This is a genomic window from Bartonella sp. MM73XJBT.G (assembly GCF_028618435.1).
Lineage (GTDB): Bacteria > Pseudomonadota > Alphaproteobacteria > Rhizobiales > Rhizobiaceae > Bartonella.
Genome location: NZ_JAQISW010000002.1, coordinates 56,894 through 114,564 on the forward strand (window position 1 = coordinate 56,894; position 57,671 = coordinate 114,564).

Below are 57,671 nucleotides of genomic sequence, written 5' to 3' on the forward strand. Positions count from 1 at the left end.
AGACTCCTTCAAAGCATTCAAGATCTTTTAGAGTATTTGGTGAATATTTTAAAGCTTACTTGTCGAGCCTTGTATTAAGTGAACAACATATGAGAGAAAAAGAGAACCAAAACTTACTCGATAAGGTTTTAAATTTGTTTATAAACCGAATTGGTTGAATCCTTTGGTTGTAGGAAGAAAGTCAACTGCGTGTGGCACAATATCAAAAAATACTCAGCAGTTTTTTACTACATTTTATTGCGATATTTATCGCGTATATAGGTGTATTTTTTAATATTTGCGAATAAGTCCGGTAAGTTTACCTTGTATTTCTACACGTTCGGATTTGTATGTACGTACTTCGTAGTGAGGATTGGCGGCTTCTAATGCAACAGAGGTCCCTTTGCGTCGATAACGTTTTAATGTTGCCTCTTTTTTATCAATAAATGCGATAATAATTTCACCTGATATTGCTGTATTTTGACGTTTCACAATAATCGTATCTTTATCAAGGATACCAGCCTCCACCATAGAATTATCTTTAACTTCTAATGCATAGTGCTCACCTGTATTAACCATATCGTGTGGAAGAGAAAGTGTGCTTGTTTGTTGCAGTATAGCAGAGGCGGGTACACTCGCAGAAATACGTCCCATAATGGGAATTGTGGTATTTTTTTTTTCTTCTTCCTCAAAATTTTCAAGATTAGCTAAGTTTGTTGATATTTTTCTTTTATTTTTTTCTATCATACTGGGAGAAATCTTACGTGCTAAAGAAAGGCTAAATGTTATTTTCTCAGGGAGTCGAATCACCTCTATTGCACGAGCACGATTGGGTAAACGACGTATAAAACCTCGCTGTTCTAAGGCTACAATGAGCTTATGAATGCCAGACTTTGAAGAAAGTTCTAAAGCATTTTTCATTTCTTCAAAAGAAGGGGGAACACCTGTTTCTTTTACATGATTGTGAATAAACAAGAGGAGCTCATATTGTTTACATGTCAGCATTCAATGTTCCAATCAAAAGAATAAAAAAGATTACAGTAAAAAAACAAGTGTATATTATAATAATTCTAAATTTATTTTGCTAAATCAAAATTATTTTCTTTAATTTTTTATCTTATAAGTGAAGTTAATGAGGTAACATGTTTATTTATAGACATATTTAAATATGATAAGTATGAAATTTATTTTAATAAATTTATCATAATATTATTTATATATTATAAAACTATACTAATATTAAATGACATACAAAAAATATTTTATAGCTCTGAATGAATTATTCAATATCCAATTTTATGGTCAGAGTTATTCCTTTATTTTTTGTATATCTACGTGTTTTATAATTTTCTCATATAAAAAGTTAAATAAAATACATTCTTTCAATAGCGTGACGGATCACTTTATGTATATTTAGAATCATTTTTACATTGTTTCTGTTTTTTTATTGTTTAGTCAAATTATCTATAGCTAGAATAATAAGCATAATTTAGAGTCATGTCAGATATTTTCAATGAGGCCAAATTTTTCTGTTTAACATCTGCTTTATTCTATAAAATAGCTGGCTTTCGTTATAGAATCATCGTGCCTGAATAAAAGCCACCTCCTCAAAATGCCATTGTTGCTCATTCGCATATTTATTAAAAATAAGATATCTCTTAATGTGCCGCTTTCCTCAAGATGATCTTGCAAATAACATAAGATCTATTGTGCAACGCTATCTTTACATCTCAAAAGCTTTACACTACCATACCTATTTTCCGCCCCTCATGTTATGATAATTTTTGCTTATTGAAAGAAAATACAAAAGACATTTTCATTTCTTTTTTAATCGATTTATTCTTCTCTTTGTATTGAGAGAGAAAATGATAAATTATTATAAATCAATGTTTTATTTTATAAATCTCGTTCATGCTTAAAAATTAAAACATAAAGATATAAAAGTAATATAGAGTAGGAAGTATTTTTCTGCTCTATCCATAATGCTTAATAGCCTATGTGTGGAGAGAGGGGGTTTTTGTAATTTGGGCATTTCTAATCTATGAAATATTTTTTATCGTTAAATTATTTTCGCATCGAGATTTCAAAAAGAAGATCAAAGAGCAACTCTACAATGACGAAGAAAGGGAAAAAACGGAAAATTATTGATAACTAAAAAAAATAATAATATTTTTTTCAAAAAGTGTTGACCAAATGAAAAGTCAACCGTATGTTCCCTTCACTTTCTGCAAACTAGATAGTCTGCAAACTAAATAGCTTGTGTGAGAGCGCGTAGCTCAGCTGGTAGAGCAACTGACTTTTAATCAGTAGGTCCAGGGTTCGAATCCCTGCGCGCTCACCAACTCTAAAGGATCTCAATAGGCTATACAAAAGTTTGAGAATCTTTTTTATTTTAATTCTTTTTATTTTTTTAACTGCCCTAATTTTGGGAGATCTTTTTTATTGATTCTGTAGCCAATCCTTTTCTCGTAGCTTTTTTCTATAGAGTTCTCCTCTGCCCAATCCGAAAGTGCTTTAAAACTTGCGATATAATTACACCTGCGCTGATAGCAAGTGTGGCTACACGTTTTCGTAATTCATGGGCTGTTTTTAATACCCGCCGCATTACATGAAATAAGTTGGTAAAATCGTCATACTTATTTACAATTTGTATTTATTCACAACTTATCTTATAAAGTAGATTTTCTATAACGTATTGATTTATATATTTTTTATTTTTTTATACTTTTATATAGCGCATTTATTTTTTATGACAATCATAAAATGGTTAACAATATGTTAATTTTTTGATAAAAGAGGCGAATTCAAGGATGGTATATGCGCGAGGGATATCATTTAAAAGCGTGAATTCTTCTCTCGCGTGCAAGAAGCGTGATGTGGTTTTTACAGCAGTACTTAACAGAAATAAGTGGACTGAATAGATGCCTTCAAATAGTAAAAAGAAATTTACTTCTATTATCAAAAAAACATTTCAATTATTTTCTATGATCGTTATTTCTCAATCATTGGTGTCTTGTTGCTCAAGCGAAACCGCACATTTTTCAATAAAAGATTTCTATCATAATAAACCAATTGACGTAAATACTTCTGTTCTACCGAAAAAAATATCCAATAATAAAAATCAATCAGAAACCAAAAAACGTGGGCGAGCGATTGTTGGTAAACCTTACCAGATAAAAGGAAAGTGGTATTATCCTGAAAATGATCCAACGTATGCACGTGTTGGCGAAGCATCATGGTATGGTTCGGATTTTCATGGGCGTTTAACGGCAAATGGTGAAATTTATGACATGAATCTTTTGACTGCTGCTCATCCTACAATGCCTTTGCCTAGCTATGCTCGTGTTACTAATTTGAAAAATGGATCTTCACTCATTGTTAGAGTGAATGATCGCGGACCTTTTATGAAAGACCGTATCATTGATTTATCAAAGCAAGCTGCAACAATACTTGGTTATGTAGATAGGGGCGTCGCAGATGTTAAAGTAGAATATATTGCTGAAGCACCTATTGGTTATTATGATGATGCATATTTAATGGCCTCTTATACTCCTGGAAATGCTGCTTCATATTCATTAGCGTTAGAAAAGGTTTCGAAAAAAAGAGAAACTGTTTTGTTCAAGGAGCACAATATAGAAAACAAAGAAAAGTTAGCTAAAGCAGATTCTGTTTCACAGGAGAAACATAATAAAGCTGTTGCAGTAAAATTACCAGAAATTGGTCCTATCATGGTTAATAAGCCAGTGCCATTTGATCAAGTTGCTTCTGTAAATAAACTAAACAAAAGAACAAAGCTCAATTGGTTACAACTTTTTTAAAGAAATCTGTTGATTTTTAATCGATATCATTTTCAAATTAAACTATTAAAAAAGGGGAAGAGTGTTACTATTAATAATTTAAGGTATCTCTCCAATCCGTTGCCGATCTTTTTTAGTTTTATGACTGTATTTGCTCATCAAACACGAACTTTTTCTGCGGTGACAGCTTTTACCAAATGAAGGTAAGAGGATTGTATGAACCTGTTGGTGTAATTATCTGAAATGATTGCACAGTCTAATTGGTAAAGAATATAAAAGCTAAAAAGCAAAAAATATTCCCTTTTGATTTGACTTTGCGGCCTTCGATAGCCACCCAAGGTAATAATACCTTATGAAGAGATTATGTATTTCCTCATGCTTTTTTACTGATTTCTTAATGGAGTAACTCTCTTCACTTAAACTAAACACCTCAAACAAAATACCCTTTTGCGTTGTCAATTCACACGTGCTCGTTTTAAGGAGACATATCTGGCTCTCAAGCCTATTTTATGACAGCGTTCGTAAAGAATAAAATTGTAAAGCCATTAGGCATCCCCCTTATTTACACGTATGAAACTTAAACGAAATACCATCATACATTTTGCAAAACTCTTATGTTTTGCAATAATCCTTGGCAGTTGAGAAATTTATAAAAAGTATTTTTACTCTCTCTTTAATAATCTTCACCTTATACTAACTCTACTTATAGAGGGTAAAAGAGTGATTTTAATTGATTCAAAAAGGAAAAAATCAAAAGAGAATTTTACAATATTTGGGTCAGCTTTAAGTTTAAAAAGTGATCACTTGTCATAAATAAATTAATATCCTACCCATGAAAAAGATAAAGCCTCATGTTGTCAATAATTTCTCGATTTACAGAAATAAAAGAGTTTTTTCCTATATAATGATTCTTTGTATTGATTTTGGGATGGGAGGAGCGGCTATGTGTACAACATTAAGGGTCTTATTGACCTTATGGGGAATATTAGCATTTAACCCGTGCGGAAGAGCACAAGATTTTCAAACTTCTGCCTCACAAGTGTTGTTACTTGATGATGATACAGAAACAATACTTTATGAAAAACAAAGTGATATTCCTTTTTTTCCTGCTTCATTAGCAAAATTAATGACAGCGGAAGTCGTCTTTCATCAATTAAAGGAGGGATTGTTAAGAAGTACCCAAAAATTCAAGGTTAGTGAAAATGCTTGGCGCAAGGGTGGGGCACCTTCCGGTACAACCACTATGTTTGCAAAAATAAAGACAGAAATCAGAGTGTCTGATCTTTTGCGTGGTTTAATTATTATGAATGGAAATGATGCTGCTATTATCCTTGCTGAAGGAATATCCGGAGATGAGTCTCATTTTACAAAGCTGATGAATCAGCGCGCTAGAATAATTGGACTATCTGAAAGCCATTTTGTTAATGCAACAGGGTTTCCCGAAGAGGGACAATTTGTAACAGTGCGCGATATGATTACATTAGCGCGTTATATTGCTAAGGAATATCCAGATTATTATACACTTTATCGTGAGCCTCATTTTACGTGGAATAATATTTTTCAACGAAATAAAAACCCTCTTATTTCTAGGGAAATAGGTGTAGAAGGATTTGGTTTTGGCTACAGTGAAAAAGAAGGATTTTCAATGGTTGCCACCATTTATAAAAATCATCGGCGTCTTTTTTTAGCAATCAATGGTTTGCAAGATGGTAAAAAACATACAAAGGAAATAGAACGTATTCTTCAATGGGGAATGACAGCTTTTGATCTCAAAACGATTTTTACAAAGGAAAAAATGGTTGGTCGTGCTTCTGTTTATGGCGGTAAAGAAAATTTTGTTCCACTTATTGTTAAAAAGCCGATAAGTTTTATGCTTTCAAATGAAAAAGAAGTCAATGTTAAAGCAAAAATTAAATATCATGGCCCATTGAAAGCACCCATTATTTTAGGGCAATCAGTTGGGGTTATTCAAATTTTAGAAGATAAACAGGTTCTTTTGGAAAGACCAGTTTTTGCCGGCGAAAATGTTCGAGAAGGAAGTTTCTTTACAAAAGTAAAAGATGCATTCTATGAAATAACAATTGGATGGTTACGGAAATATTTATAGTTACGCGCTAATAGGATTAAGGTTTATACGTGTCAGGTTATTTTATCACATTCGAAGGAGGGGACGGGGTAGGAAAAACAGTGCAAATTTCTTTACTTGCTGAATATCTCTCTTACCAAGGTTATGATGTTGTTACAACGCGAGAACCAGGAGGAACACCAGGGGCTGAAGCAATCCGGCATATTTTGTTGTCAGGGCAGGCACAACAATATGGAGCGTTGATTGAAGCTGTTTTGTTTACAGCAGCACGCACCGACCATGTTGCCGAGATTATTGCGCCTTCTTTGCAAAAAGGTAAAATCGTTTTATGTGATCGCTTTATTGATTCTACACGCGTTTATCAAGGACTCAATGAAACCGTCAATTCTTCTCTTCTTTCTATTTTAGAGTGTGTTGCACTCAACGGTATCATGCCTCATTTAACATTTTTATTAGATATGCCAGCAGCGTGTGGTATAAAGCGTGCAAATTTACGAAGAAAAAAAACAGAAGCAATCGATTATTTTGAAAAAGATCAGTTGGAAATCCAAGAACAAAGGCGTCAAGCTTTTCTTCAATTGGCCCAACAAGAGCCACAGAGATTTCGCGTTATTGATGCGAGTGTCTCGGTGGAAGTCGTTGCTAATCAAATAAAAAAATTTTGTCATCAGATATTGTTGGATCAATTTTCATGAGTGATGTCATAAATATCTTACGCCAATATGATGATATTGATACAATTTTATCTCCGTCCCAGAATAACGTTATTTTTGGTCATGAAGACGTTCGTTACTTTTTGACACAAATGCTTAAAGAAAAGCGTTTGCATCATGCGTTATTATTTGAAGGAGAATATGGAATTGGAAAAGCAACATTAGCGTTTCATCTTGCTTGGAATATTTTAAGTTGTCAAAAGGGAATTTTCTTAAAACCCGATCTTCATTCTATTCCATGGCGCCAAATTACACAGGGGAGTCATCCTGGTCTTTTGTATGTTTCACGTCGATTTGATGTAAAAACACAAAAATTTAAAACAGGAATACTCATTGATGATATCCGTGATGTTATGCATTTTTTAAGCCGAACATCGCAAGATAATGGATGGCGTATTATTATTATTGATTCTGCAGACGATATGAATAGAAATGCAGCCAATGCAATTCTTAAAATACTTGAAGAACCTCCTGCAAAGACTCTTTTTATTATTATCGCGCATTCTTTAGGAAGATTACTTCCAACCATTCATTCACGGTGTCAAAAAATTTCTTTTCGCCCGTTGAGTCATGATGAAATGAAAAAAGTCATTACACATATTTTCAGCAATCAGGATTTACCTGATGAAAAAACGATTGAAATAATTATTAAAAAATCCAAAGGAAGTCCTCGAAAAGCGGCTTTACTTATTTGTCATGGTGGTTTTGAAATTATTAAAACAATTGATGCTCTCCTAGAGCAACCTATTTGTAATGCAACGATTGTACACACGCTTGCTCAAACACTTTCATCTGCTTCTTCCCCATTCCAATTTCAACAATTTTGTGATGAAATTCTTGATAAAACTCAACAAAAAGCTCTCACGCTCGTTGAAAAAGGAAATTTATTTCTCTCAAAAAAATATGCGCAAAAATGGCAGGAGATTCATCAAGAAATAGAGGAAATACAATTGTTTAATCTCGATAAGAAGCAGTTTGTTATTAACTTACTTTTTAGAGTTCATAAGATCATTCATGAGGTTTAGTTTTTCCGTGACAATGTGATGAACAAGCGTTATGTCATTATATCTTTTATTTATGGCGTTTTACAACGAGTACGACATGTGTGACACATATTACATAACAACTCCCATTTTTTATCCTAATGGTAATCCGCATATTGGGCATGCCTATAGTGCCATTGCAAGTGATGTCTTAGCCCGTTTTCAACGATTAAAGGGAAAAAATGTATTTTTTCTTTCTGGTACAGATGAGTATGGTCTAAAGATGCAACAGACCGCAGCAACATTAGGCATGACACCTCAGCAACTTGCAGATCGTAATAGCGCTGTGTTTCAAAAAATGCTTACGGTATTAAATTGTTCTAACGATGATTTCATCCGCACGACAGAAGAGCGCCATTCTCAAACGTGTCAAGAAATTTGGAAAAGGATGGAAGAGAATGGCGATATTTATCTTGGCCGTTATAAGGGTTGGTATTCGGTTCGCCAAGAAGCCTATTATGAAGAGAAAGACACGGAAATTGGACCCGATAATATTCGTCGCGAGAAGGAATTAGGTTCTTCTGTTGAATGGAATGAAGAAGAAAGTTATTTTTTTAAACTTTCTCGTTATGAAAAGGCGCTTATTGAATATTATGAAAAACATCCTAATTTTATTGCTCCCTTCGAGCGGCGTAATGAAATTATAAGTTTTATCAAATCGGGTTTAAAAGATATTTCTATTTCACGGACAAATTTTAATTGGGGAGTTTCTGTTCCTGATAATCCCAAACACGTGATGTATGTTTGGGTTGATGCGCTTACAAATTACCTATCAGCAATTGATTTTTTTAATAAAAATTCAAAAAAACGTGATTTTTGGCCTGCAAATACGCATATCATTGGTAAGGATATTATTCGTTTTCATGCCGTTTATTGGCCAGCATTTTTAATGTCTGCTGGAGTTGAATTGCCTAAAAGTATTTTTGCACATGGTTTTTTACTTAATCGTGGTGCAAAAATGTCAAAATCTGTTGGAAATGTCGTTGATCCTTTTGAAATGGTTGATCATTATGGCCTTGATCAGGTTCGTTATTTTCTGCTTCGTGAAGTGCCCTTTGGACATGATGGTAGTTATAACCATGAAAACCTTGTGAGCCGTATTAATGCCGATCTTGCTAATGATCTTGGTAATTTAGCACAGCGTTCTTTATCTATGATTGCCAAGAATTGTGATGCAAAGGTTCCTAAACCCGCTGCATTTTTAGTTCAAGATAAACAGCTTTTAGAACAATCTCTTCAAGTGCTTGAAACTGTAGACCAAGCGATGTCTTCTCATAGTATGCATTTAGCTCTTTCAGCTATTTTTTCACTTGTAGCAGATGCCAATCGCTATTTTGCCAACGAACAGCCTTGGAGTTTACGAAAGAATGATCAAGAGCGGTTTTTTACAGTTCTTTATATAACTGTCGAAACCTTGCGACGAATAGGAATTATGCTTTTGCCTTTCATTCCCCAATCAGCAACAAAACTTCTTGATAGCCTTGCGGTTGCTGAAAATGATCGGTTGTTGTATCATATAAGCCATACAAAAATTCAAGAAGGGCTTGATCTTCCACCACCAGAACCAATTTTCCCTCGTTATCTCTTGAAGAAAGAAGATTCTCATCATGCTCATTGATACACATTGTCATCTTGATTTTGAAGATTTTTCACAAGATTTGGATAATGTTATCCAACGGGCTTTTGATGCTGACGTTAGACGTATGATCACAATTTCAACCCATGTTCGTAAGTTAGATAAACTGTTAGCTATTGCGCAAAACTATGATCAAGTCTTTTGTTCCGTTGGAACCCACCCTAATCATGCGCATGAAGAACAAGATATTACAGCCAAAGAGCTTATACAACTCTCAAAACACCCTAAAATTGTTGCATTTGGGGAAGGGGGGCTTGATTACCATTATGATTATTCTACACCAGAAGAGCAAAAGAAAGTATTCCAAGAACATATCATTGCTTCTCGAGAAACACAGATTCCTCTTGTTATACATTCACGCAATGCAGATATTGATATGGAGAAAATTTTACGCGAACAGATAAAGCTAGGGGCTTTTCCTTTTATTCTTCATTGTTATTCATCTGGAATGCAGCTTGCTCGTGCTGGCATTGAACTTGGGGGTTATATTTCTTTTTCAGGTATTCTTACTTTTAAAAATGCATTTGAAATCCGTGAAATAGCAAAAATTGTGCCCCATGAGCAGTTGCTGGTGGAAACAGATGCACCATTTTTAGCCCCCACTCCTTACCGGGGTAAAACCAATGAACCATCTTTTGTATGCTATACAGCAGCTATTTTAGCTGAAACAATTGGTTTAAGTATTGAAGAAACAGCGCAGATAACAACCCGGAATGCTTTTCGTTTATTTAGCAAAATGAAATAAGGCAAAAGCTATGTGCGATCAGTACCGATTTACAATATTAGGCTGTGGTCCCTCTCCAGGTGTCCCACGCCCCAATGGTGATTGGGGTATATGTGATCCCAATAACCCTAAAAATAAACGCTACAGAAGTTCTTTATTAGTTGAACGCATTAAATCATCAGAAAAAAAAACAACGGTCGTTATTGATACAGGTCCAGATTTTCGCTCACAAATGATCGATGCCCGTGTAAGTCATCTTGATGCTGCTCTTTACACGCATTCTCATGCAGACCATATCCACGGTATTGACGATTTACGCAGCTATGCCCTTGCACAAAAATGTTTAATCGATATCTATGCAGATAGGTTTACATTAGAGCATCTCAAGAATGCTTTCGGATATTGTTTTCAAACACCAAAAGATTCCTCTTATTCACCCATCTTAAAAGAACATCTTATCAATGAAGATAGCCAGTTTATTATTCAGGGGCAGGGGGGCAAAATAAGCGTTAATACGCATTTACAATACCATGGAAATATTCATTCCTTAGGTTTTCGTATTGGAAATGTTGCATATTGTACAGATGTTAGTGAGTTTCCTGCAAAAACATTATCCAAATTAATGGATTTGGATGTTCTTATCATTGAAGCCCTTCAATTTAAACCTCATCCGAGTCATTTTTCTGTTGATCAAGCATTACAATGGATAGAATATTTAAAGCCCAAACAAGCCATACTTACACATATGGACAGATCGCTAGATTACAATAAGGTTGTCAATTACGTTCCTGCTTATGTAAAGCCTGCATATCAAGGTCTTATTTTTGAAACAGATATATAAATAAAAAGTACCTTTTTAAAATTATCCTTTATTTTATCTTATTTTTGTCATAATTGGCATTTTTGGATTATCTTCTTATTTATCTTAAAGATGAGGTTTTTTTATGCATAATGTTAAGCAAGTAATGTATATTATAGTTTTAGCAGTTTTCTTGTCAGCATGTGGTGGGCGTTTAGAAAAAAATATTTCAGTTACTACAATACATGATGGAACAATGAGTTGTGCTGATATTCAACGAGAGTTTCTTGCTAATAAACGTCAAATCGATGCTACAATTGCAGAGCGTTCTAAAACAAGAAAGAAAAATGTAGCTTTAGCAGCTGCAGGTCTCTTTTTTCTACCTGCCTTTTTCTTTATAGATGCAAAATCAAATGAAAGTAATGAAATTTCAGCTTTAAATAATCGTAATGCTGTTTTGAGTGATCTTGCACATATGAAACGTTGTAAATTAGTACAATAATTTTTCTTGTTGTTTTTTGGCTTTAAGTAGTTTTGTTTTTTTACTTAAAGCCAATTTTTATCATAATCACATTATCGCATAATATATATTATGGAACTTTTAATGAGAAGGTACGTTTTATAATTGCCAGACAACACATATATTTAAAGAAAAAGAAAGAATGGTTATCATTTTCGAACACGCTGAACTATAGCGCGCATTTTTTAATTTTAAAAACTTGGATGATTTTATAGTTAGATAGTTAGATTGAAAACCGATGCTGTTTTATTCTGGCTCGAAAGTTTCAATCACAATCGTTTTTTATTTTTTATTCTTTCAAAAAAAATCATCATAATTCGTAGGATCACAAAGACTAAAAATAATATTCCATGAAATAATGGTACAAACGGCTGATAAATAAAATTAGAATAATAGATTGTTATTATTTCAATCAACGCCGCACTACACCATAAAATAATGCCCCATAATGAATACATCCAAAGTCCAATCAAGGCAATAGGATAGAGAATAGCCAATATTGCTGATGCAAACTGCCACTGCCAAGGCATAAGATCAAAACGCCATAGAGTACCTGGAAAGACACCAACTAAGCGTATCCAATAAAAAACACTCAAGCTCAAGCAAATAAGCGCCAAAAATCGTAAATAACAGTTATAAATTAAGTTGATTTTTGAAATCCGTTTGTGTGAATTATTTTTCACAATAATAACTCTCGTTCAACAGGTTGGAAATAAGCCTCTATCATTTCATCTGTTACATTTGAAAGTTTATCTGGCTGCCATTTGGGTGTTTTGTCCTTATCGATTAACATAGCACGTATCCCTTCATAAAAATCATGGGAATTAATCATATGATGTGCGATGCGGTTTTCAATTTTTATACAATCTTCCAAAGTTCGAGGTACATTTTGTTTCATTTGTTTCCAGATGACTTTTAAACTTATCGGAGAACGTGCCTGCAAAATATCATAACATTCTTTAGCAAATAAAATACCTTCATTACTTTTTTTATAAAGCAATTCAAGGCATTCTTCTAATGTCTGCGCACTAAAACAAGTGTTAATAATACACCGTATTTCATGACTCGTTTCATAATTTTTTGTAATTGCGTGCTCATTTAAAGCTAAAGTAGGATCTCCTTGCTCAATAACTGCTTTCCTAATAATATCGAACTTAACTTCAGGAACAGCATGTGTTGCTAATCCTAAATTTAAACAATCTCCCCATTTTATATTTGCACCGGTCAATGCAAGATAAATACCAAAATAATTAGGAAGAGATGGTAAGAAAAAACCTGCACCAACATCTGGAAAAAATCCAATCGCAGCTTCTGGCATAGCAAAAACTGTATTTTCTGTAACAATTCGATGAGAACCATACAGCGAAATACCGACCCCTCCTCCCATCCAAATACCGTTTAAGAAAGAGATATAAGGCTTTGGAAAACGTTTAATATAAGCATTTAAACTATATTCCTCTCTAAAATATTGATAAGCAGAGGCACTTTTCCCCATCTGATAGATTTCTACAACATCTCCACCAGCACAAAAAGCACGTCCCTCTCCTTCAATTAAGACACATGAAATATCACTATCCGTTTTCCACGTCTTGAGAGCTTTTTTTAAAGCGGAAACCATTCGTTGACTAAGAGCGTTTAATGCTAAAGGGCGTGTGAGCTTTATAATACCAGCATACCCTTCTTTCGCAAAAGAAATATCATTATCTGCTCCAAAATCAATTTTCATTTCACACCCTTCTTAAAACCTTAAAACAACTAATCTATTGTTTTTTTTATACTTTTTGCCCCAAGTTGGGGAAATATTTGCATGATCGCGCCAATACAATATATATAAATCCCTGTTATTGAAATTCCTATTTTAACCCAATATGGAGCCTCTAGTTGATAAAAGAAAGCGACAACACCAAAGAAACACCATAAGAGAAAAATTGGAAAATTAATTCTCCGCAAACGACAGACTCTTACAGGGTGGATGAAATAAATTGGTAAGAAAGATATAATGGCCGATAAAACAATAATGATAAAGGTAATCCACTCCTCTGGTCTTACGACAAAAAGTGTAAAAACCATCATATTCCAAACAACAGGAAATCCTTTAAAAAAGTTTTCTTTGGTTTTCATACCCGTATCAGCATAATAAATAGCCGATGAAATAACAATGACTGCACTCAATGAAAACGATAACCCTACCCTCATAAAACCACTTTGATAGAGGGCAAAAGCAGGAATTAAAACATAAGTTACGTAGTCAATGATATTATCTAACAACTCTCCAGACCATGTTGGAAGTACATATTTAACATCAAGTTTGCGTGCAATGGGTCCATCTATACCATCAACAAGAAGTGCAAGCCCAAGCCAACAGAACATAGCTGTCCATTCTTTTTGAGAAGCCGATATAAGAGAAAGAAACGCTAAAAATGATCCCGAAGCTGTTAGTAAATGAACAGAAAAAGCCTTTGCTTGTGGCATTGTTACTTTTTTATGGCGTAATAATTTAGCATTTGTTTTGATTTTTTTTGTTAGTTTACGTTTCAAGGTTTTCTTATCCTCGTTTTTACAGTCTTCATCCATCTACCAATACGCCATTTTTACTCATGATATGACTCAGCATAAAAAAATTATAAAAAGGTTACTTTTTTATATCGCATTATTTATTACATAATATAATAGAAGAACTTCATACAATAAAAAGAGAGCAATCATTTAGAAATGTTAAAATATTTGCTCTATTGAAGAAAGGCTTAACTTGTTGTGATCTTTGAAAAGAAAGAACATAAAGCTATTACTGTTATTGGTGCAGGTCCTGTCGGGATGTTAGCCGCGCTAAGGCTTGCACATAAGGGTTTTTTTGTTTTTCTTGTTGGCCCCCCTGCTCATACAGATGAGTTACGGACAACAGCTCTTATGATGCCTGCAATACGCACACTCCAAAAACTTAATATTTGGGATAGTCTTCAAAAACGAGCTGCTGCTTTATCGTACATGAGAATTATCGATATAACTTCTAGGATTGTGCGTGCACCTACGGTGCACTTTTCTTCTGCTGAAATTGGTGAAAAAGCTTTTGGATATAATATACCCAATGCAGAATTGAACTCTGCTTTAGTCGATGCTGTTGCACAGATGCCTAATATTAAAAGGTTTGTTTCTGAAGCTAAATCTTTTCATCACACGAAAAGCCATGTATCTATTACTCTTGCTGATGATAAAGTCATTCAAACACCTCTTGTTATTGCTGCTGATGGACGCCACTCTCTTACCCGTGCCGCAGCCGAGATAACTGTTAAACAGTGGAACTATCCACAAAAAGCTCTTGTTCTCAATTGTTCTCATGAATTTTCTCATCAAAATACATCAACTGAATTTCATACAGAACATGGCCCATTTACACAGGTTCCACTCCCTGGACGAAGATCCAGTCTTGTATGGGTTGTTCACCCTTCTCGTGCTGAAGAATTATTGAATATAGAAGCAAAAGCAATTACAAAAATAATCGAAAATAAAATGCAATCAATGCTTGGAACACTAACCTTAGAAACATCAATTCAAGCATGGCCGCTTTCGGGGCTTCTCGCTCATCATTTTGCTGCAAATCGAACGATTTTAGTCGGCGAATCTGCTCATGTTTTTCCCCCTATTGGAGCCCAGGGACTAAATTTAGGATTCCGTGATGTTCAAACTTTGATTGATATTTTACCCAATCAAATATCCGATTCTAACTCTGAAATGGTTGTTACACAATATAACCAATACCGCAAACCAGATATATTAATCCGTAGTAGCGCTGTTCATACCCTCAACTCTGCTTTACTTTCTCATATGTTTCCTGTTCATATCATGCGCAGTATTGGCCTTGGTCTATTACATCATTGCTCACCATTACGTAATTTATTTATGCGCGAAGGTATGTATCCCGGTTACGGCTTCAAAGAAATGATGTCAATATTTCCAATAAAATCACCTAAATAGCTCTATTGACAGATAAGAGATAATAGCTAAAAATAAATGCTAATTTTGTATCTGACGTACTCATGTAAACTAAAAAAAATAATAATAAGTATATAACCTATAAATAACCAAAGAAATGGTTATTTATAATAATGTATTTTTTAATTACATTTATTTACTAAAATATAATATTATATTATAGAATAAAAAGAATTTAATTCATTATTTTAGGACATAAATATAATTCAAAGCTTTATCAGTTTTGTAAAATTCATACTAGAATGTTTATTCTATTGATTTCCGTGCTTGTTTTAAAGTAACATCTTGCATTTAAGCTCGTTTCTCGCAGTAGCACCTCTGCATTAATAATATAAATGAAAAACTATTAAACACTATCACTTTATCTAAAAAATTACTCTATATATTTAGTATATTGATATGAAGTAATTCATAAAATATATATTTCTTATAATTCTGTATTAAATATAAAATTTATATATAAAAAACAATTTTAGTTAAGCAATAAATTTTCAAATTTTTTATTAATTATAATATTAAAAATAGAACCATCTTTGGAACCAAGTTAGCAATACAACAGTTAATAAAGTGTTGTTTCAACAGAGAGTGACAAGATGAAACTAACTAATATTTTAAAGTTAAGTATTTTTTTTATGATGATTGTATATGTTTTATCGATCGTCACTACTTCAATCAGTGAAGTTTTTCATCTTCCTTATTGTCAAGCCTTTACCTATAGCTCTAATCAAAATGTCACTAAAATAGGTCAAAATTCATTTACTGCTTCACAAATTAAAAATTGTCTTATGCAAAATGGTTTTGAAAACATTAAACGATTGCGTTTAGATGACAAAGGTATCTGGCGTGCTTTAGTAAAATTTAAAAAGTCTCATTTTTTCGTGTCCGTTGACTATTCAGGAACAGTTAGCATTCAAAATGAAAGAAAAAAATATGATTGAGTTTAAAACTTACAGTAACGTTTCTATTCATCGTTGTAAGAATTTTTTTTTCAAAAAGTGCTATCATTCTATTAAAGAATTTGCTTTCATTGGCGGTTTAAATGGTAGCATATCAGGAGCAATCGCAGCAACTCTTGCTACTTATGGTTATATTGCTCTTCCGGGATTTGGTCCACTTATCGCAATGGGTATAGGAATAGCACTTTCTACCGGAACGATAATAGGAGCACTGATAGGATCCGGAATGGGGGGTGGTGTTGGTATATGCTGTATTTTATGGGAAATTTATATTAATCATAGTACTTTCTTCTCTTATAAATTTCACAATGAATAGAAAACTATTATCATTTTTCTATAAACAGAACATTAAAACATCAACAAATTATATGCTCTGCTTTTTGCTGAAATGATCATTATATTATTAGCTAACTTATTAAAATCGCTTGATTAATTTCTTAATATATCTCAAAAAAAATATTTTTTTAAGCATCCCTTGAAGAAAGGTAAGCGAGATATAATTATCCATCTGTAAAAGCTACATTTTTATAGAAAAAAACAGAAGTTATGTTCAAAAATATACTTTAATCTATTCTTTATAATAGTTAGTATTTATGTATATTTTATTTTTCTTAAATTAAATTTATAATATTTTTATGTATTTAATAATATATATTACTAATAAAATATTTTAATTAAGATTATTTTTATAAATAATTTATTTAAAGTAATTATAAAGGTATTTTATGAAAAAAATATTATTCTTATTATTCGTTGTTATGGCATTTCTAATACATAAAAACTTTGCATTAGCTCTATCAGCAACAGTGAATATTTATAAACTAGAAGATAATAATTCAAAAAAGGCTATTGGTAGCATTAAAATTGAAGAAAACACATACGGTTTGGTTTTCATCCCTAATTTATCGACTTTACCAGAAGGGCTGCATGGTTTTCATGTACATGAAAACCCTTCATGTAATACAAAAGATGGCATAATTGGTGGGAGCGCAGGAGGACATTATGATCCTGAACATACCGGAAGACATTTTGGACCTTATAATGTTGATGGTCATCTTGGTGATTTACCAGCACTTTATGTTGATAAACAAGGATATGCTACGATGAGCGTTCTTGCTCCACGATTGAAAAAAATCTCTGAAATTACAGGGCGCTCATTAATGATTCATTTAGGGGGTGATAATCAATCAGATAAACAGTTACCGCTTGGTGGAGGTGGTGCACGCCTGGCGTGCGGCGTTATTGAATAAATAAGAGAACATTGTTGTAAGTGGTATTGTATACACTCCCCTTATCATAAAATATGATAGAAATTTATTTTTAAGCCCACTTCAAGAGATTAAAATAACCTTTGACAATATTTTATAAAATTCATATTTCTCTTTAAATGTTTAATATAGATGATAAAGACTTAAATATAATCAAGAGGAACAACAATCGGGACTAACAAAATTCTGCGTGAGAAAACTTCAATATGAGAGAACATATATATTTCAATGCTTGATGTAAATAAAGCAAAAAAGTTGAATTTAATTCTCTATAATAGAAAATTTGTAATAAATTATAATCATTAAGTCTAATATCTAATGAAATACCCTACGCGCAAAATGGAACAGGTTTTAAACAGAGTTTATTCATTCCCACTTGATGCGTATGCAAAAGTTTCGATTGATTAAATATCGATATAAGATGGTTTGAAATGATTGAATGTTACAATATTCTAATCTCTCATTTAAGTTAAGTGAGACTAATTATCATTATAAATCAATATAATCATTCAAATAAAACAGTTATAGTAATTTTTTATCACTCTGAAAAAGAAACTTTTAAACAATAGAATCTTTTTAAAATAACCTTCATGGCCCCATATGATCCCAATCGGATGGACGCATCTCACCGGTTTGATAAAATTGACGAATGAGCTTAATATAATGAAGAAAGTCTTTGTTTTCCTCCACTAATCTATTAGCAATATCCCAATCAATATCTCTCCGTTCTTTAGCTGGAATTATGATCTCACTCTCGGAAGCATTTTCCTTGTCAAGTCTTATAAATCCAATTCCGTGCAAGCTTGAAAGCATCCGAAGCTCTTTTAATGTATCAACACCTTCAACTTCACTCGCAACTAAATAACTAAAATTTGCCCATGAAGAATTGCTTACTGTTTGAAAAAATGCTTTTCGTAAATTTGAACGATTAATGAGAATTTTAACTTCAAAAGACCAAAGCTTTGTTTTTTTTATCAAAATATTGCAAAATGCAATCTTTGATTTCACGATTCCATTCTTTACTTAAATCCTGTATTCCTACGAGATCTGGATAAAGCCATTTATTCCCTCCTGTACCACTTTTATTACGAGAACATTTCTCATTAATGCGCTTGCTATAAACTGCAAGCTCTGACCATAAAAATTTAGATAATAATGGATAAAGATCATGCTCTTTAATAGAGCCATCTTCTGTCCTACTCTCTGTATTGTCCTCTACTGCATCAATTTCAGCACTATCTGTTTGTTTTGTAAAATAATACTGCCGCGGACGTCCTTCAGTGGTCTTAATTTCTGGATAATGCTTTTGTAACTGAGGTCGCTGAGATCCTATTTCAGCGACAATTTGCTGAATAAGTGCTGTATCATTCTTAAGAGGAGTGATTGTTGCCGTTGAACGCTTTTGTTTTTGGCGGCATTTTTCCGGATAATTTTCAAATATCCATTGTGCAATTTCTCGAGCTGTAAATTTTTTTGGCGGCATTTTTCTTTAAAAAATTAAAAACAGTGTTTGTTAAATTCAAAGTCATACGTAAAATTATTTTCTTTTATCTTCTAGATATCCCATTATATTCAGACTTTTCAAAAGATAGAATCATAAACTGATTAAGTTTTTTTTGAAAAAAGTTGTTTATAAAATTAAGATATTTTTTAATTTGTAACGATAAACTTACTGTTTTTTTCATATAAAGAAAGTAAAATTGTATATTTTTTTATTTAAGAAATTCCTAATATTTTTAAATTAATGATGCAATAGTGTAAATTAAAAATAATATTCAAACATTTTATTGAGCCTCACATCTGTCAATAAAAAATTTATGCGTTTTATTTTTGAAACAAAAGGTTATGGGCTCCCAAGTATAGATTCTGAAATGGTAAACTCTGCGCATAAACCTTCAAAACTACTATTTGCTTTAATAGCATCATGGGGAATAAGAACATAATACCATTTTTTATCGCCATAAGTCGCCGCATAGCGCGTTGCATGACAACACCATTGAACTGCTGCTTTTCTTTTTTTCAAAACAATAGCATTTTGTATTTCAGAGGCTTTTTTAGGCTCACAAAGATATTTGGCATCCTTCGTTTCTACAACAAAGTCCGGTTCATAAGTTGATCCTTTATCATATTCTATTCTGAAAAAACCGCGAGCGGGTTTCATCCATTTCAAGACTTGTGCATCATCCTCTAATATTTGAGCAAATCGTAATTCCCCTTCTACTGAATCAAACTTTTGTAAAGGATAACAGCATTTTCTAAAGCCGCTGAATACAAGTTTTTTAATATCACTTTTAATGGCAGGAATGTTACGAAAATCAAGAGGAGACGTCCCTTGCGGTAACACATAATGGATAGGTGATAAAGTTGTAAAACCTCGTGTAACTTTAATCGCATAATCTTTTTGTGTTTCCCATTGATGTTCTCTTAATTGTGCAACAATAAAATTATTAAGTTTATGCTGATAATGAATTAATACATTCTCAACGGCCGTATCATTGGGTAAATAAGATCGGAAATGCTCGACCATCTGACCAGCCAATTTTCGTAATAACAGCGTATGGCTATCATAATCGATAAAGTCATTATCAATTAAATCACGAATGATATAATTTTCAAGATGAGGCTCTTTGACATATTCATTCTTAGATGTGAGAAAAATGCTTTTATGTGTCCGCAATTCTCGAATTAAAAGTTCTTTACTAACAGGTTGAAAATTTAAGCTTTCTAGATTTTTTAAATCAAAATCATAAAAACCATAAGTAACATCACGCGAAGGTATGAGTATAATATTTGGAATATCTATTATCAGTTCTGTTAATTGTTTTGTCAGAATTGTCACCACTTTTGATACAAGAGACTTTTGTGATGAAGGCTTAATATTCATAACTTTATTAGCAATTTTTTCTTGTATCTGTGCAGAACAAAGCATTTGAGAACTTGGCAATTTATTATTCTCTTTAATAAGATCCCACGCGATCGCTGCAATTTCTTGCTCTTCAGATGTTAATGTAGGGGAATCTGTATTACGTAATATGATACCTTGTAAATCAGAAGATGCTCCATTTATATCGGAATTACGTGTTACCATCGTTTGCATCAATAAAGCTTCTACTTGGCTTGGAACTGTCACTATATCGGTCTTTTCAGAGGGGATATTCCCTCCTGTTCCAATCTCAATATGCTTTTTTATAATTGAGTTTGGATCGTTTGCACGATCAATAATATCTTGAAAACGATCATGCGCAATAATTGTTAAACGATCAATAGCTTCCACGCCTGTTCTATATCCATAAGGCAAACGCAATCCACGCCCAATTGTTTGCTCTGTTAAAATTTCTGAAGCCGATGCACGCAACGGTACAATAGTATAGAGATTCGTAACATCCCACCCCTCCTTTAATTTATTAACGTGAATAACAATTTCTGTTGGTTCATGAGGATCCTCAATCGCAATAAGCTTTTGAATATTTTGATCTTCTTCTATATTGGACTGTTTTGTATGAATCTCTGCGACTTTTCCCTTATAAGCCCCTGCAAAAAAATCATCTGATTCCAAAAAGTCACGCAATTTCTGTGCATGATTTGTATCTTGAGCGACAACTAAAATAAAAGGCTTAACGAATTTTTGATTATAATCCTTGGCATAGGTAATTAAATCTGTTTTTACATTTTCATGGGTATGAATCGCATCTTGTAATTTAATATATTCTAATTGCTCAGATGTATAATTTTGAGGTTGAAAGTCTTTACGTGTAGCAACCGCAGGTTCTTTTACAAAACCATCCCTCATAGCCTCTGCAAGTGGATAATGATAAACAACATTTTTAAAATTTACAGGTTTTGCACCTATTGTTTTTGGTGTCGCTGTAAGCTCTATTCCTAATATGGGTTTTAACTCATTAATTGCTGCCGCACCAGCAGAAGCACGATAACGATGTGCTTCATCCATTAACAAAACTAAATCAGGAAGATTTGCGAGATAATCAAAATAACTTTCACCAATCGTTTCTTGTAAGCGTTTAATACGCGGAACACTAGATTTTAGTGCACCTTTTTTATTATCCGTTGTATTAATTTTAGAAATATTAAAAATATTGATAAAGGCCGTATCTCTATTCTCAAACAAACGCTTTTGTCCTTCAAAATGGTGTTCATCAACGCGAATACCTTTACCACTTTCATAATCTTCACCTGTAATAATAACGGGTCTATTGGCAATAAATTCACTCATTCCACTGAAAACATACTTCGGACTTTGGGGACTAAAATCCTGTTTTAACTTTTCATAAATAGTCAAATTTGGCGCTAAAACAAAAAAATGGCGACTGCGACCTGTTAAATAAAGATAGCTAATAAAAGCCCCCATAAGTCGCGTTTTCCCAACACCTGTTGCTAAGGCAAAACAAAAAGAGGGAAAGTTTCGTTCAAAATCTTGCACAGAAGGATAAAGATTTTTTATCACTTCTAACTCTGCAACCAAATCAGCATTTTTAGAAAGCTCTATATTTTCTAAGATTTTTACCAAAATATTTAAAGATTCACGTTGAGGATCACGTAACGATAAGCGAGCAGAAATCCTTTTTTCAACAGTGTTCATGAAAAACTCCGCTTTTTATATATTATTCAAATAGATCTAATTCTGCTTGCGCAATATCTTTATTTTTGTTGTTTTCTTTTACTACAATCACTGGTTCAAGATTGGCTACATTTAAACTGTAATCGTCCCTTCCCCATTCGCATTTTTCTAATATTGCACGGGGGATTTTAGTGAGTGTCAGATTTTCAAAGGATGCTGATTTTGTATCAAAAGCGGTGCAACAAATCAGCAACGTGCGATGAGAGCCTACCTCTTCACTCATTATACGGAGTTGTTCATGGGTCATAGCGCTTGTTGTGACATAAATATAATCTGTTTCGGTTGAATACCCTTGCATCCAATAATGATTTTCATCAGGTGCGTAGGTAAATCCCATATGTTTGCACATTGCTTCTGAAAGCATCGCAGCATTATATTCGCGACTAATAATCCATTGTCCCCATGGATCTTTTTCTAACAAAGAAGGTGCAAGACGATAATAACGGAACCCACCGCCACCTTGCCAATTGACACTTTGGGAAATTCCCCCTTGATCCGTTCCATCAATGACTTGTTTTAAACGAGGGATAATGTGGGTGTGACAATGTTCACCAAGTTCAATCATAATCCACTTTCTTCCCATTTTATGAGCAACAGCACCGGTTGTGCCGGAACCCGCAAAGGAATCTAGGACAAGATCACCGGGATTAGTGGCAAGTTGAATAATACGCTCTATGAGCTTTTCAGGTTTAGGAGTTGTAAAAACATCATCAGAATTAAAGGCTTTGACTTCTCTTTTGGCATCTTGATTATGTCCCACTTCCGTATAGGGCCAAATAGTCATTGAAACCATACCATTTTTTACTTCTGATAAAAAACGCTTAATACGGGGTACTCCATTATTATCTCTTCCAAACCAAATACGATTATCTTTTAATAATTCAGAGAATTTTTTTTCACTTATAACCCAACTTCTACCATGAGGAGGCATTACCTTTCGTCCAGAAGGTGTGGTGATTTCATAAATATCTTTAAGAGTCACCCTTTTTACGGATAAATTATCTGATTGCCATAGACCACGCGGATCATTATCAGGATTTTTATAGCGGGCATCCATATCTGTTGAACGAGGAAGTAAATTAGGGCGCCAAATCGTTTTATCCTTAGCATAAACCATTATAAAATCATGGTTATCCGAAAGCCATTTTGTATCATTTTGTGGAGCATATTTCTTTTGCCAAATAATATTGTTGATGAAATTTTGGCGACCAAAAATTTCATCCATCATTACTTTAAGATAGGCTTGTTCATCATCATCAATCGATATCCAGATACTCCCATCATTTACAAGTAAACGATGGAGGAGTTCCAACCTGTCTCTCATAAGACTAAGCCATATGGAGTGCTCCAAACCGTCTTCATAATGTTCAAAAGCATTGCCTGTATTATAAGGTGGATCGATATAGATACATTTTACCTTCCCCATATATTCTTGTTCAAGTGCTTTGAGTGCGAGCAAATTGTCACCAAAAATAAGTTTATTATCAAAAATGTCCTGAGATGATATTTGATGCGAAGCGTGATAAGATTTTTCAAGATCTTCTAATAAGATACGAGGCTCTAGTTTTGGGCGTTTTTCTTTTCCAATCCAGTTAAGTTCTAGTTTTTGTTTATTATAACTCATGCGATCGTCCTTAAATTCAAACGCTTGTGAAAAGTAAACAGCTTATTCATGAATGGCTAAATTAGAGTCTCTTACCAATACTTTTAGTACCATCCGACAGCAATTTGAGCTTCTTCTGACATACAATCAGGTGTCCATGGTGGATCAAAAGTCATAGTGACTTCAACATACGAAACCCCTTCAACTGCACTGACTGCATTTTCTACCCACCCCGGCATTTCACCAGCAACAGGGCATCCCGGTGCTGTAAGAGTCATTTCAATTTTTACTGAACGATCATCTTCAATATCAATACGATAAATCAGTCCTAGCTCATAAATATCAGCAGGAATCTCTGGATCATAAACTGTTTTAAGAGCAGCAATAATATCATTCGTCATACGATCAATTTCTTCTGCGGGAATTGTTGATATGTAAGATTTTTTATTTTCGCTTACAGTTTCAGCAGATTCTGTAGAATGACGTTCTTCTATTAACTCACCCATTAAAAAATGTCCTTGTTTCTTTCAATGCTTTGACCAATTGATCTATATCTTCTTGAGTATTATACATGGCCAACGATGCACGACAAATAGATGTTAAACCAAAGCGCTGTAATAAAGGCTGTGCACAATGAGTTCCTGCACGTATTGCAACCCCTTTTCTATCAATAAACATAGCGATATCATGAGCGTGAATACCTTCAATTGTAAATGATATAATCGCTCCTTTATTGGGAGAATGGCCATAAATACGCAATGATTCAACTGTTTTAAGCTTTTCATGCGCATAAGCTGAAAGAGACATTTCATGGGCATGAATTGTACTGAGACCTCTCTCTTGTATATAGTCAATGGCCGCAGCTAATCCAATAGCTTCAACGATAGGAGGTGTACCTGCTTCAAAACGATAAGGAGGAGCATTATAAAGAACCTTATCGGTTGTTACCTCTTCAATCATTTCACCTCCCCCTTGAAAAGGATGCATTTCCTCTAACCGATGTTCTTTACCATAAAGAACGCCAACACCAGTGGGACCATAAAGCTTATGTCCTGTAAAGACATACCAATCACAATCGAGATCTTGTACATTAACGGTTAAATGTATTGCTCCTTGAGAACCATCAACAAGAACAGGAATAGAGTTTTGATGTGCTTGCTTAATCATCTCTTTAACAGGAGGCACAGTCCCTAATATATTAGACATATGCGTTATAGCGACAAGCCGTGTTTTTTCACTTAAAGCCTTTTGAAAATCCTCAATATGCAGAACACCATTTTCATCAACGGGAACAAAAATAAGCTTCACCCCTTTTTGTTCACGCAGAAAATGCCAAGGGATAATATTTGCATGATGTTCCATGATTGTTAGAACAATCTCATCACCTTCCTTGAGTTTGGGCATAGCCCAACCATAAGCAACCGTATTAATCGCTTCTGTTGCATTTTTCGTAAAAACAATTTCTTCAGCTTTTTGAGCATTTAGAAAAACACGAACAGTTTCACGAGAATTTTCATAGGATTGTGTTGCTGTATTGGCTAAAAAATATATTCCCCTATGCACATTAGCATAACAATGGTGATAATAATTATTCATTGCATTGAGTACTGATTGCGGCTTTTGTGCAGAAGCACCACTATCAAGATATGCTAATCGCTTTCCATAAACTTGATGATGCAAAAGAGGAAAATCACGTCGAATTTCGTCGACATTATAATTGAGCGTTTGTACGTCATTTTCCATTTTTTCTCTCTTAAACATTTTTTTTAAGCCATTGACCAATGATATTTTCCAAAACAGTCTGGATATCACCTTGCTTGATGTCATCAATAAGCTCGGCAATAAATCCTTTAATCAAAAGAGCACGAGCCGTTTTAAAGGGGATACCGCGTGCCATAAGATAGAAAAGATAATCATGATTAATATTTGCAACTGTTGCGCCATGGCCGCAGGCAACATCATCAGCAAAAATCTCCAATTCAGGCTTTGCATTAAATTCTGCATCATCTGAAAGGATAAGGCTATTGCAAGCCATGCGTGCATCGGTTTTTTGCGCTTTTTGAGCAACACGTATGATCCCCTGAAAAACACCCACAGCCTTATCTGTAACCACATTGCGTATAATTTCAGTTGATGTTGAATTTTCTTCCACGTGACGAACAGTCATTGTAAGATCACTATGTGTTTGTCCTGATAGTAAATTTATAACGCGTAATTGAAAATCAGATTTTTCCCCCTGTAACTCAATATCGACTTCCTGACGATTAAGTTGACTCCCTATATTAATGACATAAAGTGATAATTTTGCTCCTTGAGCAAGAACAGCACGCAATCGACCAAATTGCGTAGAATTAAAACCACGATTGCGAATAAGAATCCAAGTAACATCACTATGGGCGGCAATATTTAATGAAAATATTGAACTGACAAAAGCATCTTGATCATTGCCAACCTGATGTTCAACAAATATAACTTGACTATTTTTATCAACTTTTATGTCTGAAAAAGTATGAGATTGTCCTCCCATTTGTATATTTTGTAATTCAAAGCATCTATTTAACTTTGTATTTTCAGGAATGTGAAAAAGCCAACCATCTGTAACGAAAGCTGTATTTAATTGCCCAATGAAGTCCTCATCAGAAATGTTTTGACCTATCAATACAGAATTATCTTCTAATGCATCTGAAAGGCGTTTTACTGTAATTTTGTCTATCTTTGACCGCGTTGCTACTTTTCCATTGTTCATGGAAAAAACAGCGCTTTCTGAAAGTAATGTATCAACCGATTGATTGTCTTGATCTTTTGAAAAATTGCTCACAGACTTCAGTAATGTGCGCAGATTGGTATAGTGCCAATTTTCGATTTTACGAGAAGGAAGACGTGTCGTTAGAAACTGATCAATAGCTTTCTTGCGGATTGCACACACGGCTTTACTACCCGGTAGCTCATTGATATACTGATTAAAATTACTAAGTATATTTTCTTCAACCGCTAACAAGTTTTGTTGTACCTTCATAATACCTTCAAACTGCCTCCCTGATAAGATCAGCATACCCATTTTGCTCTAAATAAAGCGCTAGGGATTTATCTCCGCTTTTAATAATTCGTCCTTTATAGAGAACATGTACCGTATCTGGAATAATATAATTAAGCAGCCGTTGATAATGGGTAATCACTAAAAATGAACGTTTTGAATTCCGAAGTTTATTAACACCATCTGCAACAATTTTTAATGCATCAATATCTAAACCAGAATCCGTTTCATCTAAAATGCAAAGTTTAGGTTCAAGAAGTGCCATTTGTAAAATTTCAGCACGTTTTTTTTCTCCCCCTGAAAAACCTACATTTAATGGACGTTTTAGCATGTCCATATCTATTTCAAGCTTAGCTGAAACCTCCTTAACATATTTTATAAATTCAGGAATTTTAAGCTCTTCATCACCTCGCGCTTTGCGTTGAGAATTCATCGCGACTTTTAAAAATTCCATCGTTGCTACCCCTGGTATTTCCATTGGATATTGAAATGCAAGAAAAATACCATATGCAGCACGTTCTGCTGGATCCATTTCTAAAATTGATTGTCCATTATAGAGAATATCGCCTTCTATTACTTCATAATCATCACGACCAGCAAGCAAATAAGATAAAGTTGATTTTCCGGCACCATTTTGTCCCATGATCGCGGCAACTTCTCCATCTTGAACCGTCAAGTTTAAACCACGAATAACTTCCGTATCGGTCCCAGCAATACGGGCACGTAAATTTTTTATCTCTAACATCATTTAATCCTGTTCTGGCTGCTTTTTTCAGATACTAATGCATACTATTTTTTCTTAGCACCCATCTCCTTTTGTAATCACCATAGAAGTTATTTTTTTACATTATTGTCTACTATTACAGCTCTTCTTCAATTTATCTCATTAAATAGAATTATCCAACACTCCCCTCAAGGCTAATACCAATAAGCTTTTGAGCCTCGACAGCAAATTCCATGGGAAGTTTTTGAATAACTTCTTTTACAAAACCATTGACAATTAATGCAATTGCCTCTTCTTCGGGAATTCCTCTCTGCATAACATAAAAAAGTTGGTCATCAGAAATTTTTGATGTGGTGGCTTCATGTTCAAATTGAGCTGTTGCGTTTTTTGCTTCAATATAAGGCACTGTATGGGCCCCACAATCATTCCCAATTAACAAACTATCACATTGTGTAAAGTTACGCGCATTTTGTGCTTTTCGATGAGCTGTGACTTGTCCTCGATAAGTGTTATTTGAAAAACCAGCAGAAATACCTTTGGAAATAATACGACTGGAGGTATTTTTTCCTAAATGAATCATTTTTGTACCGGAATCAATTTGTTGATGACCGTTTGCAACGGCAATAGAATAAAATTCTCCACGCGCGTTATCTCCACGCAGTAAACAGGATGGATATTTCCAAGTAATAGCAGAACCAGTCTCAACTTGTGTCCATGAAATTTTAGAGTTATGCCCTCGACAATCTCCACGCTTCGTTACAAAATTATAAATACCACCCTTTCCATCTTTATCGCCAGGGTACCAATTTTGTACTGTAGAATATTTAATCTCTGCATTCTCAAGGGCAACAAGCTCAACGACAGCAGCATGAAGTTGATTTTCATCACGTTGGGGAGCTGTACACCCTTCAAGATAAGAAACATAGGAATCTTCAGCAGCAATAATCAATGTTCGCTCAAATTGCCCTGTATTGCGTTCATTAATTCTAAAGTAAGTTGAAAGCTCCATAGGGCAACGAACTCCTTTAGGAATATAAACAAATGAACCATCTGTAAAGACAGCTGCATTTAAGGCCGCATAATAATTATCCCCCACCGGTACAACTGTTCCCAAATATTCTTTAATAAGCTCAGGATGTTCAATAATAGCCTCTGAAATAGAACAAAAAATTACACCAGCACGTGCCAGTTCTTTTTTAAATGTTGTCACAACCGAAACAGAATCAAAGACCGCATCAACAGCCACTTGCCCTGATATAGACACACTGTCATCAAATGTAGAGGGATCAGACTGTTTTCTTACCCCAGCTAAAATTTCTTGTTCTTTAAGAGGAATGCCAAGTTTTTCGTATGTTGCTAATAACTCAGGATCCACTTCGTCTAAAGATTTTGGTCCTGTATGATTTTTAGGAGCAGCATAATAATAAAGCTCCTGAAAATTAATTTTAGGATATTCAAGACGTGCCCAATGAGGCTCTTGCATTGTCAACCAACGGCGGTAAGCTTGTAAGCGCCATGTTAGCATCCATTCAGGCTCATTTTTTTTAGCAGAAATAAATTTAATAATATCTTCATTCAAACCTTTCGGTGCTTTATCCGTTTTAATTTTCGTTTCAAAGCCATATTTATATTGGTCAACATCTATTTCACGGACTTGGCGTATCGTTTCTTCTACTGCCGGCATAAATCTTCTCCATCTTTTGGCATCAAAAACCGGTAACTAAAAGTCTTGTTTTACAAGATTAAAATTAAGTAAGTCATTTCCTAGGCTATAGGCAAAGTGCTAAAATTTCAATCAAAGTTATTTTATTATTTAAAATAATTCTAATTTTATCCCTTTTTCTTGCTTATCATTTGAGAAAAAAATAATAGAAAATCATCAATATCTTTAGAGGTTGTGTCACGTCCCAGCGAAATGCGAATGGCACCATTTGGAACATGATACCCCATTGCTTCCAAAACTTTACTTTGTTTTACTTTTCCCGAAGAACAAGCAGAACCAGATGATACTGAAAAACCTTCTAAGTCAAAAACAATTTGCATGGTTTCAGCTTTTATATTTTTCACGGTAAAGTAAGTTGTATTCGGCAAACGTTGAACTCTTTTGCCAAAAATTTCAACATTTTGGCTTATTTTTTGAAGCCCATCTTCTAATTTATTACGTAAATATAGTAACTGTTTTATTTCTTCCTGTGTGAGACGATCAGTCATCGCTGCTCCAAAAGCAGCAATAAGAGGCAATGCTTCTGTTCCTCCCCGTAAGCCCTTTTCTTGTCCTCCTCCAGTAATAAGAGGATGTGGCATGAGGAGATTGCCACATGAAACAAAAGCACCAACGCCTTTAGGACCACCAACTTTATGTGCAGAGAGTATAAAAAAGTCTCCTCCTAGCTGATGAATATCAACAAGATTTTTATCGATATATTGTGATAAATCAACAATAAGAGTACCACCTAAATCACGAACAATAGGCGCTATTTCTTTTAACGGTTGAATAACACCCGTTTCACTATTTGCTGCTTGAATAGCAACAAGAGGTAAACCTTTTGTTTTATCGTGAGCCCTTAAGAGTGATGCTAATTTATCTTGTTGAATAAGCCCATCTTGATCAACAGCAATGACACTTATCAATTCTCTAGAAAAACGCCCTCCCTCTGCAACAGAAGGGTGTTCAGTTGCTCCTCGGTAAAGATGAGAAAATTGAACCTTTGCATTCCCCATCGTGTAAAAAGGTGTTAACAAAGTCATTGCTGCTTCACTCGCACCAGAGGTAAAGACAACGTTATCTGGATCTGTTTTAAGATTTTCAGCGATTTGTCGACGCGCCTTTTGCAATAAAGTTTTAGCAGCACGCCCTTCCCTATGAACGGATGATGGATTACCAAATGTCTCTAAAGATTCCAGTAACGCTATCCGCGCTATTTTCTTGAGTGGTGTTGTTGCGTTATGATCAAAATATCGGCGTTTTATAACCATTTTACATCGCAATCATTAATCTTATAATTGATTAAAAAAAATAACGCAATTTTCTTGAAAAGTGCACTTAAAAAAGAATATCTAATGATTATTTAGGATTCTATGGTAAAAGTCGACCAAGGTCAATGAGAGCCTTTTATAGCATTTAAGGAGCATTTTATGCCAGAAATTATTTTTAACGGTCCCGCGGGTCGGCTCGAAGGACGTTATCAACCTTCCCAACAAAAAAATGCACCCATTGCAATCATTTTGCATCCTCATCCTCAATTTGGTGGAACGATGAATCATAAAATTGTCTACGATCTCTTTTATATGTTCCAACAACGTGGCTTTACAACTTTACGTTTTAACTTTCGTGGTATTGGTCGCAGTCAGGGGGAATTTGATTATGGAATAGGAGAACTTTCAGATGCTGCAGCAGCTCTCGATTGGGTGCAAACACAACATCCAGACTCTAAAAATTGCTGGGTAGCAGGATATTCATTTGGAGCATGGATTGGCATGCAACTTTTAATGCGCCGACCGGAAATTGAGGGTTTTATATCTGTTGCCCCTCAGCCTAATGTTTATGACTTTTCATTTCTTGCACCTTGTCCCTCCTCTGGGCTTATCATTCATGGTGGTATCGATAAAGTTGCCCCCCCAAAAGACGTTCAAATGCTTGTTGATAAATTAAAAACACAAAAAGGTATTATCATTACACAAGAAATACTAGAAGGAGCTAATCACTTTTTTAGTGGATGCCATGAAGAACTTATTGAACGATGTGCCCACTATTTGGATAATCATATCACCAATGAATTTCTCGCTCCTCCTCCTGAAATACTTTCACTTACTTAGGAAAATACAACAGATTTATAAAAAGTCAGCAAAAACCATCCCTGATCATAACAATGTTATTTTTTTAGACTGTATTTGCGATTTTTCTAAGTTTTATTTTAGGATAGAAACGAAGATAAAAAAGTGTCTTTTTTTATTTACTGGTTTTTGTTAAATTATCTTTTTAAGCGTAAAAAGGGAATGATACTCGTATTATTATCTTCATTACCAATATGTCTAGTTCTCTTGTGATATATGTCATTTATGGTAGATAAAGCATGAATGATCCATTAATAATCATCTATTATATAAAATGATTGCTCTCTTAAATTAGGAAATTAACTCTGTGTTTGCCTTTAAATCTGATTTTTTACATATTATGAGTGAGCGTGGTTTTATCCACCAAATTTCGGATGAAAAAGGCTTAGATAATCTTTTTTCAAAAGAAACTGTAAGTGCTTATACTGGATTTGATCCAACAGCATCAAGCTTACATGCTGGAAGTCTTCTTCAGATTATGATGCTTTATTGGCTACAAAAAACGGGACATCGCCCCATTGCTTTGATGGGCGGAGGGACAGGATTGATCGGTGATCCTTCCTTTAAAGATGAAGCACGACGGCTTCTAACACAAGATGATATTGCAGCTAATATTGATGGTATTAAAAAGGTATTTGCTAACTATTTGACATTCGGTGATCGAGAAACCGATGCTTGTATTGTGAATAATGCTGAATGGTTGTGCAATTTAAACTACTTAGAATTTTTGCGTGATGTAGGAAAACATTTTTCTGTCAACCGTATGTTGTCATTTGATTCTGTTAAACTCAGACTTGAGCGTGAACACTCTTTGTCCTTCTTAGAGTTTAATTATATGATTCTGCAAGCTTATGACTTTGTTGAACTTTATAAACGTTACGGCCTGCGTATGCAAATGGGGGGCTCTGATCAATGGGGCAACATTATTAACGGAATCGAATTAGGGCATCGTTTAGGAACACCACAATTATATGCATTAACATCACCATTGCTGACGACCTCTTCCGGTGCCAAAATGGGTAAATCATTGAATGGTGCTGTGTGGCTTAATGCTGATATGCTTTCGCCTTATCAATTTTGGCAATATTGGCGCAATACAGAAGACGCTGATGTAACACGATTTTTAAAGCTCTATACCACATTACCCATGGATGAGATTCTCAAACTTTCTCTCTTACAAGGGACTGAAATTAACGAAGCAAAAAAAATTCTTGCAACAGAAATTACCGCAATGTTGCATGGGCGGACTCTTGCCGAAGCAGCCGCAGAAACTGCCCGCAAAACGTTTGAAGAAAAAACACTTGGAGAAAATCTTCCAACAGTTGAAATGAACACAATAGAATTAAAAACGGGTGCTGGATTACTCTCTCTTTTAGTAAAAGCAGGACTTGCAAAATCAAACAGTGAGGCACGCCGTCATATTCAAGGTGGAGGGATACGTGTTAATGATCAAGTCATAAAGGATGAAACATACCTTGTTATTGAAAAAGATGTCACAGCAGAAGGAATTATTAAACTTTCTTTTGGTAAGAAAAAGCATGTATTGATCAAAGCTCTATAATCTATTGATGTTTCATTCATTCTATAGATTTTTATTCCATGAGAGTGATGTTTTTTGCACCTCCTTTATTTAATTTTTATGAAAGAATAATTTCTATATGATAGCAAAAAAACTTTGAAATAATTTTCTTCTAAAGAGTTGAAACTTTATTCCTTCTCTGTCATGCTGCTAATTAATCTTTTAACTCGAAAAAAAAGATAGAACATGACAAAATCAATGAAAGGAACTCTTGCACCTGATTTTAGCTTGCCACGTGATGGAGGAGAGATGGTTTGTCTTTCTGACTTTAGGGACAAACCTGTTGTCTTATATTTTTATCCCAAAGATGACACGAGTGGATGCACAAGCGAGGCTCTTGATTTTACGAAATTAAAGACGAAATTTGATGAAATCGGTGTTGCTGTCATTGGCATCTCTCCAGATAATGTAAAAAAACACGATAAATTTAAAGTGAAACATGGGCTTGATGTCATTTTGGCTTCTGATGAAGAAAAAACAACCCTTGAAGCTTATGGTGTTTGGGTAGAGAAAAGTATGTATGGACGCAAATATATGGGTGTCGAACGAAGCACTTTTTTAATTAATGCAAATGGAAAAATCATAGAAGAATGGCGCAAAGTGAGCGTATCTGGACACGCTGAAAATGTTTTAGCAGCAGCAAAGCTTTTACTATCGTCATAATGACATATGAGCTAGGAGTATACGATATTTAAAAGCAATGGCGTTCCTCTTCAATTGATTTTATTTTTCCAAGGAATTCAATTTTTATAATATGTTAATTTATAAGATTAGCTGGTTATTTATTCTTTAAATTAATCCTCATGATATCGTAAATTCTCTCCTTTCAGATTTTTCTTATCTTAAATGAATCAAAAAATTCACGTGTTCCTGTCATAAGCAGAATTGACTTGTGAGAAAAGACTTTGAAAAAAGGAACAAAAAAACACCTCTTTGAATCCTTCACCTAGCAAGAGTTATCTATATATCACAGCATTAATAAAACAAGCAATTTAAGAAATAAATCTACACAGCTTGAAGGAGGGCTATATCATTAGTGAATATCTTCAATTTCTTTGTCTTTTCCATAAATACGTTGAGAAAGTGCAGCCTCTATAAATGAATCTAAGTTCCCATTAAGGACAGATTGTGGATCAGTACTTTCAATTCCTGTACGCAAGTCTTTTACAAGTTGATAAGGTTGAAGAACATAAGATCTAATTTGATGTCCCCATCCAATTTCTGTTTTAGAAGATTCAACAGCATTGGTTTCTTCTTCTCTTTTTTTGAGCTCCTCTTCATAAAGGCGAGCACGGAGCATTGACCAAGCTGTGGCGCGATTTTTATGCTGAGAACGCTCCGTTTGACATTGAACTACAATACCTGTTTTCATATGTGTGATACGAACGGCAGAATCTGTCGTATTAACATGTTGTCCTCCTGCTCCCGATGCACGATAGGTATCAATACGCACATCTGCTTCTGAAACATCAACTTCAATATCATCATCAATAACTGGATAAACCCAAATGCTTGCAAAAGAGGTATGGCGCTTTGCATTCGAATCAAATGGAGAAATTCGTACTAAGCGATGAACGCCTGATTCTGTTTTTAACAATCCATAAGCATTATGCCCTTTTACCAGAATCGTCGCTGACTTTATTCCTGCCTCTTCTCCATCATGAATTTCTAAAACTTCAACCTTCATTTCATGGTATTCAGCCCAGCGCATATACATACGCAACAACATAGAAGCCCAATCTTGGCTTTCTGTTCCACCCGCCCCTGCATGAACTTCTAAATAGGTATCATTAGGGTCTGCCTCTCCTGAAAGAAGCACATCAATTTGCCTTTTATCGATCTCACTTTTAAGATTACGTATTGAATTTTCCGCATCAGCGATAATTTCAACATCACTTTCTTCTTCACCCATCGCAATGAGCTCAATGCATTCTTCAAGTTTTTTTGTAAATGATAAAAGAGCACTGATTGAATCATCAAGACGCTGACGCTCACGCATCATATCTTGTGCTTTTTGTGCATCATCCCAAAGTTTAGGATCTTCTGCTTTTTGATTAAGATATTCGAGACGCTTTAATGATTGATCCCAGTTAAAGATGCCCCCTTAGCAACTGAATTGCTTGTCGGATTTCATCAACTAATGTTTCTATTTCTGCTCGCATAATTTAACACCGTATTTTTTTACACTCTTTCTGGTATGTTCTTAACATTTTACACAAATTTAATAGCTTTTATCAAAAAAATGGAACGGATCCATCTTTCTATTTACAGGGCCAACACTATTAAAAAACAGATAAAAACTAAGACTCATAGAAAAGGAGATTTCGTTGGTTAATACAGCCCCCCTGTTCCACTTTCAAGAGCTTTATTAACTTGTGGAGAAGTGGTTATTGCTGGAACACCTTCTTGAAAAGAATCCGTCCCCCCAATGACTTGATATATATCAGCAGGACCAGTTCCTGGTTTAAATGCTTCTATAATGACATCGTGATCTCCTCTTTCCGCAAGCATTCCTGTTTTTCGATTAATTGGCATTAAAATCATACCCTTCGGCATCTTAAAAGGAACATCCGGTTTTCCTTTAAGAGCATCTTCCATAAATTCACCAAAAATAGGTGCTGCCAATGAACTTCCCGTCCCGTTATATCCCAACGATGCTGGTTGATCGTAGCCAACAAAAACGCCAACGACGAGGTCAGGGGTAAATCCCATAAACCAAACATCTTTGGAATCATTGGTTGTTCCTGTTTTAGCAGCAATATGCCTATTGAGATAACGTAAACGCGCTGCAGTACCACGCTGAACAACCCCCTCCATCATCGATGTAATCTGATAAGCTGTCATAGGATCAAGAACTTGATCTCTCTCATCAATTAAAGTGGGTTCCCTTTGATTATTCCATGAATTCGCATTACAATTTTCGCAAATACGATCATCGTGACGATAAATTGTCTTCCCATAACGATCTTGAATTCGGTCTATCAAAGAAGGTTTAATAGAGCGTCCTCCATTAGCTATGACAGAATAAGCTGTAACCATTCGTAAAACTGTTGTTTCAGCGGCTCCTAGGGCCATGGGGAGATAAGGTTGTAATTTATCGACCACGCCAAAACGCTCTGCATATTCAGCGACAAGAGGCATTCCCATATCATTGGCAAGCCTTACTGTCATAAGATTACGAGAACGCTCAATACCATAACGCAACGTTGAAGGTCCTGCAAAAGTACCACCATAATTTTTAGGTTGCCAAACCTCACCATTATATTGGCGAACTTCGATGGGACCATCTAAAATAACCGATGCTGGTGTATACCCATTATCAAGTGCTGCTGAATACACAATGGGCTTAAATGCAGAACCAGCCTGACGATAAGCTTGTGTTGCACGATTAAATTCAGATGCTGCAAAAGAAAAACCTCCCACCATTGCAAGAACGCGCCCTGTGTGCGGCTCCATAGCAACAATCGCACCTTCAACCTTAGGAATTTGTTGTAAACGATAAGTGTTATTTGTATTGGGTAGCTTTTCAACAAAAATGACATCCCCAACTTGCAGAACATGAGACAAGCTCTGAACAGTTCTTCGATAACCATTTTCTTTCACAACATGGAGTGCCCATTTTGAATTAGCTTCAGATAAAACAGCAATTTCTCGTTTTTTTGAGAGCATACCAGAAGCTTCGCGCTGCGGTTGTAAACCAATCTCTATTTTATTGGGATTTGCAGAAAGAACAACCGCTAAACGCCATTCAGGAACATCACTTAACCCTGTGATATTTGCAAGCTCAGCCCCCCAATCATCATCTTTCTTATCAATATGCGCATAAGCTCCACGCCATCCGTGTGCATGATCAAATTTAATTAATCCATTTTGCAAAGCCCGCCGAGCAATTATTTGTAAATTCGGATCAAGCGTTGTACGGATGGACAGCCCACCTTCATAAAGTGTTTTAGCCCCATAGCGATGCATTAAACGCCGACGTACTTCTTCAGTAAAATAATCAGCTGCAAAAACATAGCTATCACTTCCACGTATTCTCGCTCCCAAAGGTTTAGCTTTAGCTTTTTCACCTTGTTCACGGGTTATATAACTATTTGCAACCATCCGATCTATAACCCAATTGCGCCGATCAATAGCACGCTGTGTATTCTTAAATGGATCATAATTTGCTGGTCCTTTTGGAAGTGCAGCCAAATAAGCACATTGTTCTAACGTCAGATCATTGACGGATTTATTGAAATAAGTCAAAGAGGCAGCTGCTATACCATAAGTACCACGCCCCAAATAAATTTCATTGAGATAAAGTTCGAGAATATGATCTTTTGAGTAAGTTTTCTCAATACGCATTGCTAAAATAGCTTCCTTAAATTTACGCTCTAACGTTGTTTCTGAACTTAAAAGGAAGTTTTTAGCGACTTGCTGCGTTATAGTTGATGCGCCTTCAGGACGTCTTCCAGAACCAATATTACGAATATTATTGATCAAAGCGCGAGAAAGTCCTTCGGGATCTAAACCAAAATGATGATAAAAATTTTTATCTTCAGCTGAAATAAAAGCATCTTTAACAAGCTTTGGGATTGATTGAATCGGTAAATAGAGGCGATGTTTTGTTGCAAACTCTGCCATAAGACTGCCATCAGAAGCATGGACACGAGTCATTACCGGTGGCTCATAAAGTGAAAGAACTTCATAATCAGGAAGTGCATTTGCTTGACCTCTGGTCATAACACCCCATGTTATTGCGCCACAAAGTCCAGTAGCAACAAAAAAACGAGGAAGATATTTTAAAAAAATCATCATAAAAACGGCTATCGCTTTCTTAAGAATTGATCAAAGAAAAAATATGTAACTTCAATCACACCACGTGGATATCACCACACAAGATTGAGAAAAAGAAAATTTGTTTTCTATCTTTATATTTATACTAGGGTAAATTAAAATCCCATATTAATTACTCTATTTTCTTAAAAATTTAAAGAGGCTGTACCATTTTCTGTCTATATTCAGCGAATTGACGAATAGAATGAGCAATTGAGAGAGCCATTTGTTTTCTCCAATGAGGATCGTTTAATAATTTTTCATCCTCTTTATTGGATAGATACCCGATCTCTATCAAGACAGAGGGAATATCTGAAGCTCTTAAAACTTGAAAATTAGCATAGCGATGAGGATTATTGATTAAGTTGATATGACTCTTTGATAAACTTGAAATAACACTATTTGCAAAATTAACCGAAAATGTATGCGTTTCACGTCGTGTAAGATCCAGCAAGATATCTGTAACTTCAAGCGTTTCATCTGCAGGCAAACCATCAAGCAAATCAACTTTATTTTCACTTTCAGCTAAAGATTTAGCAATGGCATCAGAAGCTTTATCTGATATGGTATACACTGTGGCTCCACGAAGGGAATGAACATCAATTGTATCTGCGTGAATGGATATAAAAAGATCAGCACCAAACTCTTGTGCTTTTTTTACTCTTTCGCTTAATCTTAAAAAAACATTAGAATCACGTGTTAAAGTAACGCTAATATGTGGATCTTTTTGTAATTCTTCTCGCAATGCACGTGCAAAGTCTAAAGTTACATCTTTTTCTAAAATTCCAGTAACCCCCCGTGCACCACCATCAATACCACCATGACCAGGATCAAGAACAACACGAAAATTTTGCGCCGGAATTAACGGTAGTTTTGTATCAAAATTGTTCCTTTGCTGGCTTTTTAACATCTTATCAAATTTTTCTTGCGTACTTTTACGAATATCAACCAGCAACTGCCATAAACCATTATCTAATTTTTTTACGATACTTTTTTCAACAACAAAAGCTGTTTGACTTGTCAAAATAATGCGTGAAGTTTGTATGTCAGAGAAAGCATAACGCACATCTGAGAGCATAACGGATAATGCATTCTGTTTCTTTAAAGACATATTTTGCATTGAAAAGTCAATTGTAGGTAAATTGATAACCAAACGTGCTGGCCTATCCAAAATCTGCAAACGAATATCTGGTTTTGAATTGAAAAGCGCAATTATACGTGTATGAGCACTATCACCAATGGTTCGAAAATTGATAAGTCTCAAAGGATCCGCAGCTTGAACAGAGGTTTGACATAACAAAAAAAATAATAAAAAGCATATGAACTGCACAATAACGTCCCAATAGGCTGTTTTCAGCTTTTGGGTCAAAAAAAATCTCATCATAAGCCCTCTTATCACAAGCAAATTATTCTACAACGATATTTGTAATAATTTATCTTGGTTATATAAAAAAGATACACTAAATTTATTGTCTATTTTTCAATAAATGCTAAACTTCTCCATTATAAAAAACGAAATTAAGGTAATAAAAATATTATCATGATACATGATTTACATTGTTACTTGCCAAACGCATGATATCAACATAAAAGAATATTGGTGCTTCCTAGCTGATAATAGATCCAATTATCTGTAACTGATAGTAAGTTGTCTTTAAAGGGGTTGTTGCATATTATCCGTTGAGACTTTGTTATGGATGAAAAATTTCTATGTTATAAAATTAGGATTGCATTATTTAAGATTCGTTAGTTCGGATATCCGAACTGTTTTAAAGATTATTTTATCAGAGACTTTTTTAAAATATGAGTCATAAAAAACAGATGGAGATAATGATGAGAAATGGTGTAAATGCAGTCATGCATCTACATGTGGTGTTCCGTCCTGTTTTTCTGGTACTTCCCTTTTATGGCAGACAGCCCTTTACGTCTATGAATAATTACACCGTTCGTTTGAATAAAGTTGTGCATGTCGCCTTCAGGATATTAACTTATGTCAAACAAAATGCTTATAGATGCCTCTCATCCGGAGGAAACACGTGTTGTTGTTGTTCACGGCAACAAAATTGAAGAACTTGATTTTGAATCAGAACATAAAAAACAGCTCAAGGGGAATATTTATCTTGCACGTATTACGCGTGTAGAACCATCTCTTCAAGCAGCTTTTGTCGAATATGGTGGAAATCGACATGGTTTTTTAACATTTTCTGAAATTCATCCTGACTATTATCAAATTCCTATTGCTGATCGCCTTGCTCTTCTTGAAGAAGAGGAAGCAGCAGCTATAGGGGAAAATCCAGCAGATGTTTTTGAGGAAGAAACAACTAAAAATAAAAAACGCTCTAGAAGAACAAAAAAAAATGCGAAAAACAATGTCATAGCAACCAATGTTGAAAATGATATTGCATCCGAATCTGTAACAATTAATCATACAGAAGAGATATTAAATGCCGATGTCTCTTATGATGAAATCGAAATGGTTGGTGCTGAAGACATCCGTGAAGAGCTCCCAACATATCAAAGAAAACAAGGGCGCCAATATAAAATTCAAGAAGTGATTAAACGACGTCAAATTTTGCTGGTGCAAGTTATCAAGGAAGAACGTGGAAATAAAGGCGCTGCCCTTACAACATATCTCTCTCTAGCAGGTCGTTATTCTGTTCTCATGCCCAACACAGCACGCGGTGGTGGTATTTCACGAAAAATTACGAATGTGCAAGACCGTAAGCGTCTTAAAGAAATCGTAAAAGAATTAGCTGTTCCAAAAGGTATGGGCGTTATCTTACGAACGGCTGGCGCTAATAGAACAAAAGCTGAAATCAAACGCGATTATGAATATCTTATGCGGTTATGGGATACGATTCGTACTTTGACACTCGAGTCAACGGCACCATGCCTTGTTCATGAAGAAAGTAATCTTATAAAACGTTCTATACGAGATCTTTACAATAAGAACATTAGTGAAATTCTTGTCTCTGGAGACCAAGGATATCGTGAAGCGAAAGACTTTATGCGTATGCTTATGCCAAGTCATGCAAAAGTCGTGCAACCTTATCGCGATCCTACGCCTATTTTTGCAAGAAATAATATTGAAATTCAGCTTGATAAAATGTTGCAACCGCAGGTTTCTTTAAAGTCTGGGGGGTATCTTGTTATTAATCAAACAGAAGCACTTGTTGCTATTGACGTTAATTCTGGACGCTCTACGAGAGAATTCTCTGTTGAAAAGACAGCTTTACAAACAAACCTTGAAGCTGCAGAAGAAGTAGCACGTCAATTACGCTTACGTGATCTTGCTGGTTTAATCGTGATTGATTTTATTGACATGCTTGAAGAACGCAATGTGCGACTGGTCGAAAAAAAATTAAAAGACTGTTTGAAAAATGATCGTGCTCGTATTCAAGTTGGCCATATCTCACACTTCGGCCTTTTAGAAATGAGTCGTCAACGTATTCGCATATCAGTTTTAGAAAGTACAACACACCCCTGCCCCCATTGCGCAGGAACAGGAAGTATACGTTCTGAATCATCAATTGCCTTACATGTCATGCGCTCAATTGAAGAATATCTTCTTCATAATTCGCAATATAATATTATTGTGCGCACACCCGTAGCGACAGCGCTTTATGTGTTAAATCACAAACGCAACATTCTTGTTAATTTAGAAACACGCTTTAAACTCAATATTAGTATTGAGGCAGATGATAGTATTGGAACACAACATCTTGTTATTTCTAAAGGCACAATAGCAGAAAGCATTTCTCGATCTTCATTGGAAGATGACAATAAGCAAGAAATTGAAAATTCTGTTTTCATAAAAAGTGAATCTATTGAAAATCCTCCTTCCATTGAAACAAATCAAAAACGTCAACGCAAAAATCGCTACGATGAAATTGCTGATCATTCTCTCTCCGACGTTCATAAAAAAGAAGATACGTTGAGTGATGATTCTTACCGTCGAGGACGTCGTCGAGGGCGTCGTGGTGGTCGACGAAATCAAGATAATAGTTTTCATCAGGTTCGTATTCCTTACGCAGAACCCGTCGGAGATTTTGCTAAAAAGGCTTTAGCAGAAATTAAAGCAGTGCTTCGCAAAGGTCGTGGTTCATCGGCTAAATCTTCTAAACTTGAAGAAATAAAAAACAATACACAAGCTCTCGAGGTACAACAGCAAGATGAAGCGATAAAAGTTGATGATACAAGAGGTAAACCTAAAAAGCGTAAAACACTTTCTTCAAGGGCGGCAGAAAATAATCTTTCTCTGGAGAATGATCAAAATATTGTAGAACAAAAATCTCTTGAAGAAAAACCTAAAAGCAGTTCGGCACGTAAAATTAGAACAAAAAAAGCAAATAAATCTCTTCATGAGAATGAGGATAAAACTCCTGAAAATACTAAAAAATCAACACGTAGAACACGTAAAAAAACATCCTCTCAAGAGGCAACAGAAATACAAAAAACATTAGAGCAAGAAACTGATATGAAGATGGAGAAAGCTGTCGAACCTTCTCCTTCCAAAATTGAAGAAACAATTAACCAACCCGTTGTTATTTCATCAACGTCTAGTGATTCTCCTAAAACTGCGCGTATTGGTTGGTGGAAGCGCAGAACTCTTTCAAAAAATTAATAATAAAAAGAAACCGCCACAAAAAATTGTGGCGGTCTAAATAAACAAGCATAGAAAAAGTTTTAACCAATTCTATGGTGTGTGTGTATTATTTCTGCTTTGCTTTCTCTTGCTCAGCCCGCATACGCTCTTCAATTTCTTTTTGATTTGATTGAATAGCTTGCTGCAGCTTTATTTGCTCTTGTTGGAAATCTCTTTCTTCCATACCAGGACCGGTATACGCTGCTGTAAATCCATTAAGAGAAAATTCAATAGGATTAGCTGAACCACGGAAATTAACAGTGGTTACAACCATTTTTGTACCACTTTTCATAGCTGCAATAAGCTTATCGTCTAAGACATCATTGGCAATACAGCTTGGTCCATTACAAATGATATAAGGAATTTTTTTAGAGAAACCATCACCTATTTGAATGTGAACACCTTCTGGTAAAAAGCGACCTGTAGGCACTTGAATACCTATACGTTTTTCATTTTGCTTTCCTTTTATTTCAACAAGATTAAAAGCCGTTAAAGGTTGTCCTGTATTTGATAATACAGTATTCATTGTATTACAAATATCAACATCATTCTGTTTACTGCAAACTTTGTACCAACCCTGCGATAAAGTCTGCGCATTTGCCGAAATACCAGCTATAAGAAAAAGGGCAGCTGCTCCAACTAATACTGAGACAGCAGAATAAAAATTTTTATGCGACATGATTAAGTTAATCCTTTCAACGCGCTTTAAGTAATTAAAAAATATTAAGTATAATTTCAATTTAATTGTATTAGATTATAATGAAATAAAACTTAATTTTATTATTTTTACTTCAATATAAAAAAAAAAGTCAAATGTAGAGAAAAAACTACGACGATCTATGTAAACTTTTATACAGCCATATAGCTTTCCCCTCTTTATCACACAGGGGGATGATGCAATTTATCCATAAAACACCTCTGTGCCTTCGCACTAAGATTACACAAACGAATCAATATTGCAATATCAATTAAAATAAACTCCGATGCACTTCTAAAAATCTTACAAATTTACACTTAAATAAATAATTCTTGAGCTATGTTATAGAGTCTTTGCAACAAATATTACAATGCACGAAGCTTAAAAATATTGAATAAATTTTACTGTTTGTGATCGACGAAAATAAAATTATTTATTATGGTATTATTGAAACATTTGATGGATTAAAGCTGCTAATTATCTGAAATTCCTGAACAATAGAAAGAAAGCTTTTTGCTAACAGACTGTCTTTTTTGACAAAATAATAGCAATATATCTTTTTCATAAAGCTATATTTATTTTTCTTGCTAAAAAAGTAAAATCAAATGACGAAATGTATGTGAGTTATCTTTTTTATTAATTAAAAGACATATTTTTTTGCTGGAAAATCGATAACAATTGAAATCTTTTCAATTTATAATAAACCTATTTTAAAGATAGAAAAAGTTTTATCTCTCTTATGAAACATATAGAATTATCTGAAAAATTTTAAAACTCCTTTTCACTCAAAACTTATAAATTTATACTTCTTTGGCTCTCATATACCTCAATGAAGAGAAATACATTATGAATCTGATGATTTAAAAATGAATTGAATAAAATCATAAAATTTTATCTCAATAGCATTGCATATATATCATATAAATAAAACAATCCGAAAACATGCTCTTGATAAGAGAATTATAAAGAGAAGAAAAGTCCTCTTCATAAGAAATTAAATAATTTCAAGGTCATCCAAATAGAATATTTTTGACAAAACATAATGTCTTTGAAAGCTTAAAAAAAATAATTGATATTTTTATTGCCCTCCTATGCTTTTACGATCCATAACAGACATATTATGAAAGAAAAGTTTGAACCGCTATTGATTTCAGAAAAATTGTTTTTACATATCTTGCTTTTTTAAAAGAAGGTAAGCAAAGCTTTATAGAATTTTTTTGACTCTTAAATAATATCAAAAGATTATGATCGCTTCTTGAAAATTATCGAAACACTATAAACATAAAAAGCATTAATACTCTAAGCGGTTCTTTCTAAAGTTATAGATGGGGGGGATATGTTTAAAATAAATAGATCAGAGGCGATTGATAACTTAAAAATCTTTAAAGCTGTATAATCAAAAATTTCTATAAGAAGTAAGCTTTATAAAAAAATGGGGGTAGTCTACCCATAATCTATCTTTTCAATTTAAAATTATGTTCACCTCTAATAAGAAAATAAGAATAAAAGTCATTTTTTTTAAAGTATTTTATTGGGTCTTGTATTTATTTTAGAAGAAAAGCTATCAATGATAACCAAATCAAAACATTTTTTAATGTTTAAAACTAACATAATTATAAATAAATTAAAAACTTCTCTCTCATCATAAACTGGATAAACAAACTGTTAAAGTTTATTTCTTTAAAACTTAAAGGGAAAATTAATTTTTCTGAGATCATTAATCTCCCTATAAATACAATCCTAACAGCGATGCTTTATACATATTTAGATGTCGACTTAATTGCATCATTCGTGATTTAAAACAAAGCTCTTTATTTCTAGCGAGTTAATGCTTTTCATTTCCTAAACAATAGATAGCTCTATAATTATCTTAAATATGCGCATAATGCACCACTTTATAAATATAGTTTTTCAACTTTGTAATGTGCGTAAAAATAGCTGTGGAAATTAGCAACAAAATCATAATAAATAAAAATTAAAAAATATATTATAAATAACCTATTTATTATAAATTATAATTTTACTCCATTCACCTAAGAAAACTTTTGATTTAATATTATTATAGCGCTATTTTTCATCAAACTTTTTAAGTATATTATTATGATAATAATTAGATATTATTCTATTTTTCACACATTGTAAAAAAAATCCGTCCTTTAATTGAACCATTCTTCGACATGAGAACGGATACGATTTATGGTATTATTTCTTTTATTTGGAAGCATTATATTATGTAATTCTTTTATAGTTCTACAAAACATAGGCCCACTTTCCACAAACCAACCATTTACTATAATATCATTTTTTACATTATCAAATATTTTTTTTCATAGCTATAAGAGCCATCTGTTAGTAATTCTTTAATGTCCCTGACTAAACTAGAACTTATTGAATGAATTGCATCTTTTGCCCAATTAAAATCCTTATCTTTCCAATCAAAATCTTTACGCAAAATAGCGCCTATATCACTCTGCAATATATCTTCTAACGTTTTACAACTAATAACGAATATGAGATAATTTTTCATTATCTCATATTCACCTCCATTCTTCTCATTCATTTTCCATTCGTTAAATAATGGAGTTTTTTTCAAATACTCTTTTGCTTTAATCAGCTTTTCTTCATGTTCTCCTACTTCGTACTCTCTCGCTATATGTACTCTAGAGATAAATTTTTGTTTTTAAAACGTTGGTATTGTTCTTCAGAAAATAACTCAGCATGAGTATCTTTTACGCCATATATGCAAGGCAGTAACAAAAAAACTACCGTTAGAAATTTTTGTAATGAAGAAAGCATGTTATTTTGATCCAAATTTTTCTTATTATATCAATATGTATTATAATAAAGGACCTAAAATAAATATATAATAGATTATCTTTATTATAAACTTAAATTTTATTCTTACAAAAAATAAATAAGTGGTTATTATTTATAGAATAATTTTACAAGCATAAGAAACAGTTCTGAAAAGTAGAGAAACTGCTTTAAACAGAATGTTGTTCTGCCATTTCCACAAGCTGTGTCATAATCGTAGCAGCTCCAATAAGTCTTTCATCAACGGTAGACCAATTCCGAATAAGAGCAATAGTTTGATCTGGACGAATTTTTGCCATTGAACCTTGTTTTTCCACCCATTGAACAAGAGCAATACTATTGGCAAAATAGTTATTGCGAAACTGTATGACAATACCCTTTGGTCCAGCATCCAATTTTTCTACATGGGCTTTTCGACACAATATTTTGATATGAAAAACTTTAAGGATGTGTTGAACTTCAAGGGGCAAAGGACCAAAACGATCGATTAACTCCGCTGCAAACTCATCAATCTGTTCTAAATTTTCGAGTTCTGTCAAGCGTCGGTAAAGTCCCATACGTAATGATAAGTCAGGCACAAAACTTTCTGGTATCATTACAGTTGTAGCGAGCGAGATTTGAGGTGACCATTGCTTATCCTCACTTAGCTCTCCATCTTTTAATTCAGCAACAGCTTCTTCAAGCATTTTTTGATAGAGTTCAAATCCAACTTCTTTGATATGTCCTGATTGTTCTTCACCTAAAAAATTTCCTGAACCACGAATATCCATATCGTGACTTGCCAATTGAAAGCCAGCCCCTAATGTATCAAGAGATTGTAACACTTTAAGACGACGATCAGCCGCAGATGTTAAAACTTTACCAGAAGGAAATGTAAAAAGTGCATAAGCACGTTGTTTTGAGCGCCCTACCCTCCCTCGTAACTGATAAAGTGCAGAAAGACCAAACATTTCAGCACGATGCACAATTAATGTATTGGCTGTTGGAATATCAAGACCGGATTCAATAATGGTTGTCGATAGCAAAACATCATATTGTCCATCGTAAAATGCATTCATAATATCATCAAGTTGTCCAGCCGGCATTTGTCCATGTGCTATAACGAATTTGAGCTCTGGAACATGAATTTTAAGGTATTCTTCTACAAAAGCCAGATCAGAAATACGAGGACAAACATAAAAACTTTGTCCACCACGGTAGTATTCTCGAAGTAATGTTTCTCGTATAACAAGGGCATCAAATGGAGTAATAAAAGTACGAACTGCCATTCTATCAATGGGTGGAGTGGTGATTAATGAAAGTTCACGTACTCCCGATAATGCCAATCCTAAAGTTCGTGGTATGGGGGTTGCTGAAAGTGTAAGAACATGAATATCACTTTTAAGCTGTTTTAAACGCTCTTTGTGTTTTACCCCAAAATGTTGCTCCTCATCAATGATGAGAAGACCTAACCGTAAAAAATCGACTGCACCACTTAAGAGTGCATGGGTTCCAATAGCAATATCAATCGTACCATCTGAAATCCCTTTTTTGGCTTGTGTGAGTTCTTTCCCTCTCACAAGCCTTGATACATGACCAATTTTAACAGGTAATCCTTGAAAACGCGAAATAAAAGTCTTGTAATGTTGACGTGAAAGCAAAGTTGTCGGTACAACAACAGCGACCTGATATCCATTTAATGCTGCAACAAAAGCACTTCGAATAGCTACTTCTGTTTTTCCAAAGCCAACATCACCACATATCAAGCGATCCATCGGCTTTCCTGAGGCTAAATCATCTAAAACAGCATCAATGGCATTCATTTGATCCTCTGTCTCTTCATAGGGAAAACCAGCAACAAACTCATCAAATGGTCCAACTGGTGGAAGTAAAGCAGGCGCGGCACGTGTCGCACGCTCCGCAGCTATACCAATTAATTGCCCGGCCATTTCCAATAAATGTTTTTTAAGCCGAGCTTTACGTGCTTGCCAAGCAACACCCCCTAATTTATCTAAAGCTACCTCTGTTCCTTCTGAGCCATAACGTGAAAGAAGTTCAATATTTTCAACAGGTAAAAAGAGTAAATCACCTCCAGCATATTTAATTTCAAGGCAATCTCGTAAAATTCCAGTGGTTGTGATGGTTTTAAGACCAACAAATTGGCCAATACCATGATCGATATGCACAACAAGATCACCAGAATTTAAAGCAGAAAGTTCAGAAATAAAATTTGTATTATTTTTACGCCGCTTTGGCGATCTAATGAAGCGATCACCTAAGATATCTTGCTCTGCTATAATAGCTAAATCTTCAGCCTCAAAACCATGTTCTATCATGATAACAGCTGCTAATATGCGATCTCGTGGGGTTGCTTTAACTGTTTGCAAAGATTTTACAACTTCTATTTTTTTCAATCCATGCTCATCAAGAACTTGTATTAGACGATTGAGAGATCCTTCACTCCAACATGCTAAAAGCACTTTTTTACCAGCAGCGCGTAAAAAAGCGATGTAATCAATAACACTTGAAAAAACATTTTTTTCCTGTGCATTCCGCTCTTTTACAAAATTATATCCCTGTTTAACTTGTGCGTGAATAACTGTTTGTTCCAAACTTTGTGGAATATTAAAAGGCGAAAAATCAATACGCTGTGAAGATTGTTGCACATATTCAAAAACACGCTCTGGCGTTAAATGGAGAAGATTAGGATCTATCGGATGATAAGACGTCGTATTTTCTTTATCATTTTCGCGCTCTTTACGCGCGTTATAATAGTCTTCAATAAGACGATAGCGCTCAACAAAAACTTCTTCTATAAGATGTTCGAAAACAAGCGGTAAATTACCACAATGATCAAAAAAAGTATCAAGGTTTTCATAAAAAAATGGAAGCCAATGTTCCATACCAGCAAAACGCCGACCTTGAGCAATTGCTTCATAAAGCATATTATTTTTTTGTGATACACCAAATGTACGGGTATAATTGCTTTTAAAACGGCTGATGCATTCATTTGTCAAAACAACCTCGCTCATTGCCTGTAATAAAAATTCAGTTTTTTGGCGTGTTGTTCTTTGATTTTCTGGATCAAATACACGAATGCTTTCTAGGGTATCTCCAAAGAAATCAAGACGTAAAGGCTCAATATCCATAGGAGAAAATATATCTAGTATTCCTCCTCTTACAGCAAATTCACCAACATCACGGACAACCGTAACGCGTTCAAAACCATTGGTTTCTAGGAATTGAATAAAATGCCCCATATTATGGCGTTGGCCAACATGTGCGTGAATAAGCTGAGCTTCTATCATTTCACGAGGAGGCAATTTTTGCATAATTGCATTTGCTGTTGTTAATATAATTGCAGCCTGTGGATTTTGACGTAAATTGGCCATGCGTGCCAATGCTGATAGTCGACGTGCCATAATAGCAATTCCTGGTGACACGCGATCATAAGGCAAACAATCCCATGCAGGAAATTGAAGGACGGGTAAATGGGGCTCAATAAAATTTAAAACTTGTTGTAAATGCGCAATTTTTGTTCCGTCTCGGACAACATAGATGAGTGGTTTACCTTGTGCAATTTCTAATCTTAATTTGGCAAGGGCAAAGGCTTCAAATCCATCAGTAACGCCATCAAAAATTATATGAGCAGAACTATTGGGGGGAATGATAATTTTCTTAAATATAGGCATTTAAATCAATAAGTTAAGTAATTACGATAATTGATAATATCACGAAAAAGAGGACTATCAATTTCAGGGGGAGGTGACATTTCTCCGGTAATCCATGTGAGTAAGTCGCGATCATCAAAAGACATAATATACTCAAATTCAGAGAGTGTTTTATCATTCATTGAAGTAATATTAGCATTAACATAATGTCCAAAAATGAGATCCATTTCACGAATACCGCGATGCCATGCACGAAAAATCAACCGGCGACGACGTATATCCAATTGATTTTTGTCAACGACAAAAACTGTCATAAAAAGTCTCCTTGAATAAAGTAATATAAACCATTCAATTAGTCGTATAAAATTTATGCCTTGCCTTTAAGGAAGTTCAATAATCTTCTGTTCTTTAAGTGTAATTCGACGATGCATTTGCTTTGCCAAAGCGTAATTATGTGTTGCAATAAGAGCAGAAAGACCAGACTGACGAACAAGAACAGATAAAGCTTGAAAAACATAAGCTGAAGTTACGGGATCAAGATTTCCAGTAGGTTCATCCGCCAAAAGAACCGAAGGGGCATTTGCTACGGCACGTGCAATAGCAACACGTTGTTGTTCTCCTCCCGATAACTCTGAGGGACGATGATTCGCCCGATGAGAAACACGTAAATACATCAATAATTTACGCGCACGATCTTCTGCGATGGACTTGTTTAATCCTGCTATCATTTGCGGTATCATAACATTTTCTAAAGCAGTAAACTCTGGAAGTAAATGATGAAATTGATAGACAAAACCAATATCATTTCGTCTGATAGCTGTTCTCTCACTATCAGAGCGCTTTGCACAAGAAACGCCCCGTAACATCACATCACCGGCTGTTGGTTTTTCTAATAACCCAGCAATATGAAGAAGTGTTGATTTCCCGGCACCAGATGGTGCAACAAGTGCAACAAGCTCTCCACGATTAAGAATAAAATTTGCTTTATCTAAAACAATGAGCGGCTTATGACTCTCAAAAAAGCGTCTTTCAATCTCTACAAGCTCTAAAATCGCTGTCATTATTCGTACCTCAAGGCTTGCACAGGATCTAGCTTAGCAGCACGCCATGCAGGAATAAGCGCAGCAAGAAATGATAAGAATAATGCCATAATAGCAACCAAAACAGTTTGTTTCCACTCAATTTGTGCAGGCAGTTTTGTTAAAAAATAAAGTTGAGGATTAAAAACATCGACATTAAATAACCAAGAGATAAAGTCTTGGATATGATTAATATTCGCGGTCGCGATAACACCTAAAATTAAGCCTAATATCGTTCCAATAAAACCAATCATCATTCCTGTAATAATAAATATACGCAAAATCGCACTCTGTTGTGCACCCATTGTGCGTAGAATTGCGATATCATGACTTTTATCTTTTACAAGCATAATAAGGCCTGAAATAATATTTAAAGCAGCAACAAGAATAATCAGAGAAAGAATAAAAAACATGACATTCCGTTCAATCTGTAAAGCTGAAAAAAAAGCCTGATTACGAGTACGCCAATCAATTAAATAGACCTGTTGATCAACTGCTTTTTCTATCATTGGTTTTATTTGATCAACAGCATCAGGATCGTTTAAAAATAATTCTAAAGACTGAACTTTATCGCCTAAATTAAAAAACATTTGTGCTTCATGGAGAGGCATAAAAACAAATATTGAATCATATTCAGACATACCAACTTCAAAAATAGCAACGACTTTATAAGCTTTTACACGTGGTGTAACGCCAAAAGGAGTTTCATCACCATCAGGAGTAATAATACGAAGATCCATCCCAACTGTAAGCCCCAATTTTTCTGCTAAACCACTTCCAATTGCAACACCTTCTTCTTGATCAAACCGAGAAATCGAACCTAATTTAATGTTTTGAGAGACTGTTTTAAGTTTTTCTAAATCTTGTTTGCGCATACCACGAATTAAAGCACCAGAGCCACCTTGAGCTTCACCTTGAACAAGTGCTTGACCTTCAATAACAGGTAAAGCAAACTTCACACCATTTTTAGATTCTAAAGAAGAAATAAGAGTCTTATAATCAGAAAAACCAGCATCAATTGTTTGAACAATAAGATGCCCATTCATACCAAGAATACGGTTAAGAAGTTCTGTACGAAAGCCATTCATCACCGCCATAACAACAACCAGAGCGAAGACTCCCAACATAATCCCAATAAGAGAAATAATTGAAATAACCGATGCGACGACATGTTTTTTATTGGGAATCATATAACGAAAAGCAATTATCCACTCATAAGATGAAAACCATTTATTTTTCAGCCTCTTCATAACATTTCCTATTAAATTATAGAAAGTTGGCTGAGCACATTTTCAACCGTTAGAGATTTTTTTATACCAGTTTTTCGATCTTTAATTTCAACTTCATTCTGTGCAATGCTGTTAGGACCAACAATGATTTGTGTTGGCAAGCCAATCAAATCCATTGTTGCAAATTTTGATCCAGGACGTTCATTTCTATCATCTAATAATGGATCAAAACCAGCATCCTTTAATCCCTGATAGAGAAACTCACATGCTTTTGTACATTTTTCATCATCGGGTTTCATATTGATAATTCCAAAATCAAACGGTGCCATCGACTTTGGCCAAATAATACCCTTTTCATCATGAGAAGCCTCAATAGCAGCCGCAACAAGGCGTGAAGGTCCAATCCCATAAGATCCCATAGAGACCACATGCTCTTTTCCATCTTGTCCCATAACTTTTGCTCCCATTGGAACAGAATATTTCGTTCCAAAGTGAAAAATATGCCCGACTTCAATACCACGCGCTGAAAGACGATTTTTCTCAGAAATTTTAGTCCATTCTTCTTCATTATGCATTTCTTCTGTCGCTGCATAAAAAGATGTCCACTGTTTAACAGTATCATCTAAAACAGCTTTATCACTAAAATCGATTGAACTGTGGAGAACGTTCAGTTCAAGAAACTGTTTATCACAGAAGATAGCGCTCTCTCCCGTTTCAGCTAAAATGATAAATTCATGACTGAGTTCCCCTCCTATTGGGCCTGTATCTGCACGCATGGGAATAGCTTTTAAGCCAAGGCGAGAAAAAGTGCGTAAATAAGCCACAAACATACGGTTATAAGATGTTTTAGAGCCTTCATAATCAAGATCAAAAGAATAAGCATCTTTCATTAAAAATTCTCGTGCCCGCATCACACCAAAACGTGGACGAATTTCATCACGAAATTTCCATTGAATATGGTACAAATTAAGTGGAAGGTCTTTATAAGAACGAACATAGGAACGAAAAATGTCTGTTACCATCTCTTCGTTTGTTGGACCATAGAGTAAATCACGCTTTTGACGATCTTTAATGCGGAGCATTTCTAAACCATAATCATCATAACGGCCACTTTCACGCCAAAGATCAGCAGATTGAATTGTAGGCATCAATATTTCTATTGCACCAGCACGTTCTTGCTCTTCACGAATAATTTTACAAACTTTATCTAGCACTTTTTTTCCCAAAGGAAGCCAAGAATAAATCCCGGATGTTTGTTGTCGAATCATCCCGGCACGCAACATGAAACGATGAGAAACAATTTCTGCTTCTTTAGGATTCTCTTTTAAAATTGGAAGGAAATATTGAGAAAGACGCATTGAAATAATTAACTCCTACTCAGATCTATCATATCGGAACAATTTAACATACCCTCTCTATTTATCTATAGTCGCATTCTGAATACTTACAAATATAACGATCTTATTGTTTAAAAAATTATTGTGCTTTATTCTCTATTTTTCTTATTGAGCAATAAAATAAGAATGCTCTTCTTTTTAATAACGTAATATAGAAATGCTTTATTTTGATCGATGTAAAAAAACTGTACAGAGAGGTTTTTTTTGCCAAATTTCATAAACAGCCGCTCTCACTGCACGTCGTGTTGCCTCTCGAATAACTTCATTATTTTTTCGCTTCATGCGTGGAATATTATAAACTGTATTTTCCACAACCTCTAAAAGAATATCTTTTAATTTTTCCCCCTCTCCATTATTCTCAGGGAGTCCCAATATGCTTAAACCGACATCACCAAACAACTCATGCTTGCTATTCATATGGAGAGAAACAGCAACATGACCAGCGTAACTTAATTTTCTACGCTCACGAATCCCTAGCTCATACTCATCTCCAAGAAGACATCCATCTTTATAGAGACGACCAACAGGCACTTGATCAATAACTTCTACAGGCGTTGGTGCAAGACGCAGCATATTACCATTTCTAATATTCCTAACAATTTTAATCCCTGCTTGACGCGCTAAAGCGGCTTGAGCAGTAAGATGCATTGCCTCACCATGCACAGGCACAAGGATCTGTGGTTTTATCCAATCATACATCTGTAAAAGTTCTGAACGACGGGGATGACCTGAAACATGAACAAGTGCATCTTCATTCGTAATAACTTTAATACCTAAATCGATGAAGCGATTTTGTATATCAAGAATCGCTTTTTCGTTTCCTGGAATACTTCGTGATGAATAAATAACAGTATCTCCAGTGGAAAGCGCAATATTCCTCATTCCCTCACGTGACAGCTTAGCCAAAGCTGCACATGGCTCACCTTGGCTCCCTGTGACAATTAAAACAAGTTCTTTTCGTGGGATGTAACCATAATCATCTTCCGTTACAAATGGCGCTAAGCCATCCATATAACCAAGCTCTTGTGCAACCATAATACTTCGCTTAAGGGAACGCCCAATAACAAGAACCTTACGCCCAACAGCTTGAGCAGCTAGAGAAATAGAACGTATCCGACCAATATTAGAAGCAAAAGTTGCTATTGCAACACGTCCTTCAGCTTTCGAAATAATGTCAGAAAGACTGGTTTGGACCTGCTGCTCTGATGGAGATATACCATCCCGACATGCGTTTGTGGAATCACAAAGTAATGCTAAAACACCTTTATTGCCTAAATTTCGAAATCTTTTTTCATCTGTTACAGCTCCAAGCGAAGGAGTATGATCAATTTTCCAATCACCCGTATGGATTACAGTCCCTAAAGACGTTGTAATGGCTAAAGATACAGACTCTGGTATCGAATGGTTAACAGCAATAGATTCTATGGCAAAGGGACCAACATGAAAACAATCCCCTACTTTAAAAATATTAAATGGCATTTTATGAGATTCAAAATCTGATTGCCTTTTACTCTCCAATAACCCTGCTGTGAAAGCTGTACAATAAACTGGAATTTGTAACTTTGGCCATAAATCAAGAACAGCTCCATAATGATCTTCATGTGCATGTGTTAAAACAAGACCATGTATATTATGTTTTTCACTTTCTAGAAAACGAATATCAGGAAAAATAAGATCGACCCCCGGTAATTCAGAGCCAGCAAAACTAACGCCCATATCAACAAGCAGCCATTCACGAAGATTTTGGGAGCCAAATCCATAAGCGGCTAAATTCATCCCTATTTCACCTACACCTCCCAGAGGTAAAAAAACAAATTCATTCTTATTGGTTGCAACCATAAACATCTCCTAAATCATTAAGATAATCTGATGGTAAAATAAAACTTCATAAATTAATAACGATTTTCATGAACAGAAGCTGCCAAACCAAAATGAACATCTCCAGCTGTTATAATACTTGTCTCACCATTTTTTTGTTTTATGATGCAGTTAAAATCATGATCAAGCCCCTCAAAAATACCCTCAATAATTTTTTCATCATTAGTTATTTTGATGTATTGCCCAAGGTGAGCAGAATATAAAAGCCATTTTTTGCGGATTATATCACATCCTCCAAGCTGCTTCCAAAGCAGATAATTTTTAGCAAAATACTCCGTCAAAACTGTAAATAATTGTGCTGGTTCAATATTTAAACCAATATTCTTTAAGCTTGAAGTGAGATAGGGAGCATCTTCATAATGATGTTTCACATTTATTCCAATACCAATAACCAATACATCTTGTTGTGATGGTAATTTTAGAATTTCGAGCAAAACTCCAGAGCTTTTTGCTCCTCTGAGCAAAATATCGTTTGGCCATTTTAAGCTTACAATATTGTTTGTTTTCTTTTCATCTTTTATAAATTGTTTTATTGCCTCTGCTACACTGACTCCAGCAACAAAACCAAGTTGAGCAGCGGTTTGATGAACAATATTATCCATTAACAAAAGACTAGAATAAAGGTTCCCTTTTGGACTATTCCATACCCTCCCTCTCCTTGCCCTTCCCTGTAATTGCTCTTGCGCAACAATCCAAAGATAACCTTGATGTCCAGTTTGCGCTTTTCGTTGCGCAATGAGATTTGTTGAATCAACGCTGTCGTAGGCTTCAACAGTGTATCCTTGTTTCTTTGCAAAATCTGATAAAATATAGACCATAATTAAAACAATGCAGCAGCTGCTTTTTCTGCCAATTCGGCAAACCAAATTCCAAAAAAGGTATAAAATAAAATAAATAATGCGGAAAGGCTAAGACAAAACTGAAGCTCTTTTGATAAAATAACGAAATGCGTTTTTACGTCATCAAACCACATAATTTTAATAACTCGTAAATAGTAAAAAGCGCCAACAACGGACGCTATCATACCGACAATAGCAAGTGGTGTCAGACCAGCATGAACAGCAGCAGAAAATGTATACCACTTCCCAAAAAAACCAGCCATAGGGGGTATACTGGCTAGCGAGAAAAGCTGTATTGTCATGACAATCGCCATAAACGGATTCGTCTTTGCTAATCCTGAAAGATCATAAATATTTTCAACATTACCACTCTGAGATCGCATTCCAAGGATAAAAGCAAATGAGCCAAGAGTAACACCAAGATAAATGGTCATATAAAGAATAACACTTTTTATCCCAAGCATATCTCCAGCCGATAAACCAACAAGTGCATAGCCCATATGGCTGATCGACGAATAAGCCATTAAGCGCTTAATATTATTTTGACCAATTGCAGCAAACGCACCAAGAATCATTGATGCAATTGCCATGAAAACCAAAATTTGTTGCCATGCAGGCATCGCGCTATCAACACGCCCTAGGGGAATAAAGGCCGTAACAATCACACGAATAATGAGCGCCATTGCAGCAACTTTAGGCGCCCCAGCAAAAAATGCTGTAATCGGTGTTGGGGCACCTTCGTAAACATCAGGTGTCCACATATGAAATGGAACGGCAGAAATTTTAAAAGCCAACCCCGCTAAAATAAAAACAATTGCAAAAATGACCCCCAATTGTAAGCTTTCACCTTTTAAAGCAATGGCTATTTCGTGAAAACCAATTTGACCGGAAAAACCATAAAGCAAAGAAATGCCATAAAGCAGCATCCCTGAAGATAATGCTCCTAAAACAAAATATTTTATACCGGCTTCAGAAGATTTTACATTATTACGATTAATCGCTGCTAAAACATATAAAGCTAAGGACTGTAGTTCTAATCCCATATAAAGTGACAGCATATTCCCCGCTGAAATCATCAGCATCATGCCAAGAGTTGCTAAAAGAACAAGCACTGGAAATTCAAATATATTGAACTTTTGCGCATTAGCAAAACCAACAGACATAATAAGAGCAAAAAGTGCACCAATAAGCGTTAAAACTTTCATATAACGACCAAAAGGGTCAATAATAAGCGCATTGGTTTGAAATAAGCCAGTCTTTGGAAAAACGATGAGAATAATAATGGTTGCCACAAGAAGAGCCATAGCTAAACCTGTCACCGTTAAAGAAGCGCGTGCATTGGAATAAACACCAACCAAAAGCAACACTACTCCCCCTAATGCAATTAAAATCTCTGGAAGAATTAAGACTAATTGTGTTATTATTTGACTTTGCATGAGAATTCTTCCCTTATCTAGTGTAATTTATTGATGAGGGCTTCTACAGAAAACGCCGTCGCTTTAAGAAGTGGCGTTGGATAGATACCAAAGAATATTGTAAGAATAACCATCGGGTAAAGAATAAATTTTTCCCTCGAAGAGAGATCTACCAATACTTTTAAACTTTCTTTATCCAAGGAACCAAAAACCACACGCCGATAAAGATAAAGGGCATAGGCTGCTGATAAGATAACACCTGTTGTCGCTAAAATAACAACCAATTTAT

General features: G+C 34.8%; 44 protein-coding genes and 1 tRNA gene (1 of these 45 cut by a window edge). 17 read left to right on the forward strand and 28 right to left on the reverse strand.

Translation table 11 applies throughout. The features are described from left to right. Window positions 1-270 precede the first annotated feature (270 nt). On the reverse strand, window positions 271-984 hold the full coding sequence (gene lexA, locus PVV59_RS01580; RefSeq protein ID WP_273754161.1) for a transcriptional repressor LexA: 714 nt from the start codon (window positions 982-984) through the stop codon (window positions 271-273). A gap of 1,260 nt (window positions 985-2,244) precedes the next feature. Between lexA and PVV59_RS01585 the strand changes: the two genes are divergently transcribed. From PVV59_RS01585 to PVV59_RS01625, 9 genes are all read left to right on the forward strand, one after another. Next, window positions 2,245-2,320, forward strand: a tRNA-Lys gene (locus tag PVV59_RS01585). Window positions 2,321-2,900: 580 nt separating this feature from the next. Next, window positions 2,901-3,797, forward strand: a complete 897-nt coding sequence (locus PVV59_RS01590) for a septal ring lytic transglycosylase RlpA family protein (protein ID WP_273754162.1) — start codon at window positions 2,901-2,903, stop codon at window positions 3,795-3,797. A gap of 922 nt (window positions 3,798-4,719) precedes the next feature. Beyond that, window positions 4,720-5,883, forward strand: coding sequence for a D-alanyl-D-alanine carboxypeptidase family protein (locus PVV59_RS01595; protein WP_273754338.1), 1,164 nt, complete (start codon window positions 4,720-4,722; stop codon window positions 5,881-5,883). Between the two features lie 29 nt (window positions 5,884-5,912). Then, a complete protein-coding gene (tmk, locus tag PVV59_RS01600) occupies window positions 5,913-6,557 on the forward strand; it encodes a dTMP kinase (protein WP_273754164.1) in 645 nt (214 codons plus the stop codon). After that, entirely contained in the window at window positions 6,554-7,600 is a 1,047-nt protein-coding gene (locus PVV59_RS01605) for a DNA polymerase III subunit delta' (protein ID WP_273754166.1), read from the forward strand. The genes tmk and PVV59_RS01605 overlap by 4 nt, the downstream gene beginning before the upstream one ends. 76 nt (window positions 7,601-7,676) lie before the next feature. Then, complete coding sequence (metG, locus tag PVV59_RS01610) at window positions 7,677-9,236, forward strand: methionine--tRNA ligase (protein ID WP_273754167.1); 1,560 nt, start codon at window positions 7,677-7,679, stop codon at window positions 9,234-9,236. Next, the gene (locus tag PVV59_RS01615; RefSeq protein ID WP_273754168.1) at window positions 9,226-9,999 is read left to right on the forward strand and encodes a TatD family hydrolase; all 774 of its coding nucleotides are present in this window, start codon (window positions 9,226-9,228) and stop codon (window positions 9,997-9,999) included. Before metG ends, PVV59_RS01615 begins: the two co-directional genes overlap by 11 nt. Before the next feature lie 10 nt (window positions 10,000-10,009). Next, the gene (locus PVV59_RS01620; protein ID WP_273754169.1) at window positions 10,010-10,819 is read left to right on the forward strand and encodes an MBL fold metallo-hydrolase; all 810 of its coding nucleotides are present in this window, start codon (window positions 10,010-10,012) and stop codon (window positions 10,817-10,819) included. 103 nt (window positions 10,820-10,922) lie between these two features. After that, complete coding sequence (locus PVV59_RS01625) at window positions 10,923-11,279, forward strand: hypothetical protein (RefSeq protein WP_273754170.1); 357 nt, start codon at window positions 10,923-10,925, stop codon at window positions 11,277-11,279. A gap of 287 nt (window positions 11,280-11,566) precedes the next feature. Here the strand turns inward: PVV59_RS01625 and PVV59_RS01630 are convergent, their stop codons facing one another. From PVV59_RS01630 to pcsA, 3 genes are read right to left on the reverse strand one after another with little or no spacing between them, the layout of a single operon-like run. After that, on the reverse strand, window positions 11,567-11,980 hold the full coding sequence (locus PVV59_RS01630) for a DUF6163 family protein (RefSeq protein ID WP_273754171.1): 414 nt from the start codon (window positions 11,978-11,980) through the stop codon (window positions 11,567-11,569). After that, window positions 11,977-13,023, reverse strand: a complete 1,047-nt coding sequence (locus PVV59_RS01635; protein ID WP_273754173.1) for an enoyl-CoA hydratase/isomerase family protein — start codon at window positions 13,021-13,023, stop codon at window positions 11,977-11,979. Before PVV59_RS01635 ends, PVV59_RS01630 begins: the two co-directional genes overlap by 4 nt. Before the next feature lie 29 nt (window positions 13,024-13,052). Beyond that, window positions 13,053-13,871, reverse strand: coding sequence for a phosphatidylcholine synthase (gene pcsA, locus PVV59_RS01640; protein WP_273754174.1), 819 nt, complete (start codon window positions 13,869-13,871; stop codon window positions 13,053-13,055). Between the two features lie 180 nt (window positions 13,872-14,051). Between pcsA and PVV59_RS01645 the strand changes: the two genes are divergently transcribed. The 4 genes from PVV59_RS01645 (at window position 14,052) to sodC (ending at window position 17,493) form a co-directional block, all read left to right on the forward strand. Further along, on the forward strand, window positions 14,052-15,269 hold the full coding sequence (locus PVV59_RS01645; RefSeq protein WP_273754176.1) for a UbiH/UbiF family hydroxylase: 1,218 nt from the start codon (window positions 14,052-14,054) through the stop codon (window positions 15,267-15,269). 611 nt (window positions 15,270-15,880) lie between these two features. Continuing rightward, window positions 15,881-16,225 (forward strand): hypothetical protein, encoded by a 345-nt coding sequence (locus tag PVV59_RS01650; RefSeq protein WP_273754177.1) that lies wholly within the window; start codon window positions 15,881-15,883, stop codon window positions 16,223-16,225. Beyond that, entirely contained in the window at window positions 16,203-16,559 is a 357-nt protein-coding gene (locus tag PVV59_RS01655; RefSeq protein WP_273754179.1) for a hypothetical protein, read from the forward strand. Before PVV59_RS01650 ends, PVV59_RS01655 begins: the two co-directional genes overlap by 23 nt. 409 nt (window positions 16,560-16,968) lie before the next feature. Continuing rightward, window positions 16,969-17,493: a superoxide dismutase [Cu-Zn] SodC gene (gene sodC / locus PVV59_RS01660; protein WP_273754181.1), complete on the forward strand. Its 525-nt coding sequence runs from the start codon at window positions 16,969-16,971 to the stop codon at window positions 17,491-17,493. A 606-nt stretch (window positions 17,494-18,099) separates the two neighbouring features. Here the strand turns inward: sodC and PVV59_RS01665 are convergent. The 10 genes from PVV59_RS01665 to PVV59_RS01710 form a co-directional block, all read right to left on the reverse strand. After that, window positions 18,100-18,489: a hypothetical protein gene (locus tag PVV59_RS01665; RefSeq protein ID WP_273754182.1), complete on the reverse strand. Its 390-nt coding sequence runs from the start codon at window positions 18,487-18,489 to the stop codon at window positions 18,100-18,102. Beyond that, the gene (locus PVV59_RS01670; protein WP_273754183.1) at window positions 18,458-18,994 is read right to left on the reverse strand and encodes a hypothetical protein; all 537 of its coding nucleotides are present in this window, start codon (window positions 18,992-18,994) and stop codon (window positions 18,458-18,460) included. The genes PVV59_RS01665 and PVV59_RS01670 overlap by 32 nt, the downstream gene beginning before the upstream one ends. Window positions 18,995-19,354: 360 nt before the next feature. Next, window positions 19,355-22,108, reverse strand: coding sequence for a DEAD/DEAH box helicase (locus PVV59_RS01675; protein WP_273754185.1), 2,754 nt, complete (start codon window positions 22,106-22,108; stop codon window positions 19,355-19,357). A gap of 22 nt (window positions 22,109-22,130) precedes the next feature. Continuing rightward, window positions 22,131-23,771, reverse strand: coding sequence for a site-specific DNA-methyltransferase (locus PVV59_RS01680; protein ID WP_273754186.1), 1,641 nt, complete (start codon window positions 23,769-23,771; stop codon window positions 22,131-22,133). 83 nt (window positions 23,772-23,854) lie between these two features. Next, complete coding sequence (locus tag PVV59_RS01685) at window positions 23,855-24,256, reverse strand: SUF system Fe-S cluster assembly protein (protein ID WP_273754188.1); 402 nt, start codon at window positions 24,254-24,256, stop codon at window positions 23,855-23,857. Then, complete coding sequence (locus PVV59_RS01690; RefSeq protein ID WP_273754189.1) at window positions 24,249-25,493, reverse strand: cysteine desulfurase; 1,245 nt, start codon at window positions 25,491-25,493, stop codon at window positions 24,249-24,251. The genes PVV59_RS01685 and PVV59_RS01690 overlap by 8 nt, the downstream gene beginning before the upstream one ends. A 10-nt stretch (window positions 25,494-25,503) precedes the next feature. Further along, a complete protein-coding gene (gene sufD, locus PVV59_RS01695; protein WP_273754339.1) occupies window positions 25,504-26,766 on the reverse strand; it encodes a Fe-S cluster assembly protein SufD in 1,263 nt (420 codons plus the stop codon). Between the two features lie 7 nt (window positions 26,767-26,773). After that, window positions 26,774-27,529: a Fe-S cluster assembly ATPase SufC gene (gene sufC, locus PVV59_RS01700; RefSeq protein WP_273754340.1), complete on the reverse strand. Its 756-nt coding sequence runs from the start codon at window positions 27,527-27,529 to the stop codon at window positions 26,774-26,776. A gap of 151 nt (window positions 27,530-27,680) precedes the next feature. Next, a complete protein-coding gene (sufB, locus tag PVV59_RS01705; protein WP_273754190.1) occupies window positions 27,681-29,192 on the reverse strand; it encodes a Fe-S cluster assembly protein SufB in 1,512 nt (503 codons plus the stop codon). 146 nt (window positions 29,193-29,338) lie between these two features. Further along, window positions 29,339-30,484 carry a cysteine desulfurase family protein gene (locus PVV59_RS01710; protein ID WP_273754191.1) on the reverse strand — a complete coding sequence of 382 codons (1,146 nt, stop codon included), beginning with the start codon at window positions 30,482-30,484 and terminating at the stop codon, window positions 29,339-29,341. A 159-nt stretch (window positions 30,485-30,643) separates the two neighbouring features. Between PVV59_RS01710 and PVV59_RS01715 the strand changes: the two genes are divergently transcribed. The 3 genes from PVV59_RS01715 to PVV59_RS01725 all read left to right on the forward strand — a co-directional run bounded on the left by PVV59_RS01715 (window position 30,644) and on the right by PVV59_RS01725 (window position 33,584). Next, window positions 30,644-31,324 (forward strand): alpha/beta hydrolase, encoded by a 681-nt coding sequence (locus PVV59_RS01715; protein ID WP_139413204.1) that lies wholly within the window; start codon window positions 30,644-30,646, stop codon window positions 31,322-31,324. A 325-nt stretch (window positions 31,325-31,649) separates the two neighbouring features. Beyond that, window positions 31,650-32,903 carry a tyrosine--tRNA ligase gene (gene tyrS, locus PVV59_RS01720; protein ID WP_273754192.1) on the forward strand — a complete coding sequence of 418 codons (1,254 nt, stop codon included), beginning with the start codon at window positions 31,650-31,652 and terminating at the stop codon, window positions 32,901-32,903. Window positions 32,904-33,107: 204 nt separating this feature from the next. Further along, window positions 33,108-33,584, forward strand: a complete 477-nt coding sequence (locus PVV59_RS01725) for a peroxiredoxin (RefSeq protein ID WP_273754193.1) — start codon at window positions 33,108-33,110, stop codon at window positions 33,582-33,584. A gap of 370 nt (window positions 33,585-33,954) precedes the next feature. Here PVV59_RS01725 and prfB read toward each other — a convergent pair. The 3 genes from prfB to PVV59_RS01740 all read right to left on the reverse strand — a co-directional run bounded on the left by prfB (window position 33,955) and on the right by PVV59_RS01740 (window position 39,123). Further along, window positions 33,955-35,083, reverse strand: a protein-coding gene (prfB, locus tag PVV59_RS01730) for a peptide chain release factor 2 (RefSeq protein WP_273754194.1) whose coding sequence is annotated in 2 segments (ribosomal slippage) — window positions 33,955-35,013 and window positions 35,015-35,083 — 1,128 coding nt in all. Because the reading frame shifts where the segments join, the coding sequence is not laid out codon by codon here. A gap of 169 nt (window positions 35,084-35,252) precedes the next feature. After that, window positions 35,253-37,721 carry a penicillin-binding protein 1A gene (locus tag PVV59_RS01735; RefSeq protein ID WP_273754196.1) on the reverse strand — a complete coding sequence of 823 codons (2,469 nt, stop codon included), beginning with the start codon at window positions 37,719-37,721 and terminating at the stop codon, window positions 35,253-35,255. 172 nt (window positions 37,722-37,893) lie between these two features. Next, a complete protein-coding gene (locus tag PVV59_RS01740) occupies window positions 37,894-39,123 on the reverse strand; it encodes an N-acetylmuramoyl-L-alanine amidase (protein ID WP_273754197.1) in 1,230 nt (409 codons plus the stop codon). Between the two features lie 606 nt (window positions 39,124-39,729). On the opposite strand from PVV59_RS01740, the gene PVV59_RS01745 reads away from it, so the two are divergent. Next, a complete protein-coding gene (locus PVV59_RS01745; RefSeq protein ID WP_273754198.1) occupies window positions 39,730-42,363 on the forward strand; it encodes an Rne/Rng family ribonuclease in 2,634 nt (877 codons plus the stop codon). Window positions 42,364-42,451: 88 nt separating this feature from the next. On the opposite strand, the gene PVV59_RS01750 is transcribed toward PVV59_RS01745, so the two are convergent. From PVV59_RS01750 to PVV59_RS01800, 11 genes are all read right to left on the reverse strand, one after another. Then, the gene (locus PVV59_RS01750; protein ID WP_273754199.1) at window positions 42,452-43,063 is read right to left on the reverse strand and encodes an invasion associated locus B family protein; all 612 of its coding nucleotides are present in this window, start codon (window positions 43,061-43,063) and stop codon (window positions 42,452-42,454) included. A 2,323-nt stretch (window positions 43,064-45,386) separates the two neighbouring features. Further along, a complete protein-coding gene (locus PVV59_RS01755) occupies window positions 45,387-45,674 on the reverse strand; it encodes a hypothetical protein (protein ID WP_273754200.1) in 288 nt (95 codons plus the stop codon). Between the two features lie 391 nt (window positions 45,675-46,065). Further along, a complete protein-coding gene (gene mfd, locus PVV59_RS01760) occupies window positions 46,066-49,566 on the reverse strand; it encodes a transcription-repair coupling factor (RefSeq protein WP_273754201.1) in 3,501 nt (1,166 codons plus the stop codon). 5 nt (window positions 49,567-49,571) lie between these two features. Beyond that, window positions 49,572-49,859 carry a succinate dehydrogenase assembly factor 2 gene (locus PVV59_RS01765; protein ID WP_273754202.1) on the reverse strand — a complete coding sequence of 96 codons (288 nt, stop codon included), beginning with the start codon at window positions 49,857-49,859 and terminating at the stop codon, window positions 49,572-49,574. A 66-nt stretch (window positions 49,860-49,925) separates the two neighbouring features. Then, window positions 49,926-50,606, reverse strand: coding sequence for an ABC transporter ATP-binding protein (locus PVV59_RS01770; RefSeq protein WP_273754203.1), 681 nt, complete (start codon window positions 50,604-50,606; stop codon window positions 49,926-49,928). Continuing rightward, window positions 50,606-51,874, reverse strand: coding sequence for a lipoprotein-releasing ABC transporter permease subunit (locus PVV59_RS01775; RefSeq protein WP_273754204.1), 1,269 nt, complete (start codon window positions 51,872-51,874; stop codon window positions 50,606-50,608). Before PVV59_RS01775 ends, PVV59_RS01770 begins: the two co-directional genes overlap by 1 nt. Window positions 51,875-51,885: 11 nt before the next feature. Beyond that, window positions 51,886-53,211 (reverse strand): proline--tRNA ligase, encoded by a 1,326-nt coding sequence (proS, locus tag PVV59_RS01780; protein ID WP_273754205.1) that lies wholly within the window; start codon window positions 53,209-53,211, stop codon window positions 51,886-51,888. 201 nt (window positions 53,212-53,412) lie between these two features. Continuing rightward, window positions 53,413-55,089, reverse strand: a complete 1,677-nt coding sequence (locus PVV59_RS01785; RefSeq protein WP_273754206.1) for a ribonuclease J — start codon at window positions 55,087-55,089, stop codon at window positions 53,413-53,415. 53 nt (window positions 55,090-55,142) lie between these two features. Then, a complete protein-coding gene (locus PVV59_RS01790) occupies window positions 55,143-55,946 on the reverse strand; it encodes a biotin--[acetyl-CoA-carboxylase] ligase (RefSeq protein ID WP_273754207.1) in 804 nt (267 codons plus the stop codon). Between the two features lie 2 nt (window positions 55,947-55,948). Next, entirely contained in the window at window positions 55,949-57,403 is a 1,455-nt protein-coding gene (gene nuoN, locus PVV59_RS01795) for an NADH-quinone oxidoreductase subunit NuoN (RefSeq protein ID WP_273754208.1), read from the reverse strand. A gap of 17 nt (window positions 57,404-57,420) precedes the next feature. Then, window positions 57,421-57,671: the final stretch of an NADH-quinone oxidoreductase subunit M gene (locus PVV59_RS01800; protein ID WP_273754342.1), read on the reverse strand. The gene runs 1,219 nt beyond the window's last position; 251 of the gene's 1,470 nt are visible here — the last part of the coding sequence; the start codon falls outside the window, past its right edge; the stop codon is at window positions 57,421-57,423.

What these genes read in the sequence shown, in the direction of transcription:
- metG (WP_273754167.1), top strand. Translation starts at nt 7,677, where the DNA reads ATGTGTGACACATATTACATAACAACTCCCATTTTTTATCCTAATGGT.
- nuoN (WP_273754208.1), bottom strand. Translation starts at nt 57,403, where the DNA reads ATGCAAAGTCAAATAATAACACAATTAGTCTTAATTCTTCCAGAGATT.
- PVV59_RS01715 (WP_139413204.1), top strand. Translation starts at nt 30,644, where the DNA reads ATGCCAGAAATTATTTTTAACGGTCCCGCGGGTCGGCTCGAAGGACGT.
- PVV59_RS01670 (WP_273754183.1), bottom strand. Translation starts at nt 18,994, where the DNA reads ATGCCGCCAAAAAAATTTACAGCTCGAGAAATTGCACAATGGATATTT.
- PVV59_RS01750 (WP_273754199.1), bottom strand. Translation starts at nt 43,063, where the DNA reads ATGTCGCATAAAAATTTTTATTCTGCTGTCTCAGTATTAGTTGGAGCA.
- sufD (WP_273754339.1), bottom strand. Translation starts at nt 26,766, where the DNA reads ATGAAGGTACAACAAAACTTGTTAGCGGTTGAAGAAAATATACTTAGT.
- sodC (WP_273754181.1), top strand. Translation starts at nt 16,969, where the DNA reads ATGAAAAAAATATTATTCTTATTATTCGTTGTTATGGCATTTCTAATA.
- pcsA (WP_273754174.1), bottom strand. Translation starts at nt 13,871, where the DNA reads ATGGATGAAGACTGTAAAAACGAGGATAAGAAAACCTTGAAACGTAAA.
- PVV59_RS01745 (WP_273754198.1), top strand. Translation starts at nt 39,730, where the DNA reads ATGTCAAACAAAATGCTTATAGATGCCTCTCATCCGGAGGAAACACGT.
- PVV59_RS01650 (WP_273754177.1), top strand. Translation starts at nt 15,881, where the DNA reads ATGAAACTAACTAATATTTTAAAGTTAAGTATTTTTTTTATGATGATT.
- lexA (WP_273754161.1), bottom strand. Translation starts at nt 984, where the DNA reads ATGCTGACATGTAAACAATATGAGCTCCTCTTGTTTATTCACAATCAT.
- PVV59_RS01740 (WP_273754197.1), bottom strand. Translation starts at nt 39,123, where the DNA reads ATGATGAGATTTTTTTTGACCCAAAAGCTGAAAACAGCCTATTGGGAC.
- PVV59_RS01770 (WP_273754203.1), bottom strand. Translation starts at nt 50,606, where the DNA reads ATGACAGCGATTTTAGAGCTTGTAGAGATTGAAAGACGCTTTTTTGAG.
- PVV59_RS01590 (WP_273754162.1), top strand. Translation starts at nt 2,901, where the DNA reads ATGCCTTCAAATAGTAAAAAGAAATTTACTTCTATTATCAAAAAAACA.
- PVV59_RS01790 (WP_273754207.1), bottom strand. Translation starts at nt 55,946, where the DNA reads ATGGTCTATATTTTATCAGATTTTGCAAAGAAACAAGGATACACTGTT.
- sufC (WP_273754340.1), bottom strand. Translation starts at nt 27,529, where the DNA reads ATGTTAGAGATAAAAAATTTACGTGCCCGTATTGCTGGGACCGATACG.
- PVV59_RS01620 (WP_273754169.1), top strand. Translation starts at nt 10,010, where the DNA reads ATGTGCGATCAGTACCGATTTACAATATTAGGCTGTGGTCCCTCTCCA.
- sufB (WP_273754190.1), bottom strand. Translation starts at nt 29,192, where the DNA reads ATGCCGGCAGTAGAAGAAACGATACGCCAAGTCCGTGAAATAGATGTT.
- PVV59_RS01710 (WP_273754191.1), bottom strand. Translation starts at nt 30,484, where the DNA reads ATGGTTATAAAACGCCGATATTTTGATCATAACGCAACAACACCACTC.
- PVV59_RS01615 (WP_273754168.1), top strand. Translation starts at nt 9,226, where the DNA reads ATGCTCATTGATACACATTGTCATCTTGATTTTGAAGATTTTTCACAA.
- PVV59_RS01595 (WP_273754338.1), top strand. Translation starts at nt 4,720, where the DNA reads ATGTGTACAACATTAAGGGTCTTATTGACCTTATGGGGAATATTAGCA.
- PVV59_RS01765 (WP_273754202.1), bottom strand. Translation starts at nt 49,859, where the DNA reads ATGACAGTTTTTGTCGTTGACAAAAATCAATTGGATATACGTCGTCGC.
- PVV59_RS01635 (WP_273754173.1), bottom strand. Translation starts at nt 13,023, where the DNA reads ATGAAAATTGATTTTGGAGCAGATAATGATATTTCTTTTGCGAAAGAA.
- PVV59_RS01735 (WP_273754196.1), bottom strand. Translation starts at nt 37,721, where the DNA reads ATGATGATTTTTTTAAAATATCTTCCTCGTTTTTTTGTTGCTACTGGA.
- PVV59_RS01685 (WP_273754188.1), bottom strand. Translation starts at nt 24,256, where the DNA reads ATGGGTGAGTTAATAGAAGAACGTCATTCTACAGAATCTGCTGAAACT.
- PVV59_RS01725 (WP_273754193.1), top strand. Translation starts at nt 33,108, where the DNA reads ATGACAAAATCAATGAAAGGAACTCTTGCACCTGATTTTAGCTTGCCA.
- PVV59_RS01655 (WP_273754179.1), top strand. Translation starts at nt 16,203, where the DNA reads ATGAAAGAAAAAAATATGATTGAGTTTAAAACTTACAGTAACGTTTCT.
- PVV59_RS01785 (WP_273754206.1), bottom strand. Translation starts at nt 55,089, where the DNA reads ATGGTTGCAACCAATAAGAATGAATTTGTTTTTTTACCTCTGGGAGGT.
- PVV59_RS01625 (WP_273754170.1), top strand. Translation starts at nt 10,923, where the DNA reads ATGCATAATGTTAAGCAAGTAATGTATATTATAGTTTTAGCAGTTTTC.
- PVV59_RS01605 (WP_273754166.1), top strand. Translation starts at nt 6,554, where the DNA reads ATGAGTGATGTCATAAATATCTTACGCCAATATGATGATATTGATACA.
- mfd (WP_273754201.1), bottom strand. Translation starts at nt 49,566, where the DNA reads ATGCCTATATTTAAGAAAATTATCATTCCCCCCAATAGTTCTGCTCAT.
- PVV59_RS01775 (WP_273754204.1), bottom strand. Translation starts at nt 51,874, where the DNA reads ATGAAGAGGCTGAAAAATAAATGGTTTTCATCTTATGAGTGGATAATT.
- proS (WP_273754205.1), bottom strand. Translation starts at nt 53,211, where the DNA reads ATGCGTCTTTCTCAATATTTCCTTCCAATTTTAAAAGAGAATCCTAAA.
- PVV59_RS01690 (WP_273754189.1), bottom strand. Translation starts at nt 25,493, where the DNA reads ATGGAAAATGACGTACAAACGCTCAATTATAATGTCGACGAAATTCGA.
- PVV59_RS01680 (WP_273754186.1), bottom strand. Translation starts at nt 23,771, where the DNA reads ATGAGTTATAATAAACAAAAACTAGAACTTAACTGGATTGGAAAAGAA.
- PVV59_RS01675 (WP_273754185.1), bottom strand. Translation starts at nt 22,108, where the DNA reads ATGAACACTGTTGAAAAAAGGATTTCTGCTCGCTTATCGTTACGTGAT.